Source organism: Acinetobacter sp. FDAARGOS_558, assembly GCF_003937785.1.
Taxonomy (GTDB): Bacteria; Pseudomonadota; Gammaproteobacteria; order Pseudomonadales; family Moraxellaceae; genus Acinetobacter; species Acinetobacter baumannii.
This window is the reverse complement of record NZ_RKJH01000001.1, coordinates 4,151,499-4,205,162: the sequence shown is the minus strand read 5'-3', so window position 1 is coordinate 4,205,162 and position 53,664 is coordinate 4,151,499. Positions and strand designations below refer to the sequence as shown.

73 protein-coding genes, 1 tRNA gene and 3 pseudogenes (1 of these 77 cut by a window edge) are annotated in these 53,664 nt (G+C 38.7%); 18 read left to right on the top strand and 59 right to left on the bottom strand.

What is annotated here, in order from left to right; genetic code table 11:
- The 25 genes and pseudogenes from EGT34_RS20410 to EGT34_RS20305 form a co-directional block, all read right to left on the bottom strand.
- Nucleotides 1–919, bottom strand: a pseudogene (locus tag EGT34_RS20410) (terminase large subunit); it reaches 758 nt to the left of the window's first position.
- 3 nt (nt 920–922) lie between these two features.
- Nucleotides 923–1,405 (bottom strand): terminase small subunit, encoded by a 483-nt coding sequence (locus EGT34_RS20405; RefSeq protein WP_031979548.1) that lies wholly within the window; start codon nt 1,403–1,405, stop codon nt 923–925.
- 168 nt (nt 1,406–1,573) lie between these two features.
- Complete coding sequence (locus EGT34_RS20400) at nt 1,574–1,756, bottom strand: hypothetical protein (protein ID WP_024437296.1); 183 nt, start codon at nt 1,754–1,756, stop codon at nt 1,574–1,576.
- A gap of 10 nt (nt 1,757–1,766) precedes the next feature.
- Nucleotides 1,767–2,045: a hypothetical protein gene (locus tag EGT34_RS20395; protein ID WP_024437297.1), complete on the bottom strand. Its 279-nt coding sequence runs from the start codon at nt 2,043–2,045 to the stop codon at nt 1,767–1,769.
- Complete coding sequence (locus tag EGT34_RS20390; RefSeq protein ID WP_000776297.1) at nt 2,042–2,341, bottom strand: HNH endonuclease; 300 nt, start codon at nt 2,339–2,341, stop codon at nt 2,042–2,044. Before EGT34_RS20390 ends, EGT34_RS20395 begins: the two co-directional genes overlap by 4 nt.
- The gene (locus EGT34_RS20385) at nt 2,271–2,516 is read right to left on the bottom strand and encodes a hypothetical protein (protein WP_049867487.1); all 246 of its coding nucleotides are present in this window, start codon (nt 2,514–2,516) and stop codon (nt 2,271–2,273) included. The genes EGT34_RS20390 and EGT34_RS20385 overlap by 71 nt, the downstream gene beginning before the upstream one ends.
- A 53-nt stretch (nt 2,517–2,569) precedes the next feature.
- Nucleotides 2,570–2,752 (bottom strand): hypothetical protein, encoded by a 183-nt coding sequence (locus EGT34_RS20380; RefSeq protein ID WP_024437298.1) that lies wholly within the window; start codon nt 2,750–2,752, stop codon nt 2,570–2,572.
- Nucleotides 2,742–3,271, bottom strand: a pseudogene (locus tag EGT34_RS21560) (hypothetical protein). The gene EGT34_RS20380 and the pseudogene EGT34_RS21560 overlap by 11 nt, the downstream one beginning before the upstream one ends.
- Before the next feature lie 51 nt (nt 3,272–3,322).
- Entirely contained in the window at nt 3,323–3,559 is a 237-nt protein-coding gene (locus EGT34_RS20370) for a hypothetical protein (RefSeq protein WP_323808081.1), read from the bottom strand.
- 173 nt (nt 3,560–3,732) lie between these two features.
- Entirely contained in the window at nt 3,733–3,912 is a 180-nt protein-coding gene (locus EGT34_RS20365) for a hypothetical protein (RefSeq protein ID WP_125305492.1), read from the bottom strand.
- A 120-nt stretch (nt 3,913–4,032) separates the two neighbouring features.
- Nucleotides 4,033–4,123, bottom strand: a tRNA-Ser gene (locus tag EGT34_RS20920).
- A 447-nt stretch (nt 4,124–4,570) separates the two neighbouring features.
- Nucleotides 4,571–5,086 carry a hypothetical protein gene (locus EGT34_RS20360; RefSeq protein WP_031975125.1) on the bottom strand — a complete coding sequence of 172 codons (516 nt, stop codon included), beginning with the start codon at nt 5,084–5,086 and terminating at the stop codon, nt 4,571–4,573.
- Between the two features lie 207 nt (nt 5,087–5,293).
- The gene (locus EGT34_RS20355; RefSeq protein WP_000206511.1) at nt 5,294–5,719 is read right to left on the bottom strand and encodes a VRR-NUC domain-containing protein; all 426 of its coding nucleotides are present in this window, start codon (nt 5,717–5,719) and stop codon (nt 5,294–5,296) included.
- Nucleotides 5,720–5,722: 3 nt separating this feature from the next.
- Complete coding sequence (locus EGT34_RS20350) at nt 5,723–6,085, bottom strand: hypothetical protein (RefSeq protein ID WP_031975127.1); 363 nt, start codon at nt 6,083–6,085, stop codon at nt 5,723–5,725.
- Entirely contained in the window at nt 6,082–6,582 is a 501-nt protein-coding gene (locus EGT34_RS20345) for a hypothetical protein (RefSeq protein WP_031975128.1), read from the bottom strand. Before EGT34_RS20345 ends, EGT34_RS20350 begins: the two co-directional genes overlap by 4 nt.
- Nucleotides 6,583–6,585: 3 nt before the next feature.
- Complete coding sequence (locus EGT34_RS20340; protein ID WP_031975130.1) at nt 6,586–6,834, bottom strand: hypothetical protein; 249 nt, start codon at nt 6,832–6,834, stop codon at nt 6,586–6,588.
- A complete protein-coding gene (locus EGT34_RS20335) occupies nt 6,827–7,105 on the bottom strand; it encodes a DUF3850 domain-containing protein (RefSeq protein ID WP_004834288.1) in 279 nt (92 codons plus the stop codon). Before EGT34_RS20335 ends, EGT34_RS20340 begins: the two co-directional genes overlap by 8 nt.
- Nucleotides 7,098–7,442: a hypothetical protein gene (locus EGT34_RS20330; RefSeq protein ID WP_031975131.1), complete on the bottom strand. Its 345-nt coding sequence runs from the start codon at nt 7,440–7,442 to the stop codon at nt 7,098–7,100. Before EGT34_RS20330 ends, EGT34_RS20335 begins: the two co-directional genes overlap by 8 nt.
- Entirely contained in the window at nt 7,439–7,615 is a 177-nt protein-coding gene (locus tag EGT34_RS21090; protein ID WP_162830751.1) for a hypothetical protein, read from the bottom strand. The genes EGT34_RS20330 and EGT34_RS21090 overlap by 4 nt, the downstream gene beginning before the upstream one ends.
- A complete protein-coding gene (locus tag EGT34_RS20325; protein ID WP_000854669.1) occupies nt 7,612–7,869 on the bottom strand; it encodes a hypothetical protein in 258 nt (85 codons plus the stop codon). Before EGT34_RS20325 ends, EGT34_RS21090 begins: the two co-directional genes overlap by 4 nt.
- Nucleotides 7,866–9,227, bottom strand: coding sequence for a replicative DNA helicase (locus EGT34_RS20320; protein WP_031975133.1), 1,362 nt, complete (start codon nt 9,225–9,227; stop codon nt 7,866–7,868). The genes EGT34_RS20325 and EGT34_RS20320 overlap by 4 nt, the downstream gene beginning before the upstream one ends.
- A complete protein-coding gene (locus tag EGT34_RS20315; protein WP_031975136.1) occupies nt 9,227–10,045 on the bottom strand; it encodes a hypothetical protein in 819 nt (272 codons plus the stop codon). Before EGT34_RS20315 ends, EGT34_RS20320 begins: the two co-directional genes overlap by 1 nt.
- Complete coding sequence (locus EGT34_RS21085; protein ID WP_001109646.1) at nt 10,045–10,203, bottom strand: hypothetical protein; 159 nt, start codon at nt 10,201–10,203, stop codon at nt 10,045–10,047. The genes EGT34_RS20315 and EGT34_RS21085 overlap by 1 nt, the downstream gene beginning before the upstream one ends.
- Nucleotides 10,204–10,243: 40 nt before the next feature.
- A complete protein-coding gene (locus EGT34_RS20310) occupies nt 10,244–10,519 on the bottom strand; it encodes a hypothetical protein (protein WP_002052638.1) in 276 nt (91 codons plus the stop codon).
- An 8-nt stretch (nt 10,520–10,527) separates the two neighbouring features.
- On the bottom strand, nt 10,528–10,716 hold the full coding sequence (locus tag EGT34_RS20305) for a hypothetical protein (RefSeq protein WP_001100147.1): 189 nt from the start codon (nt 10,714–10,716) through the stop codon (nt 10,528–10,530).
- Nucleotides 10,717–10,821: 105 nt separating this feature from the next.
- On the opposite strand from EGT34_RS20305, the gene EGT34_RS20300 reads away from it, so the two are divergent.
- The 11 genes and pseudogenes from EGT34_RS20300 (at nt 10,822) to EGT34_RS20250 (ending at nt 16,537) form a co-directional block, all read left to right on the top strand.
- Nucleotides 10,822–11,568, top strand: coding sequence for a S24 family peptidase (locus EGT34_RS20300; RefSeq protein WP_031975139.1), 747 nt, complete (start codon nt 10,822–10,824; stop codon nt 11,566–11,568).
- 15 nt (nt 11,569–11,583) lie between these two features.
- Nucleotides 11,584–11,799, top strand: a complete 216-nt coding sequence (locus EGT34_RS20295) for a hypothetical protein (RefSeq protein ID WP_000370477.1) — start codon at nt 11,584–11,586, stop codon at nt 11,797–11,799.
- A 102-nt stretch (nt 11,800–11,901) separates the two neighbouring features.
- The gene (locus tag EGT34_RS20290) at nt 11,902–12,843 is read left to right on the top strand and encodes a hypothetical protein (protein ID WP_020753284.1); all 942 of its coding nucleotides are present in this window, start codon (nt 11,902–11,904) and stop codon (nt 12,841–12,843) included.
- Between the two features lie 237 nt (nt 12,844–13,080).
- The gene (locus tag EGT34_RS20285) at nt 13,081–13,428 is read left to right on the top strand and encodes a hypothetical protein (protein ID WP_000508120.1); all 348 of its coding nucleotides are present in this window, start codon (nt 13,081–13,083) and stop codon (nt 13,426–13,428) included.
- Between the two features lie 19 nt (nt 13,429–13,447).
- Entirely contained in the window at nt 13,448–13,714 is a 267-nt protein-coding gene (locus EGT34_RS20280; RefSeq protein WP_068920996.1) for a hypothetical protein, read from the top strand.
- A complete protein-coding gene (locus EGT34_RS20275) occupies nt 13,714–13,947 on the top strand; it encodes a hypothetical protein (protein WP_060454651.1) in 234 nt (77 codons plus the stop codon). The genes EGT34_RS20280 and EGT34_RS20275 overlap by 1 nt, the downstream gene beginning before the upstream one ends.
- A 187-nt stretch (nt 13,948–14,134) precedes the next feature.
- Nucleotides 14,135–15,067, top strand: a complete 933-nt coding sequence (locus EGT34_RS20270) for an ATP-binding protein (protein ID WP_125305491.1) — start codon at nt 14,135–14,137, stop codon at nt 15,065–15,067.
- Nucleotides 15,064–15,675 carry a hypothetical protein gene (locus tag EGT34_RS20265; protein WP_006581905.1) on the top strand — a complete coding sequence of 204 codons (612 nt, stop codon included), beginning with the start codon at nt 15,064–15,066 and terminating at the stop codon, nt 15,673–15,675. Before EGT34_RS20270 ends, EGT34_RS20265 begins: the two co-directional genes overlap by 4 nt.
- Nucleotides 15,672–16,080 (top strand): annotated as a pseudogene (locus tag EGT34_RS21355) (hypothetical protein). Before EGT34_RS20265 ends, EGT34_RS21355 begins: the two are co-directional and overlap by 4 nt.
- Nucleotides 16,077–16,289, top strand: coding sequence for a DUF7167 family protein (locus EGT34_RS20255; protein WP_031975002.1), 213 nt, complete (start codon nt 16,077–16,079; stop codon nt 16,287–16,289). Before EGT34_RS21355 ends, EGT34_RS20255 begins: the two are co-directional and overlap by 4 nt.
- Nucleotides 16,286–16,537, top strand: a complete 252-nt coding sequence (locus tag EGT34_RS20250) for a hypothetical protein (protein WP_017724775.1) — start codon at nt 16,286–16,288, stop codon at nt 16,535–16,537. The genes EGT34_RS20255 and EGT34_RS20250 overlap by 4 nt, the downstream gene beginning before the upstream one ends.
- On the opposite strand, the gene EGT34_RS20245 is transcribed toward EGT34_RS20250, so the two are convergent.
- The 3 genes from EGT34_RS20245 to EGT34_RS20235 all read right to left on the bottom strand — a co-directional run bounded on the left by EGT34_RS20245 (nt 16,503) and on the right by EGT34_RS20235 (nt 19,884).
- A complete protein-coding gene (locus EGT34_RS20245; RefSeq protein ID WP_000190203.1) occupies nt 16,503–17,462 on the bottom strand; it encodes a tyrosine-type recombinase/integrase in 960 nt (319 codons plus the stop codon). The two genes, EGT34_RS20250 and EGT34_RS20245, sit on opposite strands and share 35 nt — an antisense overlap.
- 176 nt (nt 17,463–17,638) lie before the next feature.
- Complete coding sequence (gene zapE, locus EGT34_RS20240) at nt 17,639–18,781, bottom strand: cell division protein ZapE (RefSeq protein ID WP_000933387.1); 1,143 nt, start codon at nt 18,779–18,781, stop codon at nt 17,639–17,641.
- An 83-nt stretch (nt 18,782–18,864) separates the two neighbouring features.
- Nucleotides 18,865–19,884 (bottom strand): helix-turn-helix domain-containing protein, encoded by a 1,020-nt coding sequence (locus tag EGT34_RS20235; protein WP_000830352.1) that lies wholly within the window; start codon nt 19,882–19,884, stop codon nt 18,865–18,867.
- A gap of 121 nt (nt 19,885–20,005) precedes the next feature.
- Between EGT34_RS20235 and EGT34_RS20230 the strand changes: the two genes are divergently transcribed.
- Nucleotides 20,006–21,553 (top strand): flavin-containing monooxygenase, encoded by a 1,548-nt coding sequence (locus EGT34_RS20230; protein ID WP_086241959.1) that lies wholly within the window; start codon nt 20,006–20,008, stop codon nt 21,551–21,553.
- A 49-nt stretch (nt 21,554–21,602) separates the two neighbouring features.
- A complete protein-coding gene (locus tag EGT34_RS20225; RefSeq protein WP_001190749.1) occupies nt 21,603–22,514 on the top strand; it encodes a lysine exporter LysO family protein in 912 nt (303 codons plus the stop codon).
- Here EGT34_RS20225 and pyrF read toward each other — a convergent pair.
- The 28 genes from pyrF to EGT34_RS20085 form a co-directional block, all read right to left on the bottom strand.
- Nucleotides 22,511–23,209 (bottom strand): orotidine-5'-phosphate decarboxylase, encoded by a 699-nt coding sequence (gene pyrF, locus EGT34_RS20220; protein ID WP_000392928.1) that lies wholly within the window; start codon nt 23,207–23,209, stop codon nt 22,511–22,513. The two genes, EGT34_RS20225 and pyrF, sit on opposite strands and share 4 nt — an antisense overlap.
- Nucleotides 23,210–23,375: 166 nt before the next feature.
- Complete coding sequence (locus tag EGT34_RS20215) at nt 23,376–23,741, bottom strand: lipopolysaccharide assembly protein LapA domain-containing protein (RefSeq protein WP_001269278.1); 366 nt, start codon at nt 23,739–23,741, stop codon at nt 23,376–23,378.
- Between the two features lie 24 nt (nt 23,742–23,765).
- Entirely contained in the window at nt 23,766–24,068 is a 303-nt protein-coding gene (locus tag EGT34_RS20210) for an integration host factor subunit beta (protein WP_000205997.1), read from the bottom strand.
- Between the two features lie 156 nt (nt 24,069–24,224).
- On the bottom strand, nt 24,225–25,898 hold the full coding sequence (gene rpsA, locus EGT34_RS20205) for a 30S ribosomal protein S1 (protein WP_000140309.1): 1,674 nt from the start codon (nt 25,896–25,898) through the stop codon (nt 24,225–24,227).
- A 104-nt stretch (nt 25,899–26,002) separates the two neighbouring features.
- On the bottom strand, nt 26,003–26,689 hold the full coding sequence (gene cmk, locus EGT34_RS20200) for a (d)CMP kinase (protein WP_000218018.1): 687 nt from the start codon (nt 26,687–26,689) through the stop codon (nt 26,003–26,005).
- Nucleotides 26,690–26,696: 7 nt separating this feature from the next.
- Complete coding sequence (locus EGT34_RS20195) at nt 26,697–27,140, bottom strand: SRPBCC family protein (protein ID WP_001246674.1); 444 nt, start codon at nt 27,138–27,140, stop codon at nt 26,697–26,699.
- Between the two features lie 69 nt (nt 27,141–27,209).
- The gene (gene tadA / locus EGT34_RS20190; RefSeq protein ID WP_000033177.1) at nt 27,210–27,713 is read right to left on the bottom strand and encodes a tRNA adenosine(34) deaminase TadA; all 504 of its coding nucleotides are present in this window, start codon (nt 27,711–27,713) and stop codon (nt 27,210–27,212) included.
- Between the two features lie 6 nt (nt 27,714–27,719).
- Entirely contained in the window at nt 27,720–28,844 is a 1,125-nt protein-coding gene (locus EGT34_RS20185; RefSeq protein ID WP_086241960.1) for an enoyl-CoA hydratase/isomerase family protein, read from the bottom strand.
- A complete protein-coding gene (ung, locus tag EGT34_RS20180) occupies nt 28,841–29,554 on the bottom strand; it encodes a uracil-DNA glycosylase (protein ID WP_001177528.1) in 714 nt (237 codons plus the stop codon). The genes EGT34_RS20185 and ung overlap by 4 nt, the downstream gene beginning before the upstream one ends.
- A gap of 50 nt (nt 29,555–29,604) precedes the next feature.
- The gene (locus tag EGT34_RS20175) at nt 29,605–30,201 is read right to left on the bottom strand and encodes a 6-pyruvoyl trahydropterin synthase family protein (RefSeq protein ID WP_000908453.1); all 597 of its coding nucleotides are present in this window, start codon (nt 30,199–30,201) and stop codon (nt 29,605–29,607) included.
- A 230-nt stretch (nt 30,202–30,431) separates the two neighbouring features.
- On the bottom strand, nt 30,432–31,391 hold the full coding sequence (gene gspK, locus EGT34_RS20170; RefSeq protein ID WP_000301471.1) for a type II secretion system minor pseudopilin GspK: 960 nt from the start codon (nt 31,389–31,391) through the stop codon (nt 30,432–30,434).
- A complete protein-coding gene (gene gspJ, locus EGT34_RS20165; protein WP_000594590.1) occupies nt 31,391–32,092 on the bottom strand; it encodes a type II secretion system minor pseudopilin GspJ in 702 nt (233 codons plus the stop codon). Before gspJ ends, gspK begins: the two co-directional genes overlap by 1 nt.
- Nucleotides 32,092–32,472 carry a type II secretion system minor pseudopilin GspI gene (gene gspI / locus EGT34_RS20160; RefSeq protein ID WP_000836911.1) on the bottom strand — a complete coding sequence of 127 codons (381 nt, stop codon included), beginning with the start codon at nt 32,470–32,472 and terminating at the stop codon, nt 32,092–32,094. The genes gspJ and gspI overlap by 1 nt, the downstream gene beginning before the upstream one ends.
- Complete coding sequence (locus EGT34_RS20155) at nt 32,462–33,016, bottom strand: type II secretion system protein (protein WP_000841373.1); 555 nt, start codon at nt 33,014–33,016, stop codon at nt 32,462–32,464. Before EGT34_RS20155 ends, gspI begins: the two co-directional genes overlap by 11 nt.
- A gap of 9 nt (nt 33,017–33,025) precedes the next feature.
- Nucleotides 33,026–33,634 carry a TetR/AcrR family transcriptional regulator gene (locus tag EGT34_RS20150; protein ID WP_000375838.1) on the bottom strand — a complete coding sequence of 203 codons (609 nt, stop codon included), beginning with the start codon at nt 33,632–33,634 and terminating at the stop codon, nt 33,026–33,028.
- A 37-nt stretch (nt 33,635–33,671) separates the two neighbouring features.
- Entirely contained in the window at nt 33,672–34,445 is a 774-nt protein-coding gene (locus tag EGT34_RS20145; protein WP_000497301.1) for a TatD family hydrolase, read from the bottom strand.
- A gap of 17 nt (nt 34,446–34,462) precedes the next feature.
- A complete protein-coding gene (locus EGT34_RS20140; RefSeq protein ID WP_001183024.1) occupies nt 34,463–34,804 on the bottom strand; it encodes a PilZ domain-containing protein in 342 nt (113 codons plus the stop codon).
- A gap of 11 nt (nt 34,805–34,815) precedes the next feature.
- Nucleotides 34,816–35,796, bottom strand: coding sequence for a DNA polymerase III subunit delta' (locus EGT34_RS20135; RefSeq protein WP_001075416.1), 981 nt, complete (start codon nt 35,794–35,796; stop codon nt 34,816–34,818).
- Nucleotides 35,797–35,807: 11 nt separating this feature from the next.
- Entirely contained in the window at nt 35,808–36,569 is a 762-nt protein-coding gene (kdsB, locus tag EGT34_RS20130; RefSeq protein WP_000680697.1) for a 3-deoxy-manno-octulosonate cytidylyltransferase, read from the bottom strand.
- Nucleotides 36,570–36,578: 9 nt separating this feature from the next.
- Complete coding sequence (gene lpxK / locus EGT34_RS20125; RefSeq protein ID WP_000050466.1) at nt 36,579–37,589, bottom strand: tetraacyldisaccharide 4'-kinase; 1,011 nt, start codon at nt 37,587–37,589, stop codon at nt 36,579–36,581.
- 2 nt (nt 37,590–37,591) lie between these two features.
- Nucleotides 37,592–39,319, bottom strand: coding sequence for a lipid A export permease/ATP-binding protein MsbA (gene msbA / locus EGT34_RS20120; protein ID WP_001070723.1), 1,728 nt, complete (start codon nt 39,317–39,319; stop codon nt 37,592–37,594).
- Entirely contained in the window at nt 39,316–39,744 is a 429-nt protein-coding gene (locus EGT34_RS20115) for an ExbD/TolR family protein (protein ID WP_000669684.1), read from the bottom strand. Before EGT34_RS20115 ends, msbA begins: the two co-directional genes overlap by 4 nt.
- A gap of 15 nt (nt 39,745–39,759) precedes the next feature.
- Nucleotides 39,760–40,395: a MotA/TolQ/ExbB proton channel family protein gene (locus tag EGT34_RS20110; protein ID WP_024437313.1), complete on the bottom strand. Its 636-nt coding sequence runs from the start codon at nt 40,393–40,395 to the stop codon at nt 39,760–39,762.
- A gap of 49 nt (nt 40,396–40,444) precedes the next feature.
- A complete protein-coding gene (locus tag EGT34_RS20105) occupies nt 40,445–41,332 on the bottom strand; it encodes a ParB/RepB/Spo0J family partition protein (RefSeq protein ID WP_000023429.1) in 888 nt (295 codons plus the stop codon).
- Nucleotides 41,329–42,111, bottom strand: coding sequence for a ParA family protein (locus EGT34_RS20100; RefSeq protein WP_000057217.1), 783 nt, complete (start codon nt 42,109–42,111; stop codon nt 41,329–41,331). The genes EGT34_RS20105 and EGT34_RS20100 overlap by 4 nt, the downstream gene beginning before the upstream one ends.
- A 21-nt stretch (nt 42,112–42,132) precedes the next feature.
- Nucleotides 42,133–42,765, bottom strand: a complete 633-nt coding sequence (gene rsmG / locus EGT34_RS20095; RefSeq protein ID WP_000553193.1) for a 16S rRNA (guanine(527)-N(7))-methyltransferase RsmG — start codon at nt 42,763–42,765, stop codon at nt 42,133–42,135.
- A gap of 87 nt (nt 42,766–42,852) precedes the next feature.
- Nucleotides 42,853–43,542 (bottom strand): N-acetylmuramate alpha-1-phosphate uridylyltransferase MurU, encoded by a 690-nt coding sequence (murU, locus tag EGT34_RS20090; RefSeq protein ID WP_000646460.1) that lies wholly within the window; start codon nt 43,540–43,542, stop codon nt 42,853–42,855.
- Nucleotides 43,542–44,555, bottom strand: coding sequence for an aminoglycoside phosphotransferase family protein (locus EGT34_RS20085; RefSeq protein ID WP_001097113.1), 1,014 nt, complete (start codon nt 44,553–44,555; stop codon nt 43,542–43,544). Before EGT34_RS20085 ends, murU begins: the two co-directional genes overlap by 1 nt.
- A 120-nt stretch (nt 44,556–44,675) precedes the next feature.
- On the opposite strand from EGT34_RS20085, the gene EGT34_RS20080 reads away from it, so the two are divergent.
- The gene (locus EGT34_RS20080) at nt 44,676–47,117 is read left to right on the top strand and encodes an LPS-assembly protein LptD (protein WP_000682631.1); all 2,442 of its coding nucleotides are present in this window, start codon (nt 44,676–44,678) and stop codon (nt 47,115–47,117) included.
- On the top strand, nt 47,117–48,427 hold the full coding sequence (locus tag EGT34_RS20075) for a peptidylprolyl isomerase (protein WP_000850091.1): 1,311 nt from the start codon (nt 47,117–47,119) through the stop codon (nt 48,425–48,427). The genes EGT34_RS20080 and EGT34_RS20075 overlap by 1 nt, the downstream gene beginning before the upstream one ends.
- A 118-nt stretch (nt 48,428–48,545) precedes the next feature.
- On the opposite strand, the gene fba is transcribed toward EGT34_RS20075, so the two are convergent.
- The 3 genes from fba to EGT34_RS20060 form a co-directional block, all read right to left on the bottom strand.
- The gene (gene fba, locus EGT34_RS20070; RefSeq protein ID WP_001174011.1) at nt 48,546–49,583 is read right to left on the bottom strand and encodes a class II fructose-bisphosphate aldolase; all 1,038 of its coding nucleotides are present in this window, start codon (nt 49,581–49,583) and stop codon (nt 48,546–48,548) included.
- A gap of 121 nt (nt 49,584–49,704) precedes the next feature.
- The gene (locus tag EGT34_RS20065) at nt 49,705–49,947 is read right to left on the bottom strand and encodes a hypothetical protein (protein WP_001049825.1); all 243 of its coding nucleotides are present in this window, start codon (nt 49,945–49,947) and stop codon (nt 49,705–49,707) included.
- A gap of 124 nt (nt 49,948–50,071) precedes the next feature.
- Nucleotides 50,072–51,259, bottom strand: a complete 1,188-nt coding sequence (locus EGT34_RS20060) for a phosphoglycerate kinase (RefSeq protein ID WP_001011093.1) — start codon at nt 51,257–51,259, stop codon at nt 50,072–50,074.
- A gap of 138 nt (nt 51,260–51,397) precedes the next feature.
- On the opposite strand from EGT34_RS20060, the gene EGT34_RS20055 reads away from it, so the two are divergent.
- Genes EGT34_RS20055 through EGT34_RS20045 form a run of 3 tightly spaced genes read left to right on the top strand, consistent with a single transcriptional unit; the run spans nt 51,398 to nt 53,568 of the window.
- Nucleotides 51,398–51,781: a DUF2237 family protein gene (locus tag EGT34_RS20055; protein WP_000022187.1), complete on the top strand. Its 384-nt coding sequence runs from the start codon at nt 51,398–51,400 to the stop codon at nt 51,779–51,781.
- A complete protein-coding gene (locus tag EGT34_RS20050; protein WP_000812866.1) occupies nt 51,781–52,374 on the top strand; it encodes a Maf family protein in 594 nt (197 codons plus the stop codon). Before EGT34_RS20055 ends, EGT34_RS20050 begins: the two co-directional genes overlap by 1 nt.
- 30 nt (nt 52,375–52,404) lie before the next feature.
- The gene (locus EGT34_RS20045) at nt 52,405–53,568 is read left to right on the top strand and encodes a cupin domain-containing protein (protein WP_000133515.1); all 1,164 of its coding nucleotides are present in this window, start codon (nt 52,405–52,407) and stop codon (nt 53,566–53,568) included.
- Nucleotides 53,569–53,664 lie beyond the last annotated feature (96 nt).

Genomic DNA, 53,664 nt, shown 5'->3' with positions numbered 1-53,664 from the left:
CTTCACCAGCATCTTTAACTTTGTTAAATTCCGAAATCAGATATTCATGATCAACCGAAGCACCTAAGTTTGGATTGGTTATATAGAAGTTTTCTGGCTTTAAATGTTCTCCAGCTTCTACAAGATGCTTAGGGAATTCATAAATAAGTGGCAGAAAGCTTTTATCCTCTTTAATGCCGTCACGCACATCACGGGCATAATCTAAAAGCTGCTTAAATACACCACATGGCACTTCATCTGACATCGTAGAGAGGTAAATTACACAACCTTCTGGACGAGATGCTAAACCACCCTTTGCTTCACGGAACATTGATTCAGCGTTGGCACGTTTCCCGAATAGCCAGACCTCATCTATCAAAATGATTGAAGCTTTCTTACCAGCTGCAGCGTTAGATTCTGCTGCAATAACTTTAAGTGTTGCTCCGGTACCTAGATGCGTAACTGTTTTTGTGTGCTCAGATACATTAAATCTTTCACTTAATTCTTCATCTGCGCGTATGAAATCCCGGATTGGATTAAATGAGTTATCAGCAACTTCTTTAGTAGGCGCAAGAATAATTAGTTCGGCAGATTGTCGATCATTAAGAATTAATGCAGTAAGCATAATGCCGGCGGCAATCGTAGATTTAGTATTCTTCTTCGAAATCAAAAGAAAGAATTCACGAATTAATCTGCGCTTTGTGCTTGGATCATATGCGCCAAAGATTGCACGAACAAACTCGATCACCCATTCCAATGTGACATCACCCATCTTAGGGCTACCCATCACATCAACAAGAATTAACTCTTTAAAGATACGCTCCGCTACGTCAGCCACTTTGGGAAATAATGGCTTACACGGCATTAACGATTGTTTAGCAACAATACGAGTCGCCCAATCTGGGCAAGCTGTAGTCCAGATGGGTGACATTGAAGACATAATTTAGCTCATCAATTGATTATCTAAAGTTGCAAACTTTCCTGATTTACTACCTTCTCTTGCAGTTTCTGCTTTGGTTTGTTTCTTGCCTTTTTCAGCAACCTTCCCGTGTTTATAAGGCAATGCTGCAATTGCGGCTTGCATTCTTAGTGGCAGCTTGTTGCCATTGAAGTTCATGACCTTAATTAAAAAATCTAAGGGATCATCACCCTCAAATTGAAATTCCTCAATAGGGTCTTCATCTTCACCACTATTTTCGGGTGTATCTTTAAGTTTAACTTTTGGTGAATCAGATGTTAAAGAACGCCCTTCTTTTTGAGCCTTTAACATTTCAATATAGACAATAATTTCAGGATCTTTTGCTAACCTAGCACCTGCGGCGGATGCAGTTTTTTCTGCATAACCTGCTGAAATTGCTGCTTCTTTATTTGTCTTGCCGTCAACAATGGCAAGAGCAAATTTTTCCATTTTCTCTGTTAATGCCATTGCTCTACCTTTAACTTGATTTTAACTTTTTGCTTTAACTTTTTCTGAAAGGGAATTTTTTTTATAAATGAGATGGGGGGCGGTGTCCAACGGCGAAGGGCTTGGAACTTTTGACCTCCCCCCTGCCTGCTGGATTTTGTGCGTCATTTTGCTGCACCCCAAATATATTTAATAAAGCTTACAACCCGCTTCTATCTCTTCCGGTTCTGCATGCCGTACCTTGCTTAAATCTGCATAATCGCCTGACGTAAAGTAAACCTTCCCATACTCTACCTTTTCAACTGTCATAAGGTCAGTCCAAGCACCCTGCAAAGCAACCACATCACCTTTAGCAAAATCATTAGTAATCATTTAGCAATCCTTACCCGCATATAGGATCTTTATAGAGTCTATAGAATTGATCTATAAGCAGAGCTTCCACATCACCATTATCGTGACGAAATAAAACATGCTGCTTATCCAGCTCTTCCATGTAGTCTCTAGTGTGAACACAAATGGAACTGCCACCAATAAGAAACTTGTTTTCTTGGTGCATCTTTTTTACCCATGCAGGCAATGTTGAAAAATCTTCTTTTGCTCTTATTAAAAGCGCCTCAACATGCCAAGCATCAACTGTGCGCTCAATTGTTATGCATTTCATTGCCGACTCTCCTGTTGGGTTTTCTTTTTATGGCATGGAACACAAAGAGACTGGAGGTTTGATTCATCATCCGTTCCACCTCTTGCCACATTCACAATATGGTCAAGCTCTAAGTCTTTAGTGACAATGCCACAACATTGACAGGTCCACTCATCACGTAAATGGATCTTAGCTTTAAGACGGCGCCACGGACGGCCACCTCGACCAGAACCCCAATTGTTTTGTTTAGGATTCTTCTGGGTTTGTGCGGGTGCCTGTAGCGTCTGTAACTTGTTCTTGAATGTTTGGAGTTTCATTTAAGTTTACTCGCGCATCTACACCATTAAGTAAGTCAATGGATATCCAATCGATATCCAAACCGTCACGTTGATAACTTTGAACCAGTTTAACTAATTCAAGCTCCAGTTCTTTGCGCTTCAATTCAGGAGTTCTAGTCTGTTCCAGCATACTTAAAGCATTTTTATCCCACATCTTCCGAGTATCTTCATCAATTAAGAAAAATTGCTGGCCTTTATTCATTATATTCACCCATCCAATGATGTAGATTTACGTGTTGGTTCGCCGTCTTCAAACATCATTAGAACTTCATTTAATTGGGCGGCTTGCTCAGCATTGATTTGGACAATCAAGCTGTTTTGTTCAATCAACTTATTGTTTTGCTCTATCAGCTTAAGCACCACGTCTTGCAAATTTGAATCATTGCTCATTTTGATAACACCACTTAAGGTCATCCGGGATAATCAACATCACGCCCAAGTCTCTATGTGCATAGATGTTGATCTTATCCAGATATTTGGTGAATTCTTTAATGGTGGCCTTCTTGCTTTGCAGGTGGTCTTTAATGAAGGTATTGACCAAAACTTGGTAATCCTTTTCAAGTTGACGGCGCTTAGGTCCATCGAATGCTTGAATAACATCTTTAAAGTTCTGCAAAGCCATGTACTTTTCTGCAGTCTCTTGCCGACCTTCAACATAGATCCGGGCAAGAAACTTTTCTTAAAAAGTAAATGAAGGTCATCCTTTGAGTTACCGGTCTTTTGCTTGATCTGCTCAAGCCAAGCCCAATAAAGCCGATTTTGTGCGGCGCTCCTGTCGTCTTCCTTCTGGTTGATTCTAACGACTAAAGGTTTACCTTCTGCGGCTGCTTTGGAGTGGTTATTGTTCAGATAGTTAATTACCTGAACAATTCCTGAATAACTATTGATTGGGAATGTTGCTGGTTCCATATTCCCACCTATACCTTAACCCACCGCTTTTAATGGGTTTGTTTGGGTTATTTATAATTCAAATAATTCTTTATCAGACTCAAGCATTGCGTTGGTTCGCTTAAGCCACTTATTAAATAAGTCTTCGCTTTCCTGTCTGTTGCCTAGTTGGTAGGTATCAAATAAATGATGGCAGGAAAAACACATAGAAACAGTTTTAGAGTCGCAAGCCTTAATAGATCTGCCTTTACCGTCTTTGCTTGAATTAGAGTGCGCGGCTTGGCTTGGTGCTGGTGCACCACATCTCATGCATGGCAGCTTGCGTACTTCGGCTAGTCTTTTGGCATCACGCATTCAACATAGACCGTAAATTATTAATCTTGTTTCTCAGTCGAATAATGATTCGATCTATAACAAGCATTTCTTCACGACTTAACCCAGTGCGAGATAAGTTCTGGTAGCGGTTTAATTCATCCGAATATTTATTTAGATTTTTCTTGGCTTCGCTTGTGTCCATAGTCACCCATTAATAGCTTGTAAGCCCCGTAGACAGCCAGACCTAAGATAACCAAGATTGAACCCAAACAAATGTAACTATGAATACGATCTGCTCGGTCTGCCTTTCTAATTCTTTCTTGCATTCGTTTTGAATAGTCATCCATTGGCATTCTCCAAAAATAAAAGCCCCGCCAATAACTAGTATTTGGCAGGGCTTCATGCGCCGTAATCCGTTCGGCAAAATTGAGAGGTGCCCCAACAAAGCACCTCCCGCGAGATATTCTTGGTGGAAGATGTGAGACTCGAACTCACACGGCTGTAACACCCAACTGTTTTCAAGACAGCGACCCATAGACCGACTTGGTTTAATCTTCCTGAATTGCCACAGCTTTCTCAGTACTGTGGCCTACTGCTACTCAACACTACTTGCTTCTCAAAGTTAGCTATTGATCGGCTTTTGTGTCTTTCGTTCGCTTTGGGCGGGGTGTCACCCACAACTTAGGGCTCTACGGCTAACTCAGCATGTGACGAAATCATACTGGATTCAAACCATCTACACGGCAGGTTTCAGCATCTCACCGTTTGCAATACAAATACTGCAAATCTCATCACAAAAAGATGAGCGCCTATTAACTTAAGGTTCCCTAATAGGTAGGACCAGAAACGCAAAAAGCCCATCAACTTAATGACAGGCTTTGATCTAGTTTCGCCTTCTTGCGTATGGTGCAAGGGTTACTTACTAATTTAGTTGCACCTTATTTACACTTCGCACAACTTTAACATAAATATGCCACATGCCTTGTACAAGGTCAAGTTCTATACCTATTTGTATTTAATAAAACTATAACGGCAGTGAATTGCAGCTAAACCACATTTAACATCTGCTCTAGCATCATTTTGGGAATAGACAACAACCATATCTCCAACTGGATTCATTTGAGTTACAACCATTTCTGACCAAGAGTTGTTATAGAAGTATCTTTTGATTACAGCATCAAGCCATTCGTCCAACACTTCTGATTGCCCTTGCATATCTAAGATGAGGCGTTGAACTGCACGCGCTTCATTGTCTGTGATTTCACATGTTATACGCCCACGACCTTTAGGGATAACTGGATCATCAGAACAAAGCCAATCTGCCATGATCTGCTCTTTGCCTTTCACTTCTTGCTTGCGCTTTTTGGCAGCCTGATCCATAGCGACAGCAATCGGGTTTATGCTCTTTCCACAAGTTCCAGAATTTGAGTACATCCAAGCCCCAAATTGATAAAGCCATTCTTCTAGACTGTATTTGGTCCAGTCCGTTGTTTGCATAATGTGATTTACTGCCGCATTCATACCGTCACCTACTTACCAAATACTGTCATCAAAACTATTGCCACCATAAGTACCGAAAAGATAATTACGACAGCCTTGTTGTAGTCCATCTCTATCCCCTTACATCCAAATACTTACCAACTTGCCGATTGAACCGATTACGATTAGCAGCAATCCGAAGAGAATGTACTGCAAGCCTTTGTCATCCTTTAGTTCCATCACGCCACCTCAAATCATCAAGTACTTTTTAATTTCATCTATGGCTTCATCTGCACCGAAGCAGACTTTGCACATGTAACCTTGTTCTTCTAAGCGTTGAATCATGAGCCTTTGACTTGGTTGTAACTTCCCTTTCTTTGACTTCAACTCAATCCAAAGCCCGTGTATCTCACCATTTGGAACAATTAGCTGAAGGTCTGGAACACCAGCCTTCACGCCCAACTTCTTAAACTTTGCAGCTTCAAGGATGTTTCTTGAGCCACCATTAGGAATATGAAACAGGTAATCACTCAAACGACCTGAACCATACTTCACTCGATGCGCCCAACTCATGAGCGTCATCTGTTCTTGATCTTCTGTAGGCACTCGATTAAATCGCTTTGAACGAGCTGCCTTCTGTGACTGGACCCTTTGAGCCTCTTTGAATGTGGTCATTGGTCACCCCATCGCTTTCTTGATTTCATGGATACAGAACTTCAAAGCAAATACTCTCTGATCATTACCGTTCTTTAGGTTCTGCTCTTTCGCCAATTCAAGTTGATTAACAAGCTGACTAGCTGCATTTCTTAACTTGTCGTTTTCAATCTTTGAGTTATGTAATTCTTGAGCTAGGCGATCTACTTCTAAGATTGCTTGCTCTCTTGTTAGTTCTTGGTCCGCAAAGCAGGTGCCGCCTGCATGACAATAACCGTCTGCTCCACAGTAAGGGCTTCCACCCTTACAGCGCATCACAGCATTAGCCCATGTGTCGTCGTTCTTACTTAGCAAGTCATGCTCACATGGGATCTTGGTTGCTTTCATCCTTCCCCCTTGAGCGCTTGCTCTCCTATCCATTCGTATTTGTTTGCACCACAACCAAAGCAATGTAGTAGCGCATAATCTTCTTTATCTGAGCCAATTCCTTGCAACGGCTCTTTACCGCAACGACCACACATACCATTTAGCATTGCAGGCATTGATTTTTGCTTCCAATCTTTAAGTTGAAACTCAAGTTCATCCACCCTCTTTTGCAGCTCGTCACCATAGTTACGTGAACTAGTAAGCTCTTCTTCAAAAGCCTTTACTCTTTGACGTTGTAGCGATAATTGGGTTTGCAGCTCCTCCACTTTCGCTTGCTGGTGCTGCCATGCTTCCTGCCAAATTGCCCATTTCTCGTTAAATGAATCGAGGTGAAATGCGTAAAGCTTTCTTTGACCGTTTAAAACATATCGACCAAGCTCCTCATCAAAATCAACCGCGTCTCTAAATAGCCCAATCCAGTACTTTTGCTTCTCAAACTCTTCTCTACACTTATCCATTCTTCACCCCAATCGATTAAGCTTGTAAGCTTCGTTAATGTGAACTTCAGTTACTTTGCAATTCGGCGAAATGTGGTTTTCTATGGGGAAGTCGTCGCCTAATGTGTCCGAATCCACAAAAGAACCCCCAACCCGCGCAAAACCAATCATTGCCGCATAGCAATCAACACACATTCTTGGCTGTCTTATTTCGCTATTTGAATAAAGCTCTGGAGAGCCACAATCGATGCAAACACCTTTAAACTCACTCATGGCTGGCTCCTTTAATCCCTAAAATTACCCATCCTTCTTGCAGCCCATACCCGCTTAAGACATAAGAGATGGTTTTACGAAGTTCATTGCCTGAATATAGAAGCGGCATGCCTTGCTTCATTTGCTCGCCTGAATGTATCGTCTCAAGCAAAATCAGCTCATCGCCAACTTTGAAATCTCGATCATTGAAACGAATCTCAAATGTTTTACGACCATCAACAACAGCTTGAAAAACTTCTGGATCAGTTTTTAAATTGTGAACTTTACTCATCCCCGCCTCCATATATTGATTCGTGGTCTTTGATTGCCTGCTCCAATTCATCCCAGCCGCTTACATTTGGATGCTTTGCTTTATTCCGCGCTAGGTAGTCTTTGGCAAACTTAGTGCCACCATGCCACTTGATCAGATCAATCGACTCCACCAAGCGTTTGAGATCCGCCATGTTCACAAGTTCAATTCTTGGATTAAAACGATCTGAATACTTTTTTGCTTTGGTGCAGTAGCATAATGTTGAGTAGTAACACTCCATATATTTGCTTGGGATGCCTTCAACAACCTCTCGCGCCTTATCCAATCCTTGCTCACGAATAAAATGTTCTGGTTTCATACCGCCTCCTTGTAACGTCTAGTCATGGCTTCCTGCTTGAGCTGGTCTAGCATTTTCAGCTTTCTTAATTTCTCGTAGAGGTTCGCTGCTGCTCTTGTTTCTTCATTACGAGTACCGAGGTTGTACGCTCTACGCAGCTTCATCATTGCGTTGTAATCTACAAATTCGATCATGCTTTCAGCTCCCCTTTAACATTCAGGATGTCTTTTGCGTATTGAGTTGCCTTGTAATGATTTTTCCCAACACGTTCGAAATATTTCCATTCAACAAATTTTTGAAGATTGCTGTAGATGGTTCCTCGATTGAAATCAAACACTGATTCCTTCACGTCTTTGACACTGAAAGGCGCTGATGCATGACAGCCAAACACGAGTAAGCTAAGCTGGTCATCAAAGTTTAATTTCTTTGTTCTATTTAAAGTTTTCACGCTGCACCTCCAAACTCTTGCAAACTAGCGAGATAAGCAGGATCAAGATCTGCAAATGTTGCTCTTGCTAAATCAGTACCTAGACGCACAGTTCCTACCTCTCCATCACGGCACTTACCGATGATGATTTCAGCAGTTCCTGCATCTTTTGAGTTCTTGTCGTAAACTTCATCGCGGTAAATGAATAGAATCACGTCCGCATCCTGCTCCAATTGCCCAGATTCACGAAGATCGGCATTAACTGGACGTTTGTTAGGTCTGTTCTCTAAGTTGCGGCTAAGTTGAGATAGAGCGAATACAACGCAATCAAATTCTTTTGCGATTGCTTTCAACCCTTTTGAGATTTCACCAATTGCTCTAACTTGGTTATCAGTAACAACTGGGCTTTTCATGATTTGTAGGTAATCAACGAAAATTGCGTCTACACGGCCATACTTAGCTTTAAGTAATCTTGCTTGACGACGGACATCAGAGAGTGATGCATTAGCCGTGTCATCAATTCCGAATTTGGCATTTTCAAGCATCTTGTTAGCCTGAACTAAACGCCCCCAGTCATCATCCTCAAGAAACTTAGACTTGATATTGCGAAGCTTGATTTGTCCGACACCTGAAACAATACGGTCCCTGATTTCTTCCTCAGTCATCTCAAGTGAATGGAACTGAACAACAAGGTCTTGGTTGATTGCCATATCACTCATAATATTTTGAGCGAATGTTGTTTTGCCCATTGATGGACGGGCACCAATCAGAACAAAGTTGCCACGACGTAGAGCACCGATTTTGTTGTCTAGTGCAATGAATCCTGTTCTTAAGCCCGTTTCAACATAAGTGCCGTTCTTTCGTGCAATGCAAGTTTCTTCTAGATCCGCATAGAGACGTGCTACAAACTCATTCACATAGGTAAGTGATTTCTTCTCAGAGTTGTCACCGATTTCAGCAATCATGTTCTGAGTTTTATTGAGCATCTCATCTAGGTTTGTGGTGAAGTCCTTTGCCATACCCTGCATAAGCACAGAAATGTCTACGAACTTACGACGAACCATTAAACGGTGAAGCTTCTCGATGTGTTGTTCCAGTGTTGAAATAAGCGTAGGCGCTTCTGCATTCAGCGTAAGCATGTACTGCTCATCAATGTGGTGAAGATTCAATGGGTTTTTCTTGATTTCGTCCCATACAAGAATGAAATCAATTTGTTCACCACGATCGTGGATTGCTTTAATCGCATCAAAAATAATCTGATGTTTTCCTGAGAAGTAATCACGGTTTAGGCGTTGAACATATTGATCCACACCATCAGCAAGAGATAACAAAGAAACTAATACACCTTGCTCTGTAGGGACTGAATGTAAGTAATCCATTATTTAGCCCCCTTGTATTCTTTGCGAATCAATACAGGTGCATTACGCTTTGTTTCTGAATTATCAGAGTTGGTTTTATCCTGCTCTTTTGGGAACATATTGATAAAACGATCTAGTTTTTCAGGTTCACGGCAAATCAATTCAATATCGGTATAACCACCTTGAACATGGTAATCAGACTTAGAGCAATTCAGGATTGCATGTTTGATGTCTTCAACCAGATATCCATCAGCGAGACGAGACTGAATTTTTCTAGCTCGTTTGTCAGATAGAATCGTTTTTTCATTTTTGCTGAATGTGGTTTTCCAGAACTCGAAAATTTCACATATATCTTTCTTAATATTTTCTTTCTTATTTGTTTCTTTCTTAGTAGTACCATTTTCGGGGGTAGTCTCCCCTCCATTTTGGTGGGTACTCCCCATACCATTTTCGGGGGTAGTGTCCATACCATTATCGGTACTACCATCCATTTTGGCAGGTGGTTCAAACTCAGGATGAATGATTGAAAATTTGTTAGTTTCACCAGTTGATCTAACCACTAAAACCAAACCCAATTGTTCAAGCTGGCGAACTGAGTCAGTAAGTGTTTTTAATTTCTTGATTCCAGTCTTTTCTTGAAGGAAGCTAGAAGTAATCGACCAGTTACTACGGCAAAAACCATCAGTAAAGCGGTTAATCACTACGTAGCATTTCAAAGCGCTACCCGTCATTTCAGACACATAGCCCTTATCCACCAGGTAATTTGGTGTTCTAGTGTATTTATCTTCCACTGGGGTGGCCTGCTTGAGAAATTGTTCCAGGTTAAAAGCCGTATTCATCAAACACCTCTCAATACAAATGCAGCTAAATCAGCTTTCGCTTTAGCCAATGCCATAGAGTTTTCGAGAGTTCGATTAAGCACATAAGCCTCAACCGCTTTTTGAAACAAACTAATCTTCCGATTTAGTTCAATGTCTGCTAATATTGAATAGTTCATATGGTTTGCTCCGATTGAACATTGAGCCTGATCCACGAAATCAGGCTTTTTTAATGTCTGCTGTTTCTGAGCGCACTGATAAATCTGAATGCAGCTCATGGTTTTTATCGCTCTCTGTTAAGCCGAAAATCTTTTGTTTAATCTTCGTCTCAGCTTTCAATTTTTGGAGATGAGGCTTGATTAACGTTTCGTACACATACTCACTTGCACCCTGTCCTGCTCGTAGCATTTCAGCCAATGAGGACAACTGTTCTTTGTGGTCTGTTGGCATATGGATGGTGATAGACGCATCCTTCTTTGGTTTACGTTTAGTCATGGTTTTTCCTAGGCAGTTAATGCTTGACGGTCAGCCTTTAGCTTTCCATTTGTTAATACTTCAAAGGCAGCTTGCGTTCTTGGTGGTATGCCTTCTTGCTCCCATTTGGTAATACCTGAGCGTGCTTTTTTGATTTTCTTGGCTAGTTGAGAGTTATTTTCTACACCGTAGAACTCCCTCAAATGCTCTACATTCATATTCAAATTCCTGAACATATTAATTCAACTTATTGAACAACATGTTCAGGCATTTGTCAAACTTCTTGTTCATAATTTTGAACATCTGATATAAGGTTTTGAACGATGGATAATTCTGTTTCTGATCGCATTCAATCTCGAATGGCTGAATTAAAGTTATCTCAAGCGGATTTAATGAGGCTCACTGGCGCTGCTAGAGGAACTGTTTCTGGTTGGGTAAATGGAAGTAATAATCCGAGCGCAAAGCACATTGAGGCGCTAGCAACCGCATTAAAAACAACATCCAGATGGATTCTTACTGGAAAAGAAAAACAAAATTTAACCAACTTCAACATGCAAGAATTTATGGATAAGCACGGCCTATCCAAGAAAGATGAATCATCATTTGATGTGAATGATATTCAAAGCGCGTCAGTAGTTGAGTATGGTGGGGATGATGGATTTATCTGGATTGATGTGGTAGAGGCAAGTTTTTCTTGTGGCACAGGAGAATCTATAGAGTTTCACTTTGATGTGATCAATGGAAAACAGCCATTCCCACCTAGTTTTTTTAAACAAAAAAATGTTCATCCTGATTGCATGCGCATCATCAAGGCTAAAGGCGACAGTATGGCGGACAAGATTGAGGATGGGGATTTGGTTGGCATTGATATATCCCAAACCGACATTATTGATGGTCAAATTTATGCTGTTTACTTTGAGGGTGAAGGCATGATTAAGCAGATTTTCAAGGAAGAAGGCGGGAAACTGATTCTGCACAGCCTAAATCCTAAATACAGAGATCGTGAAGTCACGGAGCAAAATGGATTGAATTTTAAAGTTATGGGTCGCCAATTTTGGCGTGCAGGTTAAAAAAGGAGAATGGAATTGGACAATTCAAAACTACCAATCAACCAGATTATTGCTCGCATCAATGATGCTGCGAAACATGGTGAAGCTTTGGTGCTAACAGCCGAAGAAGTGAAGATTCTTTCCAAAGATATTGGCGACAAAGTCTTTATTCCTGTGCTTACTAATGAGCAGGTCGTGCAGTTGGTAAAAGAAGGAAAGCTTGGGCAGAAAATTAATAACACCAAAGATTAATAAGCTGTGAACCCGACACAGTACTTTATAACAGTTCGGGCAAAGTGGTGCGACAACCAATGTCAAACTCATGATGAAACTAAAAATACAGACTGTTAGACTATGACAATAACCAATACAGACCTGATTGATGATGATGCTATGAGTGAGAAATTCCATGTAGTTTATGATGGCAAAGCATTAGAAGAACACCTAATGGATGTTCGAGATCTTGCGCCTGCTATGATGGCTATAAGTGACCTCTTGACTCATGCCAATAAAGAGATCAATGGGGATAAGCTTGAAATTCAATTAAATGTCAAAGCAAACTTTAAAACAGGTTGTTTTGGAATAGAATTTGTTGAGCACCTATCTTGGGTGAATCAAATCAAAGATCTATTAGTTGGCCCTACTGCAACGGCCTTAGCAAACGCAAGTGGGATCTTGGGATTGGTTGGTTTTTTTGGGGGTGCTACTGTTGGTGTAATTCAAATCTATAAAAAACTGAAAGGCAACCCTCCTGTTAAGATAGAGGAAACTGTTGATCATGCAAAAGTCTTTTACACTGAAACTGAATATTTAGAAGTTGATAAAAGAGCGTTACGTCTTTACCGAAGCAAGGTGATTGCATCCGATATTGAAAAAATGCTAGAACCACTAAGCAAAGATGGGATTGACTCATTTTATGTTGTAAAAGAAATGCTTGATGAAAATGTTGAGCTATTTATTGACAAAAAAGAAGTTGAGTATTTTAAATTTCAGGACATTGATGATCATTTGAGCGAAAGCATCACAGAAACTTTTTTGCAAATTGAATCAATATCATTTAAGGAAAAAAACAAGTGGCGATTCAATAATGGCGGCTCAACAATTAATGCTTCTATTACTGATGAGGTGTTTCTGCAAAAGATTGATTCTGGATTGCTTCGTTTTGGTAAGGGCGACTTACTTAAGGTTAAGCTAAAGACCATCCAATTTTTAGCTCATACAAAACTTAAGACAGAGTTTGAGGTTATGGAAGTTATTGAGCATAAGACTACCAAACAAGAAGAATTTGATTTTTAAAATACAAAATTAGCAACGCTTAACCCACCCCGTGTGGGTTTTCTTTTGTCTATTAAAGCATGAATTCAGAATATTGAACATTTTTAATTAATTTATTGAACAAAGTATTGACATTAATGTTCAATTAGTTGAACATAACTCTACCGAATATTAAAAAGCCCCGAACAATCTTGGCGGATGCGGGGCTACTCAACGAGTGAGATAAGTATGAACATAAAAGCCAACATAGTCAAATCCATGGGATTCGTAGGAGTAGTTAGTGCTCTAACTGCTGCTTATGCATTTACCCCAGCTAACAAAGAACCTGTAACGGTTGCAGCTCCTTTCAAAGTTGAATCAATCGACCCTGAAAATGAACAAGCAGTACTTCAAACTGCAAATGAAAAGTTCACTTTAGAAGTTGATTTTGATGCTCAGTACTCAATTGATGGCAACGGCTATCAAGCTTGGCGTGAAGTTGAAATTAACGAGATTAAAGACATTCGCGTTTATGACGAAGATGGCGAGGTCTTAGCTTACGTTGATCGTTTAGACGTAGTTGAGATTAAAGATCTTATCGAATCAGGGATTAGAGAGCGCATTTAAGCGCTCCATGGTGAATGTCATGAATGCACATCCTGAAATTATCGAAGTATCAAGACTTCAAAATCTTATTAAAGATTCTGTAAATGCCCTGCTTCCACTTTCTAGTGAGGAAGACACAGTAATCACTGACGGTGGCAATTGGATTCATCTTCGCTATGTAGGTCGTGGTACTGAGCAAATCCAATTGGAGCTAAGCGATCAGTTCTCTATTAAGACAAAAATCGCCTACCTAAGTGAAACGTTAAAAAGATTGGCTGAAATTAGAAATGAGTTGAGAGGTGGGTGATGGAGACTAAATACGATTGGTCGAATGTGCCTGATGATGTTTGCTGGATTGCAACTGATGAAGACCATAATTCATGGGGATTTGTTACTGAAAATGAACCATTCATTGGTGGTGAGGATGAGGACCAATGGGTAAGCAAATCATTTGCACATTCATGCAAACACATTGGTTTCAGAATTTTTTCAGGCGACTGGACAGATTCATTAGAACAACGCCCAGTAGAAAAGAATTAGGAGAAGATTATGAATGCGCCAGTGCAAAAGAAAGCTCCTAAAAAGAACAAGAAGAAGCAAAAGCCCGTCAAGTTTGAATGGTGTTTTTGCTGCAAAGATCTGATGCAAGTTAGTAACGATGGGCAATGCACCGTTTGTTATAGCTACATCGTAATGTGATTTAAGCCAGTCTACGGAGTATTAGAAAATGGCACTAAAAATTGTTACAGATCAAGAGCCAATGCGTGTAGAGACCTTAATTACTTTTATTTATGGTGATCCAGGTATTGGTAAAACGTCTTTAGCTTTCTCGGCTAAGAATCCTATCCTTTTTGACTTTGATAAAGGCGCACATCGTGCAGGCAAATACCGTAAAGACACAGTTCAGGTTAATAACTGGTCTGAGGTTTCATCATTAACTGCAAATGATCTTTTAGGTTATGACACAGTAATTGTAGACACAGCTGGTCGTATGCTTGATGTGATCATTGCTCACCTAGTTAAAGATCAAAAAAACTGCCGTCGTAATTCAAATGAATTATCAATTCAAGGCTACGGCACCCTAAACAGAACATTCACTCACTGGTTTAATCTTTTGCGCAGCTTTGGTAAGGATATAATCCTTCTTGCTCATACTGCCGAAGATAAAAAAGGCGATGACATTATTTTTCGCCCTGACATGGTAGGTGCAAGTAAAAAAGAAGCCTACAAGGTTGCAGATATGATGGGATACATGACAACTCATCAAGGGCAACAAGGAACCCAAAAAGCTATTTATTTTGCACCAAGCACAGCATTTCACGCGAAAGACTCAGGAGCAATTGGAAACCTTATTCTCAATGATTTAGATGTACAACCAGATCAACTTGATTCGATTCTAAATCAGGCCAAGAACCACATTAATAGTCTAAGTGAGTCTCAGGCTAAAGCACAAAAAGAATTGGATGATTGGGATTCAGAAGTGCTTGCTGCCGAATCACTTGAAGACTTTGAAGAGCTTAAAGCCAAACTTCCACAAGGTCATGTATTTGTTCGTCAGATGTGGAACAAAGCTGTTGAGCAAGCTAGACAATATGGATTTGCTTATGACAGGCAAACCAAGACATTTACTAGTGTTCAGCCTCAGGAGCAAACAGCATGATTATTAGGCTATCGACAACTATGCTCGATAGCTACCTTTGGGGCATATCGAATGATGATATGACCTCAGAGGAACTCGCTAAAGAGTTGTTCTTAGGAAAGACGCAGAATATGGCAATGAAGTGCGGCACAGCTTTTCATGCCCTTCTTGAACATGATCTTAATTATGAAGTCACAAAAGAAATGGGGTTTAACTTTTTGTTTAGTGAAGGCCTAGACGGGACTCTAGAACTTGGTGATGTTCGTGAACAAAAGTATGTCACACGGATTTTTGATGATGTTGATTTGGTTGCAAAAATCGATGCTGAGACTAGTTCAAAGCTAATTGACCACAAGCTTACTGCTGCCTTTGATCCAGATAAATATATGGATGCATTCCAGTGGCGTGCATATTTATTAGTTAAGCAATACGACAACTTTAAGTACCAAGTATTTGAACACTCAGGCTTAGATAAAGTTGTGGATGGTTTAACAGAAGTAAAAATTAAGAGCTACCACGAATTACACCAGCACTCATATCAAAACATGGAATCAGATGTTAAGGCTCTTGTTCGTGAAGTAGCTGACTTTGCTAAATATTGGAAACCAAAATTAGGAGTGGCAGCATGACAGATTTGAATAAGGAAAGAGAGGCGTTTGAAAGATTGCCTTTGGCTGAATTAGCAATCAAAAGTGAATTTGTTTATTACAACGAAGAAACAAATTCATATTGGCCTAATGAGGATTTTTGCCCTAGCGATGCTCCTGAAACAATGAACTTTGCTTGGGAAGCATGGCAAGAAAAAAGCCAAAGCTCAGGCGGTGCCAGAGAAAAAGATTTACTTAACCTGTGAGCAATTATATGCAGCAGCAAACTTTGGTGCACCAAACAAAGATCCAGAACTTTTAGAAACTGAATTAACAATTGCTTGGTTTGATGAAGCTCATAGCGGCAGTGGTTACTACGTTTATATAAGTGAGTATCCAGAAGAAGGTGCAATGAAGCTGGAAAGCGAATCGGGAGCTGAGGGATGAGTGAAAAAGCATTTAAAGATTTAAAAATTCGATTTCATATGGCAATTGGTATTGCAAATGCCACTCAGGAAGATTTCTACCCTCTTAGTGAATTCATTGATGAAGATGACTGGAATGCAATGGATGAACTGCAAAAGGAAACATTTATTTCTGATTGCGCTAATGAGTGGAGTCAAAACTATTTAGATTTGGGAGGCTGGGTGGAATGACAGAAGTTAAATTTGTTTCTATGCCTGCGAATGAATTAGCGCAGTTGATGGAGAAAGCTTGTGAAAATGCGGTATCCAAAGTCTTAGCAGCCCAAGGCGATGAGCTGCTTAACATTACGCAATTATGTGAACGTATACCGGGCTTATCCTACCATTCATTTAAGAAGTTAGCCAAAGAGCATAGATTCAAAGATATTAAAGGCCGTTATTCGCTTACGGCTGTGAAAGCCGCGCTGCAATCTCACTAGATGTGGGATTGTAGTAAATCATCGCACGCCGCGGATTACTCCACCCAAACATTTTACACAGATCAAGCAGCGGGATTTTTAAAGCAATTTTAGTTGCTGCAGTATGGCGGCTATCATGGAAAGTAAAACCTTCTAAACCCGCTTCTAACTTAGCATCACGAAATTCATCGGTTGCATCATCGCTAGTTATGCTAAATACATACCCTTGCTTTTTTGGGCCGATGGATTTAAAGATCTCAACCGCTTGGGAGCTTAAAGGCACTTCCCTTGCACGACCATTTTTTGTAAGGTCTAAAATTAAATAGCTTTTACTCAATCTAATTTTTTCCCATTTCAGATTGCAAATTTCTGAAAGTCTCATTCCAGTTTGTAAAGCGATTAAAAAGATATAGCGCATCTCAGTAGATAAGAAAGGTAATAAAATTTCTATTTCTTCATCACTAATTACACGTTCTCGATGCGGTGATTCTGAAGGGAACTTAATTTCACGTAGAGGGTTCACTGATAGCCATCGCTTGACCTCAATGCACCAAGTAAAAAAAGCTGACAGCAAAATAAACTCACGCCTAATCGTGGCACCTTTAACATTTAAAAGCCTTTGCTCACGCCATTCTGTTAAGAAGTCTTTATTAACTTGAATGAGCGGCTGATCTACATACATGGCTTTTAATAAAAAGTTTATTTTTCTTCGTTCTTTTTCATAGCCACGTTTATTAATAGAGACAGTATCACGGTACTCAATTAAGGCATCTTTAAATATAATATGGTCGAAAATCTCTAACTTTTCATTCTTTAATCTTACTTCTGTTTCTTGCGCCCACTTCTTTGCATCGCGCAAAGTATCAAATGTTTTTGATTTAGCCGGATGCGGCTTAATTCTAACAGTAGCTGTCACTCTACCATTGCGTTTTTGAAAGGTCGCCATTATTTAAAATCTTGCTGCACTTTTGTTGCACTTGATTTTAAATTCTATGCAAATTGAATTGCAAGCAAATTAAATATAATTTATAAGTAATTGTTTTTTATAATTATTAAATAAATGAAATTTGATTAAATTAAATAAAAAGCGCTCAATTTAGAGCGCTCTTCATATCTGATTTCTTAAGAAGTTTTAGTCGCATCAATATGTCGATGTTCAGAATGCAAATACTCATCTGACTGCATTTCTAATAAACGTGAACGAGTACGCTCAATTTCAAAAGCCAATTTCTCGCCTTGATAGATATCAATAATACTATCTTGAGAGGTTAAAAGTAGTTTCACTCCACGATCATAAAATTCATCGACTAGATAGATAAAACGACGTGTGCCTTCAGACAAGAAGTCTGTTAAGTGAGGAACATTGCTGACCAAAACCGTATTATAAATATTGGCAATTTCAATAAAGTCTGCTGGACTACGGGGCTTTAAGCAAAGTTCAGAAAACTCACACCATAAAACATCTTCCGTATGCCCTAGGGTTTCAACAACACGGTTATTGATCACAATCGGTTCATGAGAATTTGTTTGAGTATGAGTTAAAGCAGTATAACGCTCTGATATCCAGCTTTGAGCTTCATTACCTAATGGTGATTTAAACAATTGAGCCTGTTTTAAAACACGTAAACGGTAATCCACTCCTGCATCTACATTTAAAACGACACAGTTCTTTTTAACCATTTCAATTGTAGGAATAAAGCGATCACGATGAATCCCGTTTTTATATAAACCGTCTGGTGCAATGTTTGAAGTTGCAATGAGTGTTACACCACGAACAAATAACTTTTGGAATAAGTCACTCAAAATCATTGCATCAGTTACGTTCGAGACAAAAAACTCATCGAAACAAATAACGACAGCATCTTTATAAATTTGATCAGCTACGATATCGAGTGGATTACGTTGGCCAGAAAGTTTATTTAACTCTTTATGAACATGTTGCATAAAGTGATGAAAATGCATACGTGTTTTACGGCGAAATGGTACAGACTCATAAAATTGGTCCATAAGCCAAGTTTTGCCACGTCCTACACCGCCCCACATATATACACCTTTTGGAGATGTTTGGCGGCGGAAACGACGGAAAGCTTTTTTAGAAGCTTTATAACGATTTAAAAGTTCTTTCCATACACGATCTAATTCTTGCACTGCCTGTGCTTGTGCCTCATCTGCCATAAACTGGCCTGAAGCCAATGCCTCAGCATAGCGCTCTGCTGGGGAAGACGGAGTAAATGCAGTACTATGAGAAGATTTTAAATTTAACATATCATTTTATTTCAATTTTAACTGAAGAGAGTATAGCGAACATTTTGTCCGACCACATTAGCTTTTAGCATCAAGAGTTACACTCAGTAAAACTCTTTTCCATATTGCCGAGGACTCTGTCCAAACCATCTTTTAAATGCATGATTAAAAGCGGCAGGTTCAGAATAACCAAGTGCTTCTGCAATAACTTCTATTGAATACTCTTTATATTCCATAAGTTTAAGCGCCTTATTCTTAATAATCTGTTCACGAATTTGTTTATAACTCGTATTAAGCTGCTGCAATTGATGCCTTAATGTCCTTTCAGGCATTTTCAAAGCAAAAGCGGTTTCCGCCATGCTCGGGATAATTCCTTGTTGTAGCTCTAAATAATCTTGCACATATTGAATAATAGGCGGTATTTGATGATCTTGTTCATTTAATCTTTCTATTTCTTTAATACATTTAGCCTCATAGATACGATGAGTAATAATATCTGCTGAAGGAATTTTTATTTCCAGCACATTCTTACTTAGGCTAAATGCTGCATGTGTAGAATTAAAATGTAGATCATCTCCATAATATGCGTAATATTGAGCAACGGTATCTGGATCAGAGGGTTCCGGAAATGGTAAATCTATACGCATATCAGGCATTTTTAAGCCCATCATGGTATAAATATCCTGAATAAACTTATAAGTGCCCGAAATTTCGCATTGGGCACGGAGTAAACCGATTTCTGTTTTTAAATCGACCGGTAAATAGTTCAAAATGATGTGATTTTCAGTTTCTTGTAAGCTCAAAGTACCAAATAAATGAGTAAGCTTTTGATACTGTATGCCTTTTTCTAAGGCTGTTTGTATGTCATGACTGGTCACAAGTAACATGAGTAAAGGACCATAACCTGCCAATGCGTAGTGTTGTCCAATAAATAATCCTTTCTCTGGGTCAACATTCTCACTAATAATTTGCTGTATATCCCATTCCAAACTGTCATGAATTGTTGAGCTTGGGTCCAAGGAATCTACTTTAATACCTATATCTGCCAAACGTGAGTCGACATCAATGCCCGCATTGCGCATTCCTTGAATTAAATAGATTAAACCAAGTGCCGATCGTTTCATTCTTTTATCAATTTCCCTAGACTGAAATGTTTTACTATAAAGAAGTGATAAAATTAATTGCCGAATCTATCAATTTTCACGTCGATACAATCATGTTTAAACTGTTTAAAAAACGTTAGTCTTGCCTGCAATCCTCTTTACCGCATATGCAGGGTTTCCAATGCTAAACGCAAAACAACATGCTATTCAAAAAACTAAAATCGCAATTATTGGTGCTGGATTCGGTGGTCTTGCCATGGCTATTCGTCTGTTACAAAGCCAACAATCAGATTTTTTTATTTTAGAAAAATCTAATGATGTCGGTGGAACTTGGCGTGAAAACCGCTATCCAGGAGCTGCGTGTGATGTTCAATCACATATGTACTCTTTGTCTTTTGCACCTAAAACTGACTGGTCAAAACGTTATGCAGAAGCTCCTGAAATTTTCGATTATATCCAAGATATAACCGATCAATATCAAATTAAAAACTACTGTAAGTTTAACCATGAGGTTACTCATGTACAGTATGATGAAATGCGCCATGTATGGTCACTAGATTTTGCAAACCAACCTTCTCTCGAAGCACAATTTGTAGTTTTTGCATCAGGTCCGCTACATATTCCACAAATCCCTCATATTCAAGGTATTGAAAAGTTCAAGGGTAAAGTTTTTCACTCTTCCCAATGGGAACATGACTACAGTCTAGAAGGTAAATCAGTTGCTTCCATCGGTACTGGTGGTAGTGCAATTCAATATATTCCAGAAATCGCAAAAGACGTTAAGCAATTATATGTATTCCAACGTACAGCAGCTTGGGTTATCCCACGAGATGAGCGTAAATACTCTAATTTGAGCAAAGCTCTATTTAAAAAATCAAACTTCTATCGACAAATTCATCGCAGCCGTCTTTATTGGAGTAATGAATCTCGCGTTGTTCCTATAGTTCAGCCGCAAATCATGAAATATGGGCAAAAATTAGCTGAGGCATTTATACGTTTCCAAGTTAAAGATAAAGATTTAGCCAAGAAACTTACACCAGACTTTGTGATGGGCTGTAAACGCATTCTTATTTCAAATAAATACTTCCCTACATTTAACCGTAAAAATGTTGAATTAGTGACCGAGGGTATTCAAGAAATTAAAGAGAACAGTATTATTACAAAGGATGGAAAAGAAAGACCAATTGACTGTTTAATCTATGGAACTGGTTTTGTTACCGATCCACGTATTTATTTAAAACATTTTACATGTATTGGTCGCAATCAAATAGAATTAAAACAGGCTTGGAAAAACGGTGCAGAAAGTTATTATGGAATTATGACCAAGAATTTTCCTAACCTATTTCAACTGGTCGGGCCAAATACCGTTTTAGGTCATAATTCGATTATATTTATGATTGAGTCACAAGTTAATTATATTTTACAGCTTATTGATCTGGTTGAAAAATCTGGACAGCACGCTATAGAAGTTAAACCGGAAGTTCAGGATTCCTTCAATCAAAGAATACAAACACAACTTCAAGGTACTGTATGGCAAGCTGGCGGATGTAGCAGCTGGTATCAAGCTGCCGATGGAAAGAACTTTTCTTTATGGCCAACTTATACATGGAAATATTGGCTAGACACTCGTAAAGTTAATCCTAAAGATTATTTGTTATTAAATAAATGCTCACAGAGCTATGCAGCATAATATGTTCAATACATAATAGATAGGTTGATAACAATCTATCTATTATTATATGCAGTCCATTAGTCTCATTATTCAAATTTTTCTTGTATTAGCATTTGGTTATTTTCTAGGTCCTAAACTCTCACTAAATATTCGGCATTTTATTTTTAAAATCCTGCCTTATTTTTCTTATATTTTACTAACCAGTGTGGCTTTAGAACTAACACTCGCCCTTGACCAAATTGATAATCCTTCTACTATACTTCCACCTGCTCTATTAATTGCATTAACCACTTCTCTTGGTTCTTTTTTTACTTGCTTATTCGCCTATACAATTTTTGATAAAGAAAGTGTTAAAGGGAAAATTTCACTTCAACTTTTTATGAATGCATTAAAAAATATTGCCAAGGCATTCTTAGCTTTAACAATAGGCGTGGTTTTAGGAATTCTTCTTACCCAATTACACACCCATATTCCCTTTAATAGTTGGTATTTACTATTACTTTTTATTTTTTTAATCGGAATCGAACTTGCTTTTACTCATTTTAATCGCACATGGTTAAGCTGGAAAATTCTTATTGTACCTTTGGCCGCCTTTATAGGCTCGTGCTTAGCTGGGTTTCTCAACTATTCCTTACTTGGTCATGAGTTTACACTTAATGAAATATTAGCTTTGGGCCAAGGCTATGGTTGGTATTCAATGTCAGGTATTTTATTTACACAGCTACATTCAGCTGAGTTAGGTGGGATTGCCTTGCTCACAGATCTATTTAGAGAGATAGTTGCAATTTTACTCATGTATACCATGGGTTGGCGGTTTCCACGTCCAGCAATTTCAAGTGCTGGCGCTACTTCAATGGATGTAACATTAGCAATGGTAAAACAGTCATGTGGCACACATTATGTACCACATGCCATGATGAGCGGCTTACTCTTAAGCCTACTCGCTCCACTTTTAATTACTGTGTTTTTAAACTTTTAAGCAATTGAAGCAAGAATTGATTTCAACATTTCAGTTGGATTTTCTGCTTTAGTAATCGGACGACCAATAACTAAATGTGTAGACCCATCAAGCATTGCCTGTTTCGGAGTTACAATACGTTTTTGGTCATCTGCATTACTACCCTCAGGACGTATTCCCGGAGTAACTAAAGAGAAATCTTGTCCGATTAACTCACGAAGAATTTTAGCTTCTTGAGCAGAACAAACTACACCATCTAAACCACTTTCTTTAGTAAGTTTCGCCAATCTTTTAACTTGTTCTACAGGTTCAATATCTAACCCGATATCTTTTAAATCTTCACGCCCCATAGAAGTTAAAACTGTTACCGCAATTAATTGTGTTTGATAATTACCTGCTTTTAAACGCTCCACACAGGTTTCCATCATTTTACGGCCACCTGATGCATGTACGTTAACCATCCATACACCTAAGTCGGCGGCAGCACATACAGCTTGAGCCGTCGTATTTGGAATATCATGGAATTTTAAATCTAGGAAAACTTCGAAATTTTCTTCTTGAAGTTTTTTTACAACAGATGGGCCTTCATGAGTAAAAAGCTCTTTACCTACTTTTACGCGACATAAAGTAGGATCAAGTTGTTCAACAATTTTTAAAGCGTCATATTGGCTTTTAGCATCCAACGCAACAATGATACTCAAGAGACTTTCTTCCATCACATAAAATCAGCGCTATTATAATAGACAAGTTAGCCAGTAATAAAGAAATCTATTGAACCAAGTTCTTAAATGAGGAAATAGTGATTTTAAACTAGAAGGATAATGAGGAATATAGAAGGGAAAATACTACTCTTTATGACGAGATAAAGAGTAGTAGCAAAAATTATAAAGGAGTAGAGTTTTTATCTTGTGGATAAATATCTACAACAGTTTTTTCATGTCTTACATTTGCAGCTGCTTCTGCTGCAGCCAATTGAGCACTTTGAATTTGTTCTTTTCTCAAATGATCAATATCTTTGCGGAGACGTTTGATTTCCCAGCTTTTTTGGAAAACTCGGAAAACTTGTACACCTAATAAAAGCCCAACCACAATTCCAAGCGCTAAGGTAAGCAACAATAATAAACCTAAACGCATTGCAGGAACTTGAGTAAATAATAAATCAACAGGAAGTTCTGTTGGGTTCTGCAAAACAAGTGCTAAAGAATAGCCAAATACAATAATGAGTAATGCAATTAGAATATAACGCATAGGCACCCCACTTATGAGTTTTATTTATTTTCCAGATTCATTCACTGCATCACGGAGTGCTTTACCTGGTTTAAAATGTGGAACAGCCTTCGCTGCAACATCTACTGACTTACCTGTTTTAGGGTTACGACCAACTCTAGGTTCACGGTGGTGTAATGCAAAGCTACCAAAACCACGGATTTCAATACGATTGTCAGACGAAAGAGCTTCGATCATTTGGTCAATCATAATCTTAACCGCTTCTTCCACCAATGGTTCAGCCAAGTGTGGATTTTTTAGCGCAATGCGTTCAATCAAATCAGACTTATTAAGAGCTTCAGTAGTCATCTACGACCTCGTTATTTATTACTACTCTAAGTCGTTTGATAATAACCTGTTTAAATACAAAACGGTAGCGCAGTATGTTGAATACTACGCTACCGTTTACAGTAATTTGTATAAAAAGTACAATTTCGTTACATGAAACTGTACTTTGTTAACTTATTACTTCATTTGTGCTTTGATCAAGTCACCAATAGTCTTAGGACCATTGTCTTGAGAAGCTGATGCTGTACGCAAGTTAGCAACTGCTTCTTTCTCTTCAGCTTCGTCTTTCGCTTTGATAGACAAGTTGATAGAACGAGATTTACGGTCAACGTTGATGATTTTCGCTTCAACCTCTTGACCAACTTCTAAGAATTTAGTTGCATCTTCAACGCGGTCACGGTTGATTTCAGAAGCTTTAAGAGTAGCTTCTACTTCGTCAGCTAACTTAACAGTTGCACCACGAGCATCAACTGCAGTTACAGTACCTTTAACTAAAGCACCACGTTCGTTAGCAGCTAAGAAATCATTGAACGGATCGCTGTTCAATTGCTTGATACCAAGGCTGATACGGTTACCTTCAGCGTCTACAGACAAGATAACTGCTTCAACAGTGTCACCTTTCTTGTAACGACGGATAGCTTCTTCGCCTTGTTCGTTCCAAGAAATATCAGACAAGTGAACTAGACCGTCAATACCGCCATTTAAACCAATGAAGATACCAAAGTCAGTGATAGACTTGATTGTACCTGAAACTTTTTCGCCTTTCTCATGAGACTTAGCAAACTCTTCCCATGGGTTAGCACGAGTTTGTTTGATACCAAGGCTGATACGACGACGTTCTTCGTCAACTTCAAGAACCATAACATCAACTTCGTCACCGATCTGAACAACTTTAGATGGGTGGATGTTTTTGTTAGTGTGGTCCATTTCAGAAACGTGTACTAAACCTTCAACGCCTTCAGCGATTTCAGCGAAACAACCGTAGTCAGTTAAGTTAGTAACACGTGCTTTAACGATAGAACCTTTAGGGTAACGGCTCATGATCGCTAACCATGGATCTTCGCCTAATTGTTTAAGGCCTAAAGATACGCGGTTACGTTCACGGTCAAACTTAAGTACTTTAACAGTAACTTCTTGACCAACTTCAACAACTTCTGAAGGGTGCTTGATACGCTTCCAAGCCATATCTGTGATATGAAGAAGACCATCAATACCGCCAAGATCAACGAATGCACCGTAATCAGTAAGGTTTTTGATAGTACCTGTAACTGTTTGACCTTCTTCAAGTTGAGCAAGTAATGCTTCACGGTCAGCAGAAGATTCAGCTTCCATAACAGCACGACGAGATACAACAACGTTGTTACGTTTAGCATCAAGCTTGATTACTTTAAACTCTAACTCTTTACCTTCAAGGTGAGTTGTGTCACGGATAGGACGAGTGTCAACTAATGAGCCTGGTAAGAACGCACGAACAGGACCGATGTCAACAGTGAAACCGCCTTTAACTTTACCAGAGATAACACCAGTAACGATTTCGCCATCTTCAAAGATTTTTTCAAGTTTAGTCCAAGTTTCAGCACGTTTAGCTTTTTCACGTGATAAAACTGTTTGACCCATACCGTTGTCAAGAGCTTCAACAACTACGTCAACAGTATCGCCAACCTGAACTTCAAGTTCACGTTGTTCATTTAAAAATTCAGCACGGTCAACAATGCCTTCAGATTTAAGGCCAGTGTCAACAGTAACCCAGTCACTATCGATGTTTACAACAACACCTTGGATGACTGCACCCTTTTCAACGTTGAGGTTTAATTCACTTTCTTCAAAGAGGGCTGCAAAAGATTCGGTCATGATATACCTGATAAAGTCAGCGGTCTTGGATCAGACAAGGCCGGTTTAGTTAAGTATCAACATAGTCTTTATAGACTGATCAAGCTATGCGTCAACTGATAATCTTAGTTGCTAACAGTACGGCTATTGACGTAATCAACCATCAACTTAAATACTTGATCGATCGTTAATTCCGAACTATCAATAATATAAGCGTCTGCGGCTGGCTTGAGAGGAGCTACTTCTCGCTCCATGTCTCTTTTGTCACGCGCTTGTATATTAGCTAAAATGTCGTTTATTTTAGCATCTAGCCCCATACCCTGCAACTGTTTTACTCTTCGCTCAGCACGCGACTCAGCTGAAGCAGTCAAATAAATTTTAGCATTAGCTTCCGGGAAAATTGATGTTGCCATATCTCGGCCATCTGCAACTAATCCCGGAGTTTGTGCAAATGCTCTTTGGCGCTCAAAAAGTGCTTGTCTGAGCTCTGGTATTGCTGCAACTTTAGATGCATATTCTCCAACTCGCTCTGTACGGATAGTTTGGGTTACATCTTCCCCATCGAGGAAAACTAATGTTCCCTCTGCCGAGGTTTCAAACTTAATATTAAGCTGACGAGCATAGTTAACACACTCATCTAAATGGCTATCTAATTTTTCCAATAAATCATGTTTATGTAATGACAACCCTAACAAACGATATAAGGCACCCGAATCAAGTAAATGAAATTGATAATACGCAGCAAGTTTCGCCGCTAATGTTCCTTTACCCGAACCACTCGGACCATCAATAGTAATAATTTGAACTGTCATTGAACTCTCACGAAGAAGCAAATGCTTTAGCTAATCTCGAAAAGCCTAGTGTAATCGCTAGTTTTAGCTGTGCAAGAATTAATTTACTTACAACAGGAGCTTTTGCGGTTAATTCGATACGATACGTAACCAAAGTAATATAAGGAGTAATTTCTGAGAACTCGATTCGACCTAAATGGTGTTTCACTAGAGGATTATCAATCAGTTTATATTCAATACGTTTGTTTTCTTCGAGATGCGTGATTTCTTCTTTAAGTGGTTTAATCACGCCAAACCCCATACGACGAACAGAACCCACTCCATCAGGTCTTTCAGGATCTGCCGAATCTTTAATACGCACAACTTGTAGTGGAGCAAATGCAGTGTTGTAAGCTGCATGTTTAGAAAGCAGGTTAAAGACATCACTAAGAGGAGCATTAAATTCTTTTTGTATAGTAATTACATTACGCATGAAAGTTCCTTATTTAAATAAATCATGTCAATGAAACGGCGTTAGTGTGCCATAACCTCATGACATTTTTTAATCATTTAAGGACGTTTTTTGTTGTTTCTCTTGTTTCTTTTGTTCACGTCTTTGCTTAAAAAAAAGACTTAACTGTTGAGCACATTTTTCATGTAAACATCCATGCTCAAAAGTAAATTTATGGTTGTAATAACCATTTTCTAATAATTGACGTGCACTCACGAGTGAGCCAGCTTTAGGTTCTGTTGTTCCAAATACGACATGTTTAATTCTTGCATGTACTAATGCTCCCACACACATTGTGCACGGCTCAAGCGTAACGTACAAAGTCGCATCTTCAGGTAAACGATAATTTTTCAATGACTCACAAGCCGCACGAATAGCTTGAATTTCTGCATGAGCTGTAGGATCAGATAAACCAATTGGAGCATTAAAACCAGCTCCAATTAACTTATTTTGGCTCACGATTACAGCTCCTACAGGGATTTCCCCCTGCTCGGCTGCTAATTCAGCTTGCTCGTAAGCAAGCTGCATCCAATACTCATCACTAAATTTAGACATTATTGATTATGACACCACACCATATTGTCTAAGTAATGCATTCCAGCTATCAATCGTCGTGATCGGTGGATCATCGGCCAAAATACCTCGTAATGTAAGGTCTTCACATGCTTTCCATTCTGGCGATAAATCTTTATCGACTAAACGAGCACGTACGCCTTCCACAAAGTCAGGATGGCGAATTTTCCATTCAGAGATTTGCGCTTCTAAATCAAAAACTTCATCCCAAGAATGAACTTGTTTACCCCATTGCCATAACAACCAAGTAATTGCTGCCGTACTAGGCGAGCCCTTTTGTAAGTTTTCACTCGCTTGACGCAACCAGTCACTGCTTGCATCTCGCAAACTGACGATCGCTTGATAGTCTCGTTCAAAGCTTGAACCACGGCAAACACTATGTATAACGTCTAACGAATTTTGTAATGGCCCTGCTGCAACCGGTCGATGCAAACTATTTAAAGTATCATCGATTGCACGGAAATCACCTGCCGGATAGTGAGCCCAATTAATATTGAGTACTTTCTGTAGAACATTATCACGTTGTGCTTCACAAATATGCGTCGCCCAACCAATGCTATATGCCCCAGCAGCCGTCATAATAGAACCTGTCAAACCAGTAAATAAACCAATTTGCCCACGGTCAGCAAGGAAACGGCTTGCTCCAACATCAGGGTATAAACCAATATTAATTTCAGGCATAGCCAAACGTGAATATGGTGTAACCAAACGGAAAGGTGCAGCCATAAACAAGCCTAAACCACCACCCATTACATAGCCTTCACCCCAAACAACAACCGGTTTAGCATAGTTATGTAACAATAAATCCAAAGCATATTCTTGCTGGAAAAATTTATTTGCGGTTTCTACTTCCTGATTAATTACCAGCTGACGTAATTTGCGTACATCTCCACCCGCACAAAATGCTTTTGGTGTAGTCGAGTCCAACCAAATTGCTTTTACTTGCTCATCATCACGGAAGTCTTCAAATACTCGTAATAGAGCCGTTACGATTGATTCATCTAAAGCGTGTAATGATTTAGGTCGATTCAAACGTACAATACGCCAACCATTTTTCGCTTCTTCAACTACCAAATCCGGATGATAGCTATTTACATTGGGAGAGTTCATCATGCGTCCAATTGCCAGTCTATGGGCTCAATGCCATGTTGTTTCAAATATTGATTTGTTTTGGAAAACACTTTACATCCAAAGAAACCACCACGATTAGCCGCAAGTGGCGATGGATGTGCAGCAGTTAAAACCAAGTGTTTTTCTCTATTTATACGTTGTCCTTTACGTTGTGCATAAGCACCCCATAAAATAAAAACAATGTGTTCACGTTGTTCATTTAAAACATCAATTACTGCGTCAGTAAACTCTTCCCAACCTTGTTTTTGATGTGATGTGGGTTGCCCTGCTTCTACAGTAAGTACACTGTTTAATAAAAGTACGCCTTGCTCAGCCCATTTGGTTAAATCACCATGACGAGAAACCGGCACACCTAAATCTGTATGTAGTTCATGAAAAATATTACGTAAAGATGGTGGTAATGCAACCCCTCTTTGAACCGAGAAACTTAAGCCATTTGCCTGATTTGGACCATGATATGGATCTTGCCCTAATATAACGACTTTCACATGATCTAACGGCGTAATATTTAAAGCATTAAATATTTGTTTACTTGGTGGATATATGGTTTTTTGAGCCTGTTTTTGTTGAAACAAAAAGTCTCTTAAACTATCCATATAAGGACTCAGTAAAAATGGAGTTAATGATCTTTTCCAGCTTTCTTCTAATTGAACTTTACTGAGTTTATCTTGCTGTTGCTCAGTTAATTGCATTAATGTCATCCTAGATCAATTTTCATTTCTACAAACAAAAGGAAGTTAACTTACACTTCTACTTGTAAGTTAACATGCGGATTATGAAACTTAATCCCTTGTTTTAAATTTTCATACATATTTGGATCAGCCCATTCGGATTGGACTTGTTCTGAAAAAATAATTCCCTCAAGGTTTAACAGCCCCATTTGTTCATTTTGAATATCCTCAAGAAAACTTTGGGCATAACCTGTATCGGTTTCATGAACAATCACTGAATAGACTTCAACATCACCTTCCCCATTTTGGGTAACAGTAGATTGTAATACTTGCTGAGCTAAATAGAAGAAGATTCGAGAAAATTGCTCAGCAGATGGCGAAACTGGTAAAGAGATCCAACGCGCGCTAAAAGTCTTACAAGCATCAATATATTGCGGATCATCTTTTTCCCAGAAACAAATCGCATGATCAAAGCTATCGAAAAGGTCCTTAATTACGCCTTTTAACAGCCCAAAATCATATACCATTTGTCCATGATCTAATTTCGAAGCTTTAAGTAATAACTCGACTTTATAACTATGCCCATGAATAGATCGCTTACAACGATCCGATGTACAGTTACGTACAACGTGTGCATTTTCAAACTTAAATAACTTACGAATTAACATGTGCCAAATCGATCATTCCTTCTAAGAACATTATTATAAAGCAAAAGATAAAAACTTCGCACCACTTTTCAAATAGAAACAATTAGCAAAAAGTATGATAAGAGATGTGAAGAAATTTTGAAGATATTGATTTTTTACTTTAAATACTGCCTATACAGAAGTATGACCTCATCCCTTTTATTAATAAGTTTCAAGTATTACAGACTCAGAAAAAATATCAATAAATTTATTTAGTTAAATGGAGCCATGCTTCTTGAATAAACATATACTTGTTTATCTTTTCTCATTAAAGCACTAGTAAACTGTCGCTTCCTATTATTTAGAACAACTTCAATCTGAGCTTGAAAGAAGCTGGATTTAACATCAATAAGACTATTTACTTGATTTTTCTTTTGACTATCAACCGCTGAAAAAGCATTCAATTGCCACAATTCATCTACATTTTGGAAGAACTTTAAATTTTGTTGGCGTGTTTGCAATTCTTTTTCAATAGCTCCTATATCTAATTTTTCATCCATACTTGCTAAAACCAATGGCGAAGCAGTATTAATATTTAACTTCGAATTTTCTGGTAAAGCAGAAATATATGGAGCAATTAGATCAAATTTTTTTCCATCAAAGCCTCTCACTAGCTTTAACTCTTCAATACGGTGGAATTTAGCATTCGCAGCCATGTAACCTGGATCCAAACCTTCATAATAACTACTTTCTGCCCCCATTGGCCCAGTTGGCTCATCATTTGGATCTTGCCAATCAATCACAGCTTGGCTTAATTCGGCTGGTAATCCCACACGTACCAATAAACGTTCAAACCAACTTTTAGCATCTTCATTTACAATGCCTTCCCCGTTAGTTAGATTATTTAAATTAAATTTACCAGACTCATCAAGCAAACGACCAGATACTGAACCCTCTTCAATAGAAAACGGCGGCATAGGTTGTGCCCATGTCTCTTTTAAATGATCTACTCCACCTGCATTATTTGCATCTTGAATTAATAATTCTGAAAAAAAGGCTTCTGCACTTTTTGCATAAAGCAAAGATTGATTTTGGCGCATTAAGTAGGCTGTATTTTCCATAGTATTATTTTGATGCTTGGCAATAGAAGCCGCTAAAATTGTAGCCAAGGCAACCATAATAAGTATAGTCAGTAAAGCAACACCCTGTTGGTGTTTGTAACTAACGGCCATTATGAATTACCTTCCTGCGAAAGCGATAAGTCACCCTGATTTAAGCTATAAGTCCACTCATAATTTACACCAGCGACTGTAAGTTGGATTTTTATCCCTTTCGGTAATTTTTTTAACTCATTAGGTTTCGTTGGATCAATATTAACCTCGGGCCATTTTGTGACTTCTTGCGGAGTCAAAACCATAATCTGATATTGGTCGACTTGACTTAACAAAGTACTCGATAAAGGTTGCTCTCTGTTCGAAGTATTCAAATTTGTATATTTAAGACGATATAATTTTTTTTGGTCTGCATCATAACGATATTCAATTCGTTCAAATGGTGATAAGCCTTGTTTTAAAGGATCCGTTACGCCTGCTTTGCTAAAACGTAAAATTTGATTATCGATTTCTAAAGCTGGATGAAGTTGACCACCTTGGTTTGCGGATAAAGGGATAATCTGCAAAGTATCACGAAGAATTTGTTGATAAGCATCTTGTAATTCAAATAAATGCACTTCATGTTCGGCATTACGATCACGAACTTTGAGCAAGTAATCGAAAATTTTCCACCCCAATAAAGATAAAACCGCAAAGATAGCGATCGCGACTAACAATTCAACCAAAGTAAATCCTGAGGCGCGAGTTAATCGAGCACTGCTCGATCGTGCTGCAAGGCGAGAATCAATGCTTCGGATGTGAATATATTTATTTTTTATCATTATTTTGCTTTCACTGGATAATTAAAAAAGACCATATGAGTAATGCCATTTTGTACTTTTCCCTTATCCGGATCATACAAACTCACTTGTAAATCAATTTTTTGAACATTCGGGCTAATAGTAGATTGAGCTGACTTATCAATTTGCCAAGTTTCACCTTGGGAAGTTACTTGCTTACTCTGGGTTCCTTGCAACCATTCTTGATTAATCTCCATCATAGCAACTTCATTCATTGCTACAAATTGAGCTTTGGTTCGCAAAATTGCATTTGAAGTGGACTGCGTGTACTGCATTGCCACTTTAGTTAAAGCGACAGCTGCGACTGCAAAGATTGCCAAAGCAACCATAACTTCTAAGAGGGTAAAGCCTTTAGATTTCATTTATTTTACCCAAGTGATCTATTTGTATTTCCGAACCAATCGGTTTTTGTTCTAAATAAAATTGTATTTTAACGGTTTTAGCTTCTCCATTGCCAAACCAGATGAGTTGAGGCGTTTGTCCTCCAATCAAATCTGTATTTTTAGCTTTAGAATAATTCTGGTCATCCAAGGGTTGTACTGAAAAAGAAACATGGGCAGGAAGTTGCCGTGTTTTAAACTCAGTATATTTCTGCCAACGGTTTTTTATATCTTGTACTTGTAAAGTGCTTTGATCGTGATATTCATAAAGTTCATAAGAAAATGGTGAGACATCTGTCTCACCATGAGTTTCTAAAGCCAATACACGTGATTGATCGAGCGATTCTTTATTAATTTTCTGCAAATCGAGTAAAAATAACTCTCTCGCCTGCATTGCCTTTTTTTGGTCGACGCCACCTATATTTAATACAACCAGAGAAGTCATAATTGTCATAATCACAATGACTACCATCACTTCTATGAGGGTAAAGCCTTTTTGTGATTGAAATGGTAGATTCGATTTCATATCGACCTATTAAGCGTACTGCTCAACTGCTTGTTTGGGTAAGGCTAATGCCTGGTCAATGTATGCTACTCGCAAAGTATCTCTTGAACCCAAATAACGTTGATAAAAGCTTGAATTCAGAATTGCAGCAGCTCCATGAGTGAGTGACCAGATTGAAGCCAAGTAATCTCGTGTAGTCATATGACTCTGGATTGACTCTAAATAGTGATCAGTCATACGAATAATAATACGTAAGCGCTGCTTTCTCACTTGGTAAAGTTCATTAAAAAGATGGTGTACACCTTGGGCAGTAATTGAAAGCTTTTCTTCAATTTGGTGAAACAGCACTGTTCTTTCTGGATGGTGCAAGTGATGCAACATAAAGAAAGCTAAATGTTCTGGAAAAGCCTTTTCAGTATCTTGAACCATTTCTAGTAACATGCGCTCATTACGAATAATTAATAGCATGTACAATTCATCTTTACTTTGAAAGTGCTTGTACAAAGTACCTTTTGCCAAATCAAGCTCAGCAGCCAGCACATCAAGTGTCATTCCGGCTTCGCCATTTTCTAACAACAACTGTTCCGCAACTTGAAATATTAATGCTTCTCTTGCTCGGAACTGAGCTTGACGGTCCATCTTCACGCAATTACTCTCTTTATATAGTTTCTATAAGTTAAATCGCTTTAAGTAAATTTTCAAAATTTTGCGAGGTGATTCTTGCAATTTCCTCAACTGGTTTATCATATACCTCACTTAGTGCTTTCGCTACATAAGGTACATATTTTGGTTCATTCGTTTTACCACGATATGGTACTGGAGCCAAATAAGGACTATCTGTTTCAATCAAAAGCCGATCTAAAGGAACTTGCTTGGCTACATCTCGTAGATCTTGAGCATTTTTAAATGAAACAATTCCTGAAAAGGAAATATAGTAACCGCAGTCCAATACAGCTTTTGCTGTTTCCCAGTCCTCAGTAAAACAGTGCAAAATACCATGTGTAGATTGTTCAGCTCGAATAATATCCACCGTATCATGTTTTGCTGAACGTGTATGAACAACTACTGGTTTTTTAACATTTTTAGAGGCTTGAATATGACGAGCAAAACAATCTTTTTGCTCGTTAATAAAGTCAGTGCTGTGGTAATAGTCTAAACCTGTTTCACCTAAAGCCCATACCTTTTCCGATTGAGCCAATTCAGTCAAATACTCAGTCGTTGCTCGAGCCATAGTATCAACATCCTCACACGGATGTACGCCTACCGTATACCCCACATCTTCATGACGCTTTGCGATTTCAGCTAAAGCCATATGATCATCAAGGTCAACTGAAATTGCCATAAACTTAGAAACACCTTCTGCTCGCGCAGCAGCAAGTGCGAGATCTAAATCACCGTTATAAGGCGTTAAATCTAACATTGTTAAATGGCAATGGGTATCAACAAACACTGTTCTTTCCTATCTGCTTACATGGTATAACTTGGGCGATCTAAAGACATACTACCAGCTAAAATCCGCTCAGCTTCAGCTTTATAGTAAATTCCTTTATCACCACTCAATTGAATTGCGAAACCTTGCGGTTTAAATCCACTTTGCTTATGTGAAATCCAAACTACTTTACCAGTTAAAGGAATTTTTTGTGATTGTTCTGGTAACGTAGCTAAAATAAAAATTTCCTGACCCATCTTCACTTTTTGCTTCGATGGTACAAACAAGCCCCCACCTTGTACATATCCCATATAACTTGCTTGTAATGTTGCTCTATCTGGAATATTGACCTGAATAATTCCACCCATTTGTGGTTGCATTAGTTTTCCCCTTAAACGTTCATTAATTTTATAAAAAGTTGATCTATGATGAGTTGTGTTTGTACATTCTGTTCAACCAATCTTTTAGATTGCTGTAATTCCTCATAAAGACTGAATAAACTTTCTAAATTATAGTTTTGCGCCAATTGATCGAACTGTAAATCTATATTTTTCTGTGGTTGATTGAGCTTGACACAAATTAAATCCCCTAACAAGTATTCAAGAAGCATCATAAAATCACTAAAGTTGAGTTCTTTTTGCCATTTAGCCGAATAAAATAAAGGCATATTTTTTTGATTTACAACTTTAGTCCAATCTTCTAAAAAAGACTGTCTTTTAGCAAACCAATCACTAGTCGCAATTTCAACTGCTTGCAAAGGCATATCATTAGAAAGGCCTAGCAATAATTCAGGTGGTACAGATGCTGTTTCCGCTAAATGTTCATTTAGATAAGATGTGGCTTCTGTATATGAAATACGGTCTAAAGCAAAATGCTGTAAGCGACTTCGAATGGTTGCCGGTAATTTCAAATAATGATCGGCCAACAAGATTAAAACGACGCGTTCACCTGGCTCTTCTAAGGTTTTTAGCAGCGCATTTGATGACGCAAGATTTAAAGCTTCAGCTGGCTCAATAACAACAACACGCCATCCCTCACCAGTTTGTTGTACAAATGGCAATAAATCTCGAATTTTTTCTATTTTAATTTTTGCATTCTGTTTTTTATTTTCTTCATCTGTCGTGATATGAACATAGTTTGGATGCGTATCTGATTTTAACCATTGACAGCTACTACATTCACCACAAGCACCTTGAGGTTGTTTATTTAAACAAAGTACCCACGCTAAGAAATGCTTAGCAAAAGCATGTTTACCACAACCTTGTTTACCATAAAATAATAAGCCATGCCCAATATTAGGAAAACGTGTTGTTAACGTTTCCCACATTGTCTGTTGCCACGGATAAACCTTAGAAGTCACATTCTGATTCATTAAATTAACGCTTACTCAAAAGACTCAACAGGCATATTATTTAAACGATCAAGATCTGCTTGAGTGTCAACACCTGGTGGTAAATTCGCTTCTGCTACAGCAATAGCAATACGGTGTCCATTTTCTAAAACACGCAATTGCTCAAGACTCTCGAGCTTTTCAAGTTTACCCATTTCCCATGTAACATATTCTTGTAATAAGCTCACACGATAAGCATATAAACCTAAATGACGAAATGCTTGGCTATGTAAAGTTGGTTCAGCTTGTTTAGCACTATCTCGATCATAAGGAATAGTTGCACGACTAAAATATAATGCTTCATTTTGTTTAGACATGACTACTTTTACGATACTATCACGCTGAAATTCATCCAACGCATGAATAGGCTCACATAATGTAGACATTGAACAGTTTGGCTTATCAACCAAAAGCTTTGCAACTTGCTGAACAAGCTGGGCTGGCAGTAATGGCTCATCGCCTTGTACATTTACAATAATGTCATCAGCATCCCACCCTTTAATACGAGCAACTTCACTTAAACGATCTGTTCCTGATGGATGGTCTGCACTTGTTAAAACAACATCAACGCCCTCTGCACGACATATTTCAGCGATACGTTCATCGTCCGTTGCTACACATAGGTCATCGAAACCCTCAACTTTTTTTGCTTGATCCACCACTCGTAAAATCATAGGACGATCATGAATAAGTAACAATGGCTTACCTGGCAAACGCGAACTTGAGAAGCGTGCTGGAATGACGATATGTTTCATTTTTTCTTCCTAAGATATTTGAATATCAAGCTTTTGCAATTGTTGATTTAAAACCTGATAGCACTCTGTAGACAAAACAGCTTTAACTGGCACGACCCAAATAGGTCGTTTAAATTCTGGATGCTTTTCAAGTAATGGTAACAACTTAACTGCATCTTTTTCAGTTGTAATGATAGGTTGGTCATCATTAAATAGAAGGTCATCAATACTGTAATCATGATGATCACGAAAAGCATGCTCTTGAAATTGTTTCACCCCTAAACCTTTAAGTGTTTGGTAAAAGCGCTGAGGAAAACCAATACCGACTACTGCATGGTAATTATTTTGAATATTGAATGATAATTCAGTTGCCGAAGAAGGATTCAATAAGTAAGGCTGGCCTGCATCAAGATGCATATGCAATGTAGTTGTTGGTGTGAAAGTATGCTCAATTACCGTACTAGTTTTTAAACGTTCCACAGGTTCACGTAAATATCCCTCTGGTAATAACTTTCTATTTCCAAGGCCACGATTTTGATCAAGTACGATCCATTCTATTTGGCGACCTAATGCCCAATGTTGCAACCCATCATCACTAATAATTAAATCTAGTTTAGTCGATGCTAATAATAACTCGATTGCTACTTGTCTATTGGGTCCTACTGCCATAGGTACGCCAGTTGACTGTACAATCAAAGCAGGTTCATCTCCTGCTTCAGCTGCTTGACTGGCCGATGTTACCAACATAGGAAAAGGGCCAGCTCCACCATAGCCTCTACTAATTACCCCTACCTTTACATTATGCTGCTTTAGATAATTGACCAGCTCTATTAATAATGGAGTTTTTCCACTTCCCCCCACCGTAATATTGCCAATTACCATGACCGGCACAGGTGCGGTATAAACTTTTTTAAAGCCTGAACTATAAAGATAACGATTTAGTAAAAACCCAGCACGATACAAGCAAGACAAAGGACGTAAAACAATCAACCAACTTGATTGCTTATTCCATGCATTTTGGATCAGCTGGGCTAAAGACATACTTAATGGTCCTCAAAATTACGCTGATGTAATTGATAATAAGCACCGTGCTTAGCAAGTAATTCTTGATGAGTACCTTGTTCAACAATTTGTCCGCGGTCCATCACAACAATACGATCCGCATTTTCAATGGTTGATAGACGGTGAGCAATCACAATCGTTGTACGATCTTGCATAGCTTCATCAAATGCTTGTTGAATAAAGTGTTCAGATTCATTATCAAGCGCACTTGTCGCCTCATCCAAAATGAGAATTGGGGCATTTTTCAAAATTGCACGAGCAATTGCAATACGTTGACGTTGACCACCCGATAAATTTAGACCTTGAGCACCCAAAACAGTATCGTAGCCATTTGGTAAGTTCATAATAAAGTCGTGGGCATAAGCAGCCTTTGCTGCAGCTATTACGTCTTCATCACTTGCATTATGTAACTGACCATAAGCAATGTTTTCACGTACAGTTCGGTTAAACAAAACAACTTGCTGATTTACCATTGCAATTTGTGTACGCAAACTTGAAAGCTCAATATCACGTATTGGCAAATCATCTAAATAAATTTGACCACTTGAGACTTCTTGGAAACGTACCAACATGTTCACTAAAGAAGTTTTACCAGCACCAGAGCGCCCTACCAATGCAACAGTTTCGCCTGGACGAATATCTAAAGAAAAGTCTTTAATCGCTTGCGTACCGTCAGCATAGTTAAGTACAACATGGTCAAAACGAATTGCACCTTGCAACTGCGGTTTAAGTTCACCACTATTTTGCTCTTCAGGTAAATCTAATAATTCAAAAACTGAGTGTGCAGCTGCTAAACCCCGCTGTAACTTTTCATTCACATCTGTCAAGTTTTTAACAGGCTTTGAAAGTAACCCTGCTGCCGTAATATATGCAACAAACTCACCAGCAGTTGTATTCCCTAAAATTTGTGGTCTTAATGCTAACCATACAATTAGAGCCATTGCACAAGCCATTACCACTTGAACAACAGGACTATTTAGGTTTTGCACAATCACCATTTTTAAACCACGTTTTAAGTTTTCTTCCGATGACTTATAGAAACGCTCTTGTTCTGACTCTTCACCAGCGAAACTTTTAACAACTGCATTACCATTAATACTTTCTTGCACTACATGGTTAACATCACCCATAGTGTCCTGAACTTGCATCGAAAGCTTGCGCATTCTTTTTGAAGCTTTACGCACCAAAATCCCAATTATAGGTAAGAACACCATAATACAAATTGTTAAACGCCAATTGGTATAGAACAAATAACCTAACAACCCCAACGTAATCATGCCATCTCGAACAATGGTTTTTAATGATTCAGATGAAGCAGCTGTAAGTTGCTCGACGTTATACATAATTTTGGCAGTAATATGACCCGAAGAGTTATCGAGATAATATTGAGCCGGCAGTCTTAGAAGTTTTGCATAAACTTCTTGGCGAATACTAAAAACCAAACTACGCGAGATCACAGCCGTATAGTACCCCCCCATAAATAGGCCAAGGCCACGGAAGAATACCAATAAAATGATTAATAAAGGGAACCAATCCAGATCCGCTCTACTCGCATTTTGAATTGCATCAATAATAAATTTAATGAGCTTAGCAACAGAAACCTCCGTTGCTGAGTTCATACCGAACCCGATAAGAACTAATAAGGCCACGCCCCAATAAGGTTTTAAATAGGATATGAGACGCAAATAAACCTTAAAATCTTGATTCACTCAGAAAAACCTCTAGAAGGAACTTTGGTACTAATATTGATGTTAACAAAACCGAGTTGTCCTGCTACATCCATAACACGAATAACATCCTGGTGGGACGCTTTTGCATCAGCAGCAATGATAAACATAAAGTCACGTCGCTCTTGAGCAATTTGCTTAATTGCAGTGCTCAAATCAGCCACATCTTTGGTAGATAGCGCCTGACCATTCACGGCGTAATGTCCGCTAGAGTCTACCACGACTTCAATTTTATGATCGTACTGTTTTGGTGGAACACCTTGTGCATCTGGTAAAGTTAAATTGATGCGACTTGGCTGATTAAAAGTGGTAGATAACAATAAAAACACTAGAATGAACAATAAACAGTCAATCATAGGTGTTAGATTGATATGAATGTCTTCAACCTGAGAACGTTTAAACTTCATATTGTGATCTACCCATCAACCAACGCGGCGATGTTCTTGCATGACTGAAGAACGTTTGTAAAAAAATGAGGCATGAAATAGCGTCGATTGTTGCTCTAACTCAGCAATATAATCTTGCACTACTCTTTGAAAATATCGATAGGAAATAAGTGCAGGAATTGCAATGAGCATACCAACTGCTGTTGTGATCAAAGCCTTGGAAATACCGGGAATCATTAAACTAGGACTACCTGCCGAACCAAAATCAATAACCAAAAAAGACTCAATAATTCCCACAACTGTTCCAAGCAGCCCTAGTAGAGGCGCTATAGCACTTAAGGTCCCTAAGAAGTTAATATTTTTTTCTAAATAAGAAATTTCTTGAGAAGCCATGGCTTCCATTTGTGCTCGAGCAAATTGTTCGCCATGTTCCTGATGCTCAAAACCAGCTTTTAGAATATTGCCCAATGCCGTGCTTTGCGCATTAGTATCCTGCTCCAAATTTGTTATGACAACAGAAATATCTGCACTACCATCATTCATTAACACTTTAGGTAAAACTTGTGAACGTCTTAAACGTACAAAACGCTCAATACTAATTGCGACGGTTAAAATTGAACACAAAATTAAAGGCAGCATTAACCAGCCGCCCGCTTTCACAAGTTCCCACATATTTTCTTCCCCAAGAATATAAATTAGAAATATATGACCTAACTTAGAATTAATCTGGTAAACAAATATTCAAAATACCATCTAACTCATCGAGTGAATGATAGTGAATAACAAGCTTACCTTTACCTTTCTGGTTATGATCAATTTTAACATTGGCACCAAAACGTTCCGATAATTTCTGAGTTAGTTGCTCAATGTCTGGTGCAACAGGAGCTTTTTCCTTTTCCTGTTTAGGCTCGTTCCAATCGCGCACTAACTGCTCAGTCTGACGAACAGATAATCCTTTCTCAATTACAATTTTTGCAACTTCAAGTTGTTCTTTGCCCTTTAAAGTTAAGATGGCACGAGCATGCCCCATATCAAGCTGGCCTTGCTGCATAAATTCTTTAATGTCATCAGCCAAGCTCAACAGACGTAATAAATTACTTACCGTTGTTCTTGCTTTACCGACTGTATCAGCAATTTCTTGATGGCTTAAACCGAATTCATCATGGAATCGTTGTAGCGCCAACGCTTGATCTATCGGGTTTAAATCTTGACGTTGAATATTTTCAATAAGTGCTAAAGCAATAGCAACCTGATCATTTAAATCACGAACAATTGCAGGGATTTCCGTTAAGCCAGCAATTTGAGCTGCGCGCCAACGACGCTCACCTGCAATAATTTCGTAAGGATGAGCTTCATCATCTACAGGACGAATAACAATTGGCTGCATTACCCCATGTTTTTCAATAGAGGATGCCAACTCTTGCAAATCATGCTCATGGATAAAACGACGTGGTTGATATTCACCTCGTTTCAACAACTTCACGTCAATTTGCTTTAACTGACCATGATCAAGCGCTTGAGCTTCTAGTTGTAATTTTTCTTTTTGAATTGAACCAAGTAATGCATCTAAACCACGACCTTTCGCCAATCCGCGTTTTTTGATGCTCATACTTTACTTCCTTTCTTCACTTTACTTTTCTTTAACATCTCAGCCGCAAGATTTAAGTATGCAACTGCACCTTTCGAACTTTTTTCAAAATAAATCACTGGCAAACCATGCGCTGGAGCTTCAGCCAAACGAACATTACGTGGAATCACAGTGTCGTAGAGTTTCTTACCAAAATATTGTTCCAACTCAGCAGATACATCGCGAGTTAAGGCATTACGCGCATCATACATGGTGCGTAAAACACCAATAATTTCCAAATCTGGATTTAACGCTTTTTGAATACGATCGATCGTTTGAGTTAAATCTGCCAAACCTTCTAATGCATAGTACTCGCATTGCATTGGAATGATTACACCATCTACTGCAGCTAAAGCATTCACGGTAATTAAACTTAAGCTAGGCGCGCAATCAACAATAATGTAATCGAATGAGTCTCGGATTTCATTCAAAGCATTCTTTAAAATGAACTCACGACCTTCTTGCTCTGCAATGGCAAGCTCGACACCAGAAAGTTCACGGTTTGAACCCAAAACTTTATATCCAACCTCAGCTTTTTGAATTGCCGTTTCGATTGGCACTTCACCCAATAACACATCCGTAATTGAGTAAAGTAGCTCATTCTTTTGAATACCAGACCCCATCGTAGCATTACCTTGCGAATCTATATCGACAAGTAGCACACGTTTTTTCAATACAGCTAGTGACGCTGCAAGATTTACTGCAGTCGTTGTTTTACCAACACCACCCTTTTGGTTTGCAATCGCAATAATTTGAGCCATGGTAACCCTAATACTTTTTATTTAAATTCGTTGAAGTAAAAGTAAATGACGTTGTTCATCAAGTCTCGGTACATGCAGTTCAATCACTTTACATGAAAATTCCTGCTTAAGCTCTTCCATTTCTTCAACTGGAATCAGTCCTTTCATCGCGGCAATTATACTCTGCTCATGTAAATATGGACGCGCAGCCTCAACAAAATCTGTTAATGATGCAAATGCACGACTTGTTATTACATCAAATTGGCCAAGTTCATCAATTGTATCTTGATTTTCAACACGCGTTTGCACAGCTATTACGTTTTTAAGCTTAAGGTCAGCAATAAACTGTTTCAAAAAACGAATTTTCTTACCATTTGAATCAAGCAATACACAAGAGCGTTCTGGCTGACATAAAGCAATGATCATGCCTGGCATGCCACCACCTGTACCTACATCGAGCAAACGACCTGCTGGCAAATCTTTCAAAATACTTAGGCTATCCAACAAATGCTTCACTAACATTTCTTTCGGATCACGAATCGCTGTTAGATTATAAGCTTTGTTCCAAAGTACCAAAGCATCTTGATACTTCAACAATAATGTCAAAGCTTCATCGCTAAGCGATAAACCTAATTTTTGACTACCCTGTTGTAACTCTTGAAAAAACGGATGCATAAACAGATAACATCTAAGTAAAATTTAAAACAAAGTATACCCATTTATGCATCGTGGAACACTAGTTAACGATTAGCGATTACGCAGTTAATCGTAGAAGCCTTCACGAATTTGCAAATCTAGCTCCATTAAACGCTCAGGCGTTCCCACATCCACCCATGCACCTTTAAGCTTTTCACCAGATATTTTTTGATTGTGCATGGCTTGCTTCAACAGTGGGGCTAAAGGACGTTTACCAGCTTCCAATCCATCAAAAAGCTTAGGATGGATAACAGATACACCACTAAACGTGAGGTTCTCGCCCTTCACATCTTGATCGAATGTAAAAGCGCGTCCATTTAATAATGTAAAGTCGCCTTCAGGATGTTGTTTAGGATTATCAACTAATACAAGATGTGCCAAATCATCATTTAACTTAATATGGCGTAGAGCCTCAAAATCCATTGTAGTCCATACATCTCCATTCACCAGAATGAAAGGATCGGTTCCAAGCAGTGGCAAAGCATTAATAATTCCACCAGCGGTTTCCAGCCCTTCTTCTTCTCGTGTCCAACGGATATCCACACCAAATTGAGAACCATCTCCCAAGCTACTGATGAGTTTGTCGGCTAACCACGCAGAATTGATGACTATTTCGGTCACGCCGATTTTCTTAAGTTTTTCAATATGCCACACAATAAGTGGCTTACCCCCTACCTCAAGCAGAGGCTTTGGTGTATATAGCGTGAGTGGACGCATACGATTGCCCAAGCCAGCAGCTAAAATCATTGCTTTCATTATGCTGCAACCTCATAAGGGCCATATTTTTCAATAAATTTAGGCATTACTGAACTGTGAATAAACGCCATGAAGTCATCAAGCTCATGATAGCCACGGCTCTCTTCAAGTAAATACCACATGACTCGTGGTAAATCTTTCAAATAACCAGACTTACCATCTCGCTCGAACAAACGGACAAAGATACCTAAAATTTTGATATGGCGTTGAATTGCCATTAAATCAGCATCACGTTTAAATTGGTCAAAGCTTCGGTTTTGTCTAGCAGATGCTGGTAAAAGCTCATAGAACACTTTAAACCATTGATAAACACGCTCAGCATTCCACTGCACGTATGCATCACGTGTAATCGAGATCAAATCATACGTATCAGCACCAATAACCGCGTCTTGGAAGTCAATTACTCCCAATTCTTCTTCATTAGCAATTTTCATTAAATTACGGCTATGAAAATCACGATGTACAATAACTTGCGGTTGAGCTAATGCTGCCTGAGCCAAGAAATCAAATGCATCATCAATAGTTTTCTTTTGCTCAGCTGTTGGATGGATATCGAGTGACGGTAACATCCAATCTGTTAATAACTGCATTTCCGATAAGAGCTTTTCATAAGAATAAACCGGGAAATGTTCAACGCCATTAATCGATTGCAAATGAATAAGCTGTTTAAAGCTCTGCTCATAATATTGATCAACTGTTTCATCGTTTAACAATGTAGACAGCAGCACATCACCAAAGTCTTCTAACAATAAAAAACCTTGATTTAAATCTTTTGCAACGATCTGAGGTACCCGAACCCCATGCCCTGCAAAAAACTCGTCAATGGTCACAAACGGAACACAGTCTTCTTTTTCAGGAGGCGCATCCATAAGCATATACGTTTTATTTTGTAACTGGATGCGAGCATAACGTCGAAAGCTTGCATCCCCTGCTAAATAAGCGATCTGAAATTGATCATTTTCAAGAACAGATGTAAGCCATGTATGTATCAATTGTTCACGTTGTGTATTCATTTGCAATAAAATCTAAAACAAGCTGAGATTTTTGAAGGGTTAAGTGTAGCCACTTATAAACTTTTTCTCTATGATGCGACAATAATTAATTGTGAATTAGCATACTTGGTTAATGAGACAATGAAGCATCAGTTTAAATTTAATCCTTTAGCGACCGCTATTTTTACGCTCTTATGTAGTGGCTCCATACAATCAAGTTATGCTGAGTCAGCTGGTGTTGTCTCCAACATAGACAATAATCAACTTAAGGCGAGTATTAAGGAAGCCTATCCAGGGCAGGAATTCTTTCAACAATATTATGTTGATAAATCTGCTCCTGAGGCGCAATTGCGCAATAATAAATATTTGAGTTCAGCATTTTGTCAAGGAACTTGGATTACACCAATTAATCCTGAAACTAAAGCGTTAGATGCAGATAAGGCTACTTCAGTTGTAACGGCTGATTATGGGCACTATAACCCTGCTGGCGACTCTGTGTTGGAAGGAAACGTGGTGATAGATCAGGAAGGCCGTACAGTTCGTGCCGATAAAGTCACCATCGATAAAACTCAAACATTTGCACATGCACAAGGCCGAGTACAGTTAGCTCAAGGCGGCTTACTCTCTCAAAGTGATGAAATTGATTACAATCTAAAGACTCAAACCGGAAATTTAGATAATAGTTTTTATATTTCTGAACAACAACATGCCCATGGTCATGCTGGGAAGATCGAGAGAACCTCTCCGAATGTAATGGTTCTCAATGATGCGACTTACACAACCTGTCCGCCAGGCCAGAAACCAGGTTGGAAAATTCAAGCCAACAAAATTGAGTTGAACCAAGAAACTGGGCGCGGTGTTACGCGCGGAACAAAACTATATGTAAAAGATGTTCCAGTTCTAGCAGTTCCCTACTTTAACTTCCCGATTGATGACCGCCGTACTACAGGTATCCTCAACCCACAATTTGGTTTCTCAAACGATGGTGGTATTGAACTTTCGGTTCCTGTTTATTTAAACCTTGCGCCTAATTACGATGCAACAATTACGCCACGTTACTTAGCAGATCGTGGGGCAATGTTACAAGGTGAATTCCGATATTTGACGGATGGGTTTGGTGCCGGACAGATTTGGGGCGGCATTTTGCCATCTGATAAAGAATATGATGACAAAGACCGTAAAGATTTCCATTTTTTACATAATTGGGATATCAATGACCAATGGTCTACCAACCTTGAATATAACTACGCATCAGATAAAGACTATTTCTCTGATTTAGATAGTAGCCCTAACTCTAAAACAGATCTTAACTTGCGTAGAGCTTGGGAACTTAACTATCAGCATGGTATACCAGGGTTAAAAGCTCAGCTTAAGGTCGAAGACTTCCAGACCCTTGACCCAGAAGTAAAAGACGTCAATAAACCATACGCCCGCTTACCTCAATTTTTATTAAATTATGTCACTGGTAATCCACTAGGGCTACAATACGAATTTAATAACGATACTGCTTATTTTAAGAAATCAATTAACGATGATTCTGCACAAGAAAGTAGCGGTACGCGTATTTATAACCAGTTTGCAACACGTTATAACTATCGAACACCAGCAGCCTTTGTAATTCCTGAGGTTTCTGTACGTTCTATTCAAACCTTCTATGACAAGGACAGTATCGCCTCTCAAGGTTTAGATGGCGGTTCTGAAAACAAATCAGTCGTTGTGCCACAATTTACATTGGACACTGGATTGAATTTTGAACGTGAGGGCAAATATTTACAAACACTTACACCACGCGTCTTCTATGCCTATGCGCCATACAAAAATCAAGATGGCTACCCAAACTTTGACTCAACCACTGCGTCAATTAGTTACGATCAGTTATTTAACCCTTACCGCTTCTATGGACATGACCGCCTTGAAGACAATAACTTTTTATCGTTAGGTGTAAGCTATAGTCTTTTTGACACAGTAGGCTTAGAGCGTTTACGCGCAAGTGTGGGCCAAAGCTATTATTTTGAAGATCGCCGCGTCACCTTGAAACAACAAGATGAAATTGATACTGAACGCAATACAGGTCCTGTTGTTAGCTTATCAAGCCAACTTAATCAAAACTTCACCATTGCCGCCAATTCGGCATGGATGTCAAATGGCGATAATGCACAGCGTGATTTTCAACTTTACTATACAGGCGATAAAGGAAATCTCTATAATTTAGGCTATTTCTACCGTAAAGATATTCCTGGTCGCCAAGATACATACGACCAAGTTGTTGCATCGTTTATACAACCAATTAAAGACAATTGGCGTATTATGGGGCACGTACAATATGACATGGACAATGATGTTGCCCGTGAATTATTACTAGGTGTTAATTATGAATCGTGTTGCTGGGGCATTTCTGTCTATGGCCGCTCATACTATAACGATCTAGACGATCCAAAATCTCCAGATGTTAGTGAAAAGCGCGCGATCATGGCCGAAATTACACTTAAAGGTTTAGGTGGTTTAAACAATAAACTCGCGTCTTTACTTGAAAATCGCGTTTTAGGTTTTAACAAAATTAATCAATCTTGGACACAACGTTAATGAAGACAAAACATCTTAAACAGTTTTTTAAAGCGACGACCCTTGCTGTATTAATATCTTCATCAATGCATAGTTTTGCCCAACCTACTGATGAAGTTGTGGCAATTGTGGACAATAGCGTAATTTTAAAAAGTGACCTTGAACAAGGAATGGCTGAAGCAGCTCACGAATTGCAAGCACAAAAAAAAGAAGTTCCACCTCAACAATACTTACAATTTCAAGTATTAGACCAACTCATCTTACGTCAAGCACAACTTGAACAAGTTAAAAAATATGGCATCAAACCTGATGAGAAAAGTCTAAATGAGGCTGTACTTAAAGTTGCAAGTCAATCAGGTAGCAAAAGCCTAGAAGCCTTTCAACAAAAATTAGATGCGATTGCACCTGGAACTTATGAAAACTTACGTAGCCGTATTGCTGAAGATTTAGCAATTAATCGTCTGCGTCAACAGCAAGTTATGTCTCGCATTAAAATCAGTGATCAAGATGTAGATAACTTCTTGAAGTCACCACAAGGGCAAGCTGCTTTAGGTAATCAAGCTCATGTGATTCATATGCGAATTTCCGGAGATAACCCTCAAGAAGTTCAAAATGTAGCAAAAGAAGTTCGTTCACAACTTGCTCAAAGCAATGATTTAAACGCTCTTAAAAAGCTTTCAACTGCGACTGTAAAAGTTGAAGGTGCAGATATGGGATTCCGCCCTCTTTCTGACATACCGGCTGAACTTGCTGCTCGTATTACTCCACTGCAAGATGGTCAAACAACTGACTTAATCTCTGTACGCGATGGCGTACATGTTCTAAAACTTTTAGAACGTAAGCAAAATGAACAGAAAGCATTAGTACCGCAATATCAAACACGCCATATTCTTATTCAACCTTCCGAAGTGGTAAGCCCTGAAAATGCGAAACAAATTATTGATAGCATTTACAAGCGATTAAAAGCGGGTGAAGATTTCGCTACTCTTGCTGCAACTTATTCAAACGATACAGGTTCAGCACGTGATGGCGGCAGTCTAGGTTGGGTTACGCCAGGTATGATGGTTCCTGAGTTTGATAAAAAAATGCAGGAAATTCCTGTAGGTGAAATTAGTGAACCTTTCCAAACTCAATTCGGCTGGCATATCTTACAAGTGACAGACAAACGCGAAAAAGATATGACGCATGAATATCAAGAGCGTATGGCACGTCAAATTTTAGGTGAGCGTCAATTTAACACTGAAATTGATAGCTGGTTACGTGAAGTCCGTGCAAATGCTTATGTAGAAATTAAAGATCCAAGCCTCGACAAAAAGAACTTACAAAAATAAGTTAATCTTTTGTCGTTAAAACCTGTGTTGATCACAGGTTTTTTTATAAACAAAACCCAGCCATTAAAAAACCGGTTATATGAATAACCGGTTTCTATAAATCAAACCCTAACGGGAATTATTTATAACGATCAACCATTTTCTCTAAAGAAATTGGACGAATCTTGTCAGCATTACCAGCTGTACCGAAAGCTTCATAACGATCGATACAAATTTGTTTCATTGAATCGACAGTTTTAGCGAAATACTTACGTGGGTCAAATTCAGCTGGGTTTTCCGCCATGAAACGACGAATTGCACCTGTTGAAGCTAAACGCAAGTCAGTATCGATATTGATTTTACGTACACCATGTTTAATCGCTTCTACAAGCTGTTCAACTGGTACACCATAAGTCTCACCAATATTACCACCAAACTCGTTAATTACTTTTAACCATTCTTGTGGTACAGAGCTTGAACCGTGCATTACAAGGTGAGTATTTGGCAATGCCGCATGAATTTCTTTAATACGGTCAATTGCTAAAATATCCCCTGTAGGTGGACGTGTAAATTTATAAGCACCGTGTGAAGTACCTACAGCAATTGCTAAAGCATCAACATTTGTATCAGCAACGAACTGTTTTGCTTCTTCAACAGAGGTTAAAAGCTGAGAATGGTCAAGTACACCTTCTGCACCCACACCGTCTTCTTCTCCAGCCATACCTGTTTCAAGGCTACCTAAGCAACCGATCTCACCTTCAACAGATACACCACAAGCATGAGCCATTGCTACCACTTGACGAGTTACATCTACGTTGTAATCGTAAGTTGTAGGAGTTTTACCATCAGCGCCTAATGAACCGTCCATCATCACTGAGCTAAAACCAAGTTGAATAGAACGTTGGCATACATCAGGGCTTGTACCATGGTCTTGGTGCATTACCACTGGAATGTGTGGCCATTCTTCAATTGCAGCCAAAATAAGATGGCGTAAGAATGGAGCGCCTGCATATTTGCGAGCTCCAGCAGATGCCTGAACAATTACAGGTGAATTGGTAGCATCTGCGGCAAGCATAATTGCACGCATTTGTTCTAAGTTATTTACGTTAAATGCTGGTACGCCGTAGTTATGTTCCGCAGCGTGATCCAAGAGCTGGCGCATTGAAATGAGTGCCATAATATCCTCCCAGGTAGTGCGGCTTATTCTACCTTGTCATTTATTTCAATTCAGCAACAAATCACAGTATTTCAAAAAAAATCCCTGCATTTGCAGGGAATTTTTAACAAAAAACAACAAATTAATGCGTTTCTGAAGCAGCCGACTCGCTAGCCGTACTACCTTCAACCACATCTGTATTCTTTTCATCTAAAACTGGCTTATCAAGCGCATCGATTGCAGCTTGTTGTTCAGGAGTTACTTTGTCAGCAACAGCTGTAGATGCCGCATCCTGGCCTGCTTGAGTCGCCTCTTCTTTTTTCGCACAAGCAGTCAACATCATTGGGACAATTAACAAAGCAGCAAAGGTAAGTTTTAAATTCATCACTATTTTCCACAATTGGTGATTTAGTACTCATTATATTATTTCAGGAATATGACAATTTAATGACTTATCAATGAAAAAGGGATTGATAACTCAATCCCTTCTTATTTCAATATAACAGTTTTTAAGCACGTTCAAGTAAAACGGCAACTGCTGGCAATGTTTTTCCTTCAACAAATTCAAGGAATGCACCACCACCTGTTGAAATATAACCAATTTGATCAGCTACATTATATTTATCGATCGCAGCTAAAGTATCACCACCACCAGCAATTGAGAATGCATCAGATTGTGCAACTGCAAGAGAAAGTGCTTTAGTACCTTCACCAAATTGATCAACTTCAAATACACCAACAGGACCATTCCAAAGAATCGTTTTTGAAGTTGTTAAAATATTTGCAAATGCTTTAGCTGTTTCAGGGCCAACATCCAAAATCATATCATTTGCTGTTACATCTTCAACTTTCTTAATTACTGCTTGCGCTGCTGCCAAAGAACCTAAGAAATCTTCGAAGTTAATTTGTGAAGCATCAGCTACAACTACATCTGTAGGAAGTGGAACACTTACTTTAGCAGCAATTTGTTTTGCAGTTTCAACCAAGTCAGCTTCATATAAAGATTTACCAACATTGTAACCAGCAGCCGCCAAGAAAGTATTTGCAATACCACCGCCCACAATCAGTTGGTCACAAATACCAGATAATGAATTTAATACATCAAGTTTTGTTGAAACTTTAGAACCAGCGACAATTGCCACCATTGGTTTTTCAGGTGTTTGCATTGCACGGCCAAGTGCATCTAATTCAGCAGCCAATAATGGGCCTGCCGCTGCAACAGGTGCAAAACGCGCTACACCTTCTGTAGAAGCTTCTGCACGGTGAGCAGTACCAAAAGCATCCATTACAAACACATCACATAGAGCTGCATATTTTTGTGCAAGCTCAGGATTATTTTTCTTTTCACCCGGATTAAAACGAACATTTTCAAGCAAAACAACTTGTCCTGCTTCAACTTCAACACCATCTAAATAATCAGTAAATAATTTAACTTCTTGACCTAATGCTTCAGTTAAATATGCAGCCACTGGTGCAAGTGATTGTTCAGGCTTTGGCTCACCTTCCACAGGACGACCTAAATGTGAAAATACCATTACAGCAGCGCCTTTTTCTAAAGCAGCTTTTATTGTTGGAAGTGCGGCACGTAAACGAGCATCGCTGGTAATCACACCATTTTTAACAGGAACGTTTAAATCTTCACGAATAAGGACACGTTTACCTGCTAAATTAAGGTCAGTCATGCGCTGAAAATTCATGTAAAGCTCTCTTTATGATTTTAAAAACGCGCCAATTTTAAATGATTACATCAAAAAAGGTTAGTTTTTTTGCATAAAAGCTGTAGAAAGCCAAAGTTTTGATTATGATAGAGGTAGTCATCTAATATTTCATCCATTATGTCTATTCATCCAGATCCACAAATTAATCGTTTAAATGTTTTAGGTGAACCCTTAGCAAGCTGTTGTTTTGACCCTATTACTGGCTACTTCCGGAATGGTTTTTGCCATACAGCCGTAACAGATCTTGGTCAACATACGGTGTGCGCCCAAATGACTTCTGAGTTTTTAAATTTTTCACAAAAAGTCGGAAACGATCTGATCACTCCTCTACCTGAAGCAGGCTTCCCTGGCCTACAACCGGGAGACTTCTGGTGCATTTGTGTAACTCGTTGGGTAGAAGCTTATCAAGCTGGTCAAGCACCTCCTGTTAAACTTCATGCTTGTCATCAAGCTGTATTGAGCTATGTTCCATTAGATGTATTAATGGAATTTGCAGTGTAATGAAACAACCCAAAATTATTTTGGCATCAAGCAGTCAGACACGTAAAGATTTAATGAATCGTTTAGGAATCGAATATATCTGCATTAGTCCAGATATTGACGAGAGTCCTTGTGGTGAAATGCATGCCGATGATTTAGCAAAAAGACTGGCATTTACTAAAGCACAAGTAATTGCACAAAAAAATCGTGAAGCAATTGTAATTGGATCAGATCAGGTTGCATGGCGAGAGCATGCTCCTCATGATTTTATTGGCAAACCCTTAACAATTGAAAATGCCAAAGCTCAATTAGCAGCAAACTCTGGCCGAACAGTCTTTTTTAGTACTGCTTTAAGTGTGCAGTGCCTTGAAAAAAGTTTTGAACATACGCTTGTTGAGCATTATCAAGTTAAATTTCGCAATTTAAGCGCGCCTGAAATCGAAAGATACGTCGACTTAGATCTGCCCTTACAATGCGCAGGAAGTTTTAAGTGTGAAAGTCTCGGCATTAGTTTATTTGAAAAAATGATAGGCCAAGACCAAACCACGCTGATGGGTTTACCCATGATTCAGCTTTGTCAGATTCTAAGACAACTCAATCTCCAAATTCCTTAATATTTATTAGCTTATTTATAGGTTATTTCCATGACAGAAGCTTTAACCGTTTTAGGCGGTATTACTGCTGAACAGTTTTTAACAGAGTATTGGCAGAAAAAACCATTACTTGTACGTAATGCTATGCCTGAAATTGTGGGTATGTTAGAGCCGAATGATGTAAAAGAACTCGCTTTAGAAGACCATGTAACTGCTCGTCTTATCCGTCAAAAAGATAAAAATCCAAATGAATGGCATGTAAAATCGTCTCCCTTAACTAAAGGTGATTTTCAAAAACTACCAAAGTTATGGACACTTTTGGTTCAAGCAGTAGACCATTATTCATTTGATATAGCTGAATTGTGGAAGAAATTTCCTTTTATTCCGCAATGGCGCCGTGATGACATTATGGTCTCTTATGCCCCAAAAGGTGGTTCAGTAGGAAAACATTTTGACTTTTATGATGTTTTTCTTGTTCAAGGATATGGTCATCGTCGCTGGCAACTCGGCCAAATGTGTGATGCAAGCACTGAATTTGTACCTAATCAACCTTTAAAGTTGCTACCAGAAATAGATGTTCATTTTGATGAAGTATTAGCTCCTGGCGACTTATTATATGTTCCACCTGGATTATCACATTATGGCGTTGCCGAAGATGATTGTTTAACTTTCTCCTTTGGTTTCCGTATGCCTAATATTTCAGGCATGATCGATAGAATTAGCGATCAATTTGCTACTGATGAATTACTTCAAAATCCTGTTGTCGATATTACCCGTAAGAATCCTCCTCAAATTGGGGAAATAAACACGGAAGAGTTGGCTTATTTAAGAGATTTAGTGCTAGCTCAATTGAAAAATTCAACAGTACTTGATGCTGCCCTCATGTCTTACATGAGCGAGCCTAAATATCCAGACAATATTCCAGAACCAGATGAAATAGAGGTTGAAGACCTAAATGCTATTTTGTCAGAAGGGTATGAGCTGCTACTCGAACCTGCTTCGCGTCTACTTTATACAGAACAAAATGGCATTTTAAAGTTTTGGGGTAATGGAGAAGAATTACCGATTGTGGAATCTTTTGCCACCCAACTCAAATCGATTGCCGATGGGAAAAGCATTCCTTTCAATAGTGAGCTTAACAATACAGATATTTTAGAAAACATTGTTCAATTATTGAATAATTCAATTCTTATGTTGTTACCTCCTGCAGAGTAATACTAACTAAATATATAAAAAGGAGAAATTATAAAATTTCTCCTTTTTTCTTTTATAAATACATGTTTAAATATACCAATCTTTAAATCAAAGTTA

What these genes read in the sequence shown, in the direction of transcription:
- EGT34_RS20330 (WP_031975131.1), bottom strand. Translation starts at nt 7,442, where the DNA reads ATGAAACCAGAACATTTTATTCGTGAGCAAGGATTGGATAAGGCGCGA.
- EGT34_RS20195 (WP_001246674.1), bottom strand. Translation starts at nt 27,140, where the DNA reads ATGCGTAATGTAATTACTATACAAAAAGAATTTAATGCTCCTCTTAGT.
- EGT34_RS20235 (WP_000830352.1), bottom strand. Translation starts at nt 19,884, where the DNA reads ATGAAACGATCGGCACTTGGTTTAATCTATTTAATTCAAGGAATGCGC.
- gspJ (WP_000594590.1), bottom strand. Translation starts at nt 32,092, where the DNA reads ATGATAAAAAATAAATATATTCACATCCGAAGCATTGATTCTCGCCTT.
- rsmG (WP_000553193.1), bottom strand. Translation starts at nt 42,765, where the DNA reads ATGCATCCGTTTTTTCAAGAGTTACAACAGGGTAGTCAAAAATTAGGT.
- kdsB (WP_000680697.1), bottom strand. Translation starts at nt 36,569, where the DNA reads ATGAAACATATCGTCATTCCAGCACGCTTCTCAAGTTCGCGTTTGCCA.
- EGT34_RS20250 (WP_017724775.1), top strand. Translation starts at nt 16,286, where the DNA reads ATGACAGAAGTTAAATTTGTTTCTATGCCTGCGAATGAATTAGCGCAG.
- EGT34_RS20210 (WP_000205997.1), bottom strand. Translation starts at nt 24,068, where the DNA reads ATGACTACTGAAGCTCTTAATAAGTCTGATTTGATTGAACGCATTGCG.
- EGT34_RS20140 (WP_001183024.1), bottom strand. Translation starts at nt 34,804, where the DNA reads ATGCAACCACAAATGGGTGGAATTATTCAGGTCAATATTCCAGATAGA.
- EGT34_RS20135 (WP_001075416.1), bottom strand. Translation starts at nt 35,796, where the DNA reads ATGAATCAGAATGTGACTTCTAAGGTTTATCCGTGGCAACAGACAATG.
- EGT34_RS20345 (WP_031975128.1), bottom strand. Translation starts at nt 6,582, where the DNA reads ATGGATAAGTGTAGAGAAGAGTTTGAGAAGCAAAAGTACTGGATTGGG.
- EGT34_RS20275 (WP_060454651.1), top strand. Translation starts at nt 13,714, where the DNA reads ATGGAGACTAAATACGATTGGTCGAATGTGCCTGATGATGTTTGCTGG.
- EGT34_RS20175 (WP_000908453.1), bottom strand. Translation starts at nt 30,201, where the DNA reads ATGTTAATTCGTAAGTTATTTAAGTTTGAAAATGCACACGTTGTACGT.
- EGT34_RS20395 (WP_024437297.1), bottom strand. Translation starts at nt 2,045, where the DNA reads ATGAAATGCATAACAATTGAGCGCACAGTTGATGCTTGGCATGTTGAG.
- tadA (WP_000033177.1), bottom strand. Translation starts at nt 27,713, where the DNA reads ATGTCTAAATTTAGTGATGAGTATTGGATGCAGCTTGCTTACGAGCAA.
- EGT34_RS20115 (WP_000669684.1), bottom strand. Translation starts at nt 39,744, where the DNA reads ATGAAGTTTAAACGTTCTCAGGTTGAAGACATTCATATCAATCTAACA.
- EGT34_RS20150 (WP_000375838.1), bottom strand. Translation starts at nt 33,634, where the DNA reads ATGGACCGTCAAGCTCAGTTCCGAGCAAGAGAAGCATTAATATTTCAA.
- cmk (WP_000218018.1), bottom strand. Translation starts at nt 26,689, where the DNA reads ATGACAGTTCAAATTATTACTATTGATGGTCCGAGTGGTTCGGGTAAA.
- pyrF (WP_000392928.1), bottom strand. Translation starts at nt 23,209, where the DNA reads ATGGAAGAAAGTCTCTTGAGTATCATTGTTGCGTTGGATGCTAAAAGC.
- EGT34_RS20045 (WP_000133515.1), top strand. Translation starts at nt 52,405, where the DNA reads ATGACAGAAGCTTTAACCGTTTTAGGCGGTATTACTGCTGAACAGTTT.
- EGT34_RS20100 (WP_000057217.1), bottom strand. Translation starts at nt 42,111, where the DNA reads ATGGCTCAAATTATTGCGATTGCAAACCAAAAGGGTGGTGTTGGTAAA.
- EGT34_RS20335 (WP_004834288.1), bottom strand. Translation starts at nt 7,105, where the DNA reads ATGAGTAAAGTTCACAATTTAAAAACTGATCCAGAAGTTTTTCAAGCT.
- EGT34_RS20285 (WP_000508120.1), top strand. Translation starts at nt 13,081, where the DNA reads ATGGGATTCGTAGGAGTAGTTAGTGCTCTAACTGCTGCTTATGCATTT.
- EGT34_RS20390 (WP_000776297.1), bottom strand. Translation starts at nt 2,341, where the DNA reads ATGAAACTCCAAACATTCAAGAACAAGTTACAGACGCTACAGGCACCC.
- EGT34_RS20245 (WP_000190203.1), bottom strand. Translation starts at nt 17,462, where the DNA reads ATGGCGACCTTTCAAAAACGCAATGGTAGAGTGACAGCTACTGTTAGA.
- EGT34_RS20380 (WP_024437298.1), bottom strand. Translation starts at nt 2,752, where the DNA reads ATGAGCAATGATTCAAATTTGCAAGACGTGGTGCTTAAGCTGATAGAG.
- EGT34_RS20385 (WP_049867487.1), bottom strand. Translation starts at nt 2,516, where the DNA reads ATGTGGGATAAAAATGCTTTAAGTATGCTGGAACAGACTAGAACTCCT.
- murU (WP_000646460.1), bottom strand. Translation starts at nt 43,542, where the DNA reads ATGAAAGCAATGATTTTAGCTGCTGGCTTGGGCAATCGTATGCGTCCA.
- EGT34_RS20360 (WP_031975125.1), bottom strand. Translation starts at nt 5,086, where the DNA reads ATGAATGCGGCAGTAAATCACATTATGCAAACAACGGACTGGACCAAA.
- EGT34_RS20400 (WP_024437296.1), bottom strand. Translation starts at nt 1,756, where the DNA reads ATGATTACTAATGATTTTGCTAAAGGTGATGTGGTTGCTTTGCAGGGT.
- EGT34_RS20225 (WP_001190749.1), top strand. Translation starts at nt 21,603, where the DNA reads ATGCAGTCCATTAGTCTCATTATTCAAATTTTTCTTGTATTAGCATTT.
- EGT34_RS20085 (WP_001097113.1), bottom strand. Translation starts at nt 44,555, where the DNA reads ATGAATACACAACGTGAACAATTGATACATACATGGCTTACATCTGTT.
- EGT34_RS20270 (WP_125305491.1), top strand. Translation starts at nt 14,135, where the DNA reads ATGGCACTAAAAATTGTTACAGATCAAGAGCCAATGCGTGTAGAGACC.
- EGT34_RS20255 (WP_031975002.1), top strand. Translation starts at nt 16,077, where the DNA reads ATGAGTGAAAAAGCATTTAAAGATTTAAAAATTCGATTTCATATGGCA.
- EGT34_RS20300 (WP_031975139.1), top strand. Translation starts at nt 10,822, where the DNA reads ATGGATAATTCTGTTTCTGATCGCATTCAATCTCGAATGGCTGAATTA.
- EGT34_RS21090 (WP_162830751.1), bottom strand. Translation starts at nt 7,615, where the DNA reads ATGATCGAATTTGTAGATTACAACGCAATGATGAAGCTGCGTAGAGCG.
- EGT34_RS20065 (WP_001049825.1), bottom strand. Translation starts at nt 49,947, where the DNA reads ATGAATTTAAAACTTACCTTTGCTGCTTTGTTAATTGTCCCAATGATG.
- EGT34_RS20315 (WP_031975136.1), bottom strand. Translation starts at nt 10,045, where the DNA reads ATGAATACGGCTTTTAACCTGGAACAATTTCTCAAGCAGGCCACCCCA.
- gspK (WP_000301471.1), bottom strand. Translation starts at nt 31,391, where the DNA reads ATGGCCGTTAGTTACAAACACCAACAGGGTGTTGCTTTACTGACTATA.
- EGT34_RS20280 (WP_068920996.1), top strand. Translation starts at nt 13,448, where the DNA reads ATGAATGCACATCCTGAAATTATCGAAGTATCAAGACTTCAAAATCTT.
- EGT34_RS20075 (WP_000850091.1), top strand. Translation starts at nt 47,117, where the DNA reads ATGAAGACAAAACATCTTAAACAGTTTTTTAAAGCGACGACCCTTGCT.
- EGT34_RS20305 (WP_001100147.1), bottom strand. Translation starts at nt 10,716, where the DNA reads ATGAATGTAGAGCATTTGAGGGAGTTCTACGGTGTAGAAAATAACTCT.
- EGT34_RS20080 (WP_000682631.1), top strand. Translation starts at nt 44,676, where the DNA reads ATGAAGCATCAGTTTAAATTTAATCCTTTAGCGACCGCTATTTTTACG.
- zapE (WP_000933387.1), bottom strand. Translation starts at nt 18,781, where the DNA reads ATGTTAAATTTAAAATCTTCTCATAGTACTGCATTTACTCCGTCTTCC.
- EGT34_RS20185 (WP_086241960.1), bottom strand. Translation starts at nt 28,844, where the DNA reads ATGATGAACTCTCCCAATGTAAATAGCTATCATCCGGATTTGGTAGTT.
- EGT34_RS20060 (WP_001011093.1), bottom strand. Translation starts at nt 51,259, where the DNA reads ATGAATTTTCAGCGCATGACTGACCTTAATTTAGCAGGTAAACGTGTC.
- EGT34_RS20340 (WP_031975130.1), bottom strand. Translation starts at nt 6,834, where the DNA reads ATGAGTGAGTTTAAAGGTGTTTGCATCGATTGTGGCTCTCCAGAGCTT.
- gspI (WP_000836911.1), bottom strand. Translation starts at nt 32,472, where the DNA reads ATGAAATCTAAAGGCTTTACCCTCTTAGAAGTTATGGTTGCTTTGGCA.
- EGT34_RS20355 (WP_000206511.1), bottom strand. Translation starts at nt 5,719, where the DNA reads ATGACCACATTCAAAGAGGCTCAAAGGGTCCAGTCACAGAAGGCAGCT.
- EGT34_RS20215 (WP_001269278.1), bottom strand. Translation starts at nt 23,741, where the DNA reads ATGCGTTATATTCTAATTGCATTACTCATTATTGTATTTGGCTATTCT.
- EGT34_RS20110 (WP_024437313.1), bottom strand. Translation starts at nt 40,395, where the DNA reads ATGTGGGAACTTGTGAAAGCGGGCGGCTGGTTAATGCTGCCTTTAATT.
- EGT34_RS20055 (WP_000022187.1), top strand. Translation starts at nt 51,398, where the DNA reads ATGTCTATTCATCCAGATCCACAAATTAATCGTTTAAATGTTTTAGGT.
- EGT34_RS20290 (WP_020753284.1), top strand. Translation starts at nt 11,902, where the DNA reads ATGACAATAACCAATACAGACCTGATTGATGATGATGCTATGAGTGAG.
- EGT34_RS20320 (WP_031975133.1), bottom strand. Translation starts at nt 9,227, where the DNA reads ATGGATTACTTACATTCAGTCCCTACAGAGCAAGGTGTATTAGTTTCT.
- EGT34_RS20155 (WP_000841373.1), bottom strand. Translation starts at nt 33,016, where the DNA reads ATGAAATCGAATCTACCATTTCAATCACAAAAAGGCTTTACCCTCATA.
- EGT34_RS20350 (WP_031975127.1), bottom strand. Translation starts at nt 6,085, where the DNA reads ATGAAAGCAACCAAGATCCCATGTGAGCATGACTTGCTAAGTAAGAAC.
- EGT34_RS20105 (WP_000023429.1), bottom strand. Translation starts at nt 41,332, where the DNA reads ATGAGCATCAAAAAACGCGGATTGGCGAAAGGTCGTGGTTTAGATGCA.
- ung (WP_001177528.1), bottom strand. Translation starts at nt 29,554, where the DNA reads ATGCAATTAACTGAGCAACAGCAAGATAAACTCAGTAAAGTTCAATTA.
- EGT34_RS20365 (WP_125305492.1), bottom strand. Translation starts at nt 3,912, where the DNA reads ATGGATGACTATTCAAAACGAATGCAAGAAAGAATTAGAAAGGCAGAC.
- EGT34_RS20405 (WP_031979548.1), bottom strand. Translation starts at nt 1,405, where the DNA reads ATGGCATTAACAGAGAAAATGGAAAAATTTGCTCTTGCCATTGTTGAC.
- EGT34_RS20310 (WP_002052638.1), bottom strand. Translation starts at nt 10,519, where the DNA reads ATGACTAAACGTAAACCAAAGAAGGATGCGTCTATCACCATCCATATG.
- EGT34_RS21085 (WP_001109646.1), bottom strand. Translation starts at nt 10,203, where the DNA reads ATGAACTATTCAATATTAGCAGACATTGAACTAAATCGGAAGATTAGT.
- EGT34_RS20265 (WP_006581905.1), top strand. Translation starts at nt 15,064, where the DNA reads ATGATTATTAGGCTATCGACAACTATGCTCGATAGCTACCTTTGGGGC.
- EGT34_RS20370 (WP_323808081.1), bottom strand. Translation starts at nt 3,559, where the DNA reads ATGAGATGTGGTGCACCAGCACCAAGCCAAGCCGCGCACTCTAATTCA.
- lpxK (WP_000050466.1), bottom strand. Translation starts at nt 37,589, where the DNA reads ATGTCTTTAGCCCAGCTGATCCAAAATGCATGGAATAAGCAATCAAGT.
- fba (WP_001174011.1), bottom strand. Translation starts at nt 49,583, where the DNA reads ATGGCACTCATTTCAATGCGCCAGCTCTTGGATCACGCTGCGGAACAT.
- EGT34_RS20050 (WP_000812866.1), top strand. Translation starts at nt 51,781, where the DNA reads ATGAAACAACCCAAAATTATTTTGGCATCAAGCAGTCAGACACGTAAA.
- rpsA (WP_000140309.1), bottom strand. Translation starts at nt 25,898, where the DNA reads ATGACCGAATCTTTTGCAGCCCTCTTTGAAGAAAGTGAATTAAACCTC.